This window comes from Deltaproteobacteria bacterium (genome assembly GCA_019912665.1).
Classification (GTDB): Bacteria; Desulfobacterota; GWC2-55-46; order GWC2-55-46; family GWC2-55-46; genus UBA5799.
On sequence record JAIOIE010000020.1, the window covers coordinates 53,906 to 101,392 of the forward strand.

Sequence of the window (47,487 nt, forward strand, 5' to 3'; positions counted from 1 at the left end):
AGACGATAAAGACCAATATAATGGGTGCGCTCAATATGCTGGGACTAGCCAAGAGGGTGAGGGCAAGGATACTCCAGGCCTCGACCTCCGAGGTCTACGGCGACCCCAAGGTGCACCCCCAGCCCGAGAGCTACTGGGGGAACGCGAACCCCATAGGTTTCCGGGCCTGCTACGACGAGGGCAAGAGGTGCGCCGAATCGCTCATGTTCGCCTACCACAGGCAGAACGGCGTGGACATACGCGTCGTCAGGATATTCAACACGTACGGCCCCAGGATGCTGGAGAACGACGGCAGGGTGGTAAGCAACTTCATCGTACAGGCCCTCCGGGGCATGGACATGACAGTCTACGGCGACGGCTCGCAGACGCGCTCATTCTGCTATGTTGACGACCTGGTGGACGGGCTCATAAAGATGATGGAGAATGACGGCGTTATAGGGCCTGTGAACCTCGGAAACCCCGGTGAGTTCACCGTGCTTGAGCTCGCCAACATGGTAAAGAAGCTTACTTCGAGCAGCTCGACTATAGTCTACAAGGAGCTTCCGCCCGATGATCCGGTCCAGAGGAGGCCCGACATTACGCTCGCAAAGGAGTCTCTCGGCTGGCGGCCGCTCGTGGGCCTCGAAGACGGCCTCCTGAAATCAATCGAATATTTCAGGTCAAGGATAAGCCCCGCATCAGGACTCTCCGCGTTATAGACAAGCCGTAAAAAAACGACAGAAGAAGCCATACGACCCGTATCAGTCCGCACCGGGATCGGTCTTTCCTCAGTAAATCCGTACATCTGCAAGTTTTATAGCACGCCTCGAAAAGGCTCTCGCCGCCCGTAAAAGGGGGTTCTCTTGCCACGTGAAAACGCGAAAAAAGAGGATGGCAGCCTTTTTCTTGACCTGGCCGGAGCATGCCAGGAGAGGTTCGCGGTAAAGCCCGTTACGTGCGATGTCGCTGGCCCGGCCGCTGGGCGCGCCATTTTCATAAACAGCGTAAGGTACAGCCGCGTAAACGTGAACGGGGCTCCGCATATTACTGGTGTCTTGAACGGCAAGATCGAGGAGATGTTGTTAGTATCCAGAACTGGCTGAGGGTACGGCGGCTTTCTTGACAGGGTAGCGTTTGGTGATAGACTTTTATCATTCGGCATAGCGCCGGAGGGCCGCGCAATCATTACAACCCCCCAACACGAGCGGTGCATCCTATGGCGGGAAAGAGAAACATTGCCTTCGGTTTCCTGTATCTCCTACTCACAATCGTTCTGTATCTCGCCTCAAGGCCTGCCGAGACCGGAGAGGCGTTCGAGTCCGCGCTGGTGCAGGCGAATATCGACGCGCTGTTGAACATAGGGGCGGGCTGGCTCATCACAAGGCTGCCTTTTGTCGAATGGGTCGCAAACACGGTCTCGTACCTGATGATAGCGGGGGCTCTTCTCCGTTCCGGAACCCTCTGCCTTGCGGCAATGGGGCTGCTGCCTCCGGCAGCGGCGATAATGCCGGTCGGCGCTCTAATCCTTATAGCGATGATGCTCTTTATGGGTATAGGATACTTGAGCCTTAAGGTAGTAAGGCAATGAGGTTTCGCCAGGTCGCCGTCTGGCCCAGGGGACTGAGGGTCATTCACTGGATAAACGCCTTTTCGGTGCTTATCCTCATACCGCTCGGCGCGTTCCTCTTTTTTGCCGAATACCTGGGCCTTTCTGACCGGGCCTTCGGCTCGGTGCTGAGCGTCCATGCGACAATAGGGGCGTTTTTTACATTCGGAGTCGTGGCAAGGGCAGTTTTCCTCTTCAGCGGCCCCCCTGCCGCGAGATGGAAGGATGTCCTCCCGCATACGAGAGAGCAGTTCGCGCTCTTTTCGGCCACCCTCAAATACTATCTCTCCGGTTTCAAGGGCAAGGCACCGCTTTATCTTACGCACAACCCGGTAGCCGGGGCATGGGATACTTTGCTCTTCATAGTCTTTCTTTCTCAGGCCACGACAGGCCTTTCCATGTTCTTTTTCCATTCCGCGGAGCACGAGCACAACCACAATCATGCCGCCCTCGAAGGCGCTGCCGCATGGCCCCCTGAATGGTTCGAGGGGCTTCACGTTGCCGGTGCCGTATTCATAGTGATCTTCGTCCTGGCCCACTTCACCGCGCTCGCCTGGCACGATATCTTCGAGAGAAGGGGCCTCGTATCGAGCATGATAAGCGGGAGGAAGTTCTATTCCGAGGACGAGATACAGGAGCTTAAGGCGCGCCTCGACCGGAAGGGGCTGAAGCCGGAAGGAAATGAGGGCCAGGAAAAGAGATAAAAGGAAGGTAGTCTTCCAAAATCAAGGAGGTATGCCCATGTGCCGTAATGTCCTGGCCTTTCTCAGCATGTTTTTCCTTGTCTTCGCAGTTAGCCAATACGCGAATACCGCCGAAGAGCCGAAGATGATAAGGGAGGACCCGATCCACAACATGGATGCCCTCATGGAAACGGCGGACAGGCTCTGGAAAGACACCAGCCTCGGTACCGCCGGGGTATCCTGCTCGACATGCCATCCTGACGGAAAGGACTTGAGGGCCGAGCCTTACCCCAGGCGCATCGAGATGGCGAACGATATATTGACGCTCGACCAGATGATAAACTTCTGCATGACTTTTCCGATGAAAGGCGAGCCGCTCCGGTGGAACTCGCGGGAAATGACGGCCCTTGCGGCCTATGTGAAGGCGTACGCGAAGGGAAACGGCGGGAAATAAACACCACACTGCCCTGCAGGCGGCAAGTGCAGCGCTTAAGCGGCAGGGCGCCCCTTTCGTTTCGTAGACAGAAAATTTATTCGGACCGGAAATCCTTCCCTCTCCCCAGTCCCCCAAGGTTGACTTTTCCTTCCACACAGTGAGAAAATCGGACCGGATGGCGCGGTCCTGCCAGGAGGTCCTGCTCTTGAGGAAGAAGATTTCAGTGAAGACCAAAAGCGTATACGATAAGGAGGACGAAACAGACGGCCTCAGGGTGCTGGTCACGAGATACTGGCCGAGGGGCGTTAAAAGAGAAAGGGCCGACCTCTGGATAAGAGGGCTCGGGCCTTCAACGGAACTCATAAAGGACTGGAAAAAGGGCGCGCTCGAATGGGACGAGTTCAGGAAAAGATTCGAAAAGGAGTTCAGGGACGAGGGTAAACAGAAGCTCCTGGATGAGCTTGAGAAAGCCGTCATTGAGAGCGGAGAGAAAAAGGCCACCCTTCTTTGCACGTGCAGGGAGGAGGCGGTCTGCCACAGGATCATACTGAAGGAGATGATCGAGGAGGGCGGAGCCTGAATTCACATAGGACGTCCTGGTTCTACAGACGCGAATGGCAAGGGCCTTGAAGGGCCCTTTTTTTATATCAACTGAACGCCGGCTGCGCCGGGGGATTAGATTTTTCGATGTACAGGGTCTGGGTCGGGTACGCGAACTCAATGCCCATCTCCTGAAACTTTTCGTATATTGACAGGTTAATGGCCTGATGTATATCCATATATTTGTTGAAGTCGCTCGATTGAACGAAGTATACGGTCTCGAAGTTCAGGCTGAAGTCCCCGTAGCTCGAAAAATGCGACCTGTCGAAGACGGCGCAATCGGTGCCGTTGACGATATCCCTTATGACCCCGGGTATGGCCTTGAGCTTCTCCGGCGGGGTCTGGTACGTGACCCCGATCTTGAAAAGGATCCTCCTCCTTTCCATCCTCTTGAAGTTCCTTATGCGCGAGTTGGTGAGGTCCGAGTTCGAGAGTATTATCTGCTCGCCGCTCAGGCTTCTTATCCGCGTCGTCTTTATCCCTATGTGCTCGACGGTGCCGAGGTGGTCCGGTCCGAGCACGATGAAGTCGCCGGTCTCGAAGGGGCGGTCCATGAGTATGGAGAAATAGCTGAAGAGGTCTCCGAGGACCGACTGCGCGGCCAGGGCCACGGCTATGCCTCCGATGCCGAGTCCGGCTATGACGGCCGAGATTTCGAAACCGAGGTTGTCGAGGAGAAAGACGATGCCGATGCCCCATACGACGACCTTAAGCGCCGGTATTATCCCTTTGAAGCTTCGCTGTTTTTCAGGGTCGAGGTCTTTAAGCCAGAAGGCCTCAAACGCGTGGACGATGACCGAGCCTATAAGGCGGATACTCAGGAAGGTGAGGAGTATAATGCCTAGTACTTCAAGCGATCTGGAAACTGCGGCAGGGAGCGCAAGGCTCCGGGTGGCGATATAGAATACGCCGTAATAGAGGAGCGGAGTGATATTCCTGTGGAGCACATTTATCAGAAAGTCGTCGAGCCTGGAATCCGTCCTCGAAACGATGTTGTGAAGGGCCTTCCTTGTAACGGCGGTTCCTATCTTTACGATAACGAGGCCGAGGAGGATTGCGCCCGCCACGACGATGTAAGTGAGGACGGTGTTTCCGAAAAATGTCTCATGAAGAAGGCTGTCGAGCACAAAAGCACCCCCGTTTATTCTTGAAAGGCTCAAGAGAGCAGCCTGTTGGTTCCTGCCCTGAATGATTCAGCCTGACCAGGCGCGGCGCACTCCCGAACATTCCGGGTTCGTCATATAAAATATCACAAGAGGGATTGCCCTGGCAAATAATAAGGCTTCGGACGGACTGCGTTTTCAGGGCCGCCTCTTAAAATAGCTCTTTTTCCTGACCTATGTGTCAGGGCGGAAATAAAAATGCTCACATTCACATATTTGCATATATGCACCGCTTTTTATTTCCGCCCTTGCTTGACTTCAGAAAAAAGATACTGATTTTTAGAGGCAGCCTCAAGTATAATGTGGGTTCAAAAAAACTAATTTTGAGGTGTGTGGATGAAGAGCATAAAGGGTACGAAGACCGAAAAGAACCTGCTCGCGGCCTTCTCGGGGGAATCGCAGGCCCGTAACAGGTACACTTACTTCGCATCGCAGGCGAAGAAGGAAGGGTATGAGCAGATATCATGGCTCTTTACCGAGACCGCCGACAACGAAAAGGAGCACGCGAAGAGGCTTTTCAAGTTCCTTGAAGGCGGGGACGTGGAGGTCATTGCCGTCTTCCCGGCTGGCGTGATAGGCGAAACAGCGGCCAACCTCAAGGCGGCCGCAGAGGGCGAGAACCACGAGCATGAGGTAATGTACCCGGAGTTCGCCAAGACTGCCCTGGAAGAGGGCTTCCCTCTAGTAGCGTCGGTTTTCAGGGCCATAGCAGTCGCCGAGAAGCAGCACGAGAAGCGCTACCTGGGCCTTCTTGAAAATATCGAGAAAGGCCGCATCTTCAAGCGCGATTCATCCGTAAAGTGGAGGTGCCGGAACTGCGGCTACATACACGAATCCCCCGGCGCGCCGTCCAAGTGCCCCGCATGCGACCACCCGCAGGCGCACTTTGAGCTGCTGGAGGAGAACTGGTAAGCTGGTTTTGAGAAGGTAAAAATACGAGACCCGGACCGCTGGCCCGGGTCTTTTTTTATGAGATAGGGCGGCTTTTGGTGAACTTGTTTTTTAAGCGGCTTTCTTGCCTTCCTCGACCTCTATCTTGACCTTTCTCGGAAGGGCCTCTGCCTTCGCGGGCATCGTTATCTCGATGACGCCGTTCCTGTAGCCAGCGTGGATCTTCGCGGTCTCTACGCCTTCGGGAAGCGTGATCGACCTCTCGAAGGAGCCGAACGTGGTCTCATGGAAGAGGTAGCCCTCTTTCTTCTCCTCAACTTCGGCCTTCCTCTCGCCCTTGATCGTAAGGACGTTGCCGGTGACCGAGATGTCGACATCCTTGGGGTCCACTCCGGGGATATCGGCGCGGACTACAAACGTGTTGTCCTTCATGTAGCTGTCAACGAGGGGATACCATTCGCCCCTGAATTCCCTCCTGAAAAGGCCCCTGGGCGTAAACCCGCCGAAGAACCTAGTGAAGAGGTCGTCCATGTCCTTCTGGATGTTCGCAAGCTCCCTTAAGGGCTCCCATTTCCTCAGATCTGCCATAATATCACCTCCCGCCTTAAACCGCCTTATCTCACCTGTCACAACTAGGCCTAATTTAAATATAGTCCTTTCCCGAAAGACTGTCAAGTCCGAGTAGGGCTGTAAAACGTAGGCAAATCAATGGCTTGGGTGTGAGAAATGGGGGGGCGGATACGGTGCCGGCCAGCTTTGGGCCGGCACCGAAGTGCGGCTTGCTTTTAGTCCAGGAAACTTACGTCCATTATATGGGCAGAGCAGGATATGCACGGGTCGTAAGCCCTGACCAGGGTCTCTACGCCTTTGGTTATCTCTGCCTTGGGCCTGTCAAGCACTGTAGGCACAAAGGCACGGAGGTCGTCCTCAATGGAGCGCAGGTTCTGCGCGGTGGGGATTATGCAGACCGAGCTCTCGATCAGGCCGTCCCTGTTTATCTCGTACTCGTGGTAGAGCGTGCCCCTGGGCGCCTCGACGATGCCGACGCCCCTGCCGTATCCCTCAGGCTTTGCGAGCGGCTCCGGTTTCGGCCCGAGCTCCAGAAGCTCGTCTATGAAGCCTATGGCCTCTTCGGTTGCATGGAAGCACTCGATAAGCTGCGCCATGTTGTTCATGAAGGGGTTGTGGCAGGGGAGCTTCATGCCCGAGGCCTTGAGCGCGTCTTTGGCCCTTGGGCCTAGCTGGCGACGATTGTTATTGATTCTCGCAAGGGCCCCGACCATGTAAGTGCCTTTGGACGAGCGCGCGTGCTTTGCGCTCGAGTGCTCGACAACGTACTCTTTTACCTCGTCGGTGAAACATTTGGGGTCTATCTCGTTGCCGAGGCTTGAAACAGGCTCACCGGAGTAGAAGGCGTACTCGCCTTTTGATTTAAGAGAAATGAATTCCCGCTCGAGTGAAAAATCCGGGAGTTTCGCGTTCGCCAGGAATTCGAGCGCAGCCTCGAGGCCGGAGAAAGAGGCCTCAAGCTCCCTCTTGAGCTTCTTAAGGTCCGCCGGCTTCGGCGTGAAGACGACCCCGCCCGGGAAGAGGGAAATGGGGTGTATGTGGCGGCCCCCGACCGTCTCGCATATCTCGTTGGCGAGCCTCTTAAGCTCAAGCCCGGTCTTCGCCATCTCCGGATGAGAAGCGAGGAGAGGCACTATCGAGCCGACCCCCGCGAGGTCCGGAAGCACGAGGAAGAATATGTGGAGTATGTGGCTCTGGAGCATCTCGCCGTCGAAGGCGAGCTTTCTTAAAAGGGATGCCTGACTGGATATCCTTATGTCCATGGCGTCCTCTATGGCGCGAAGCGAGGCCGAGGTGTGGCTTACGGCGCAGATGCCGCATATGCGGGCCATTATGTGCTGGGCCTCGTCATAGCGCCTTCCGCGGAGCATCATCTCGAAGAACCTTGGCGACTCGATTATCTCGAGCTTAAGCTCCTTTATGACGCCCTTCTTCACGTCGATGACGATGTTGCCGTGCCCCTCGACCCTGGTTATCTCGTGTACCTTTATATTGAGATCTCTTTTCATCTATTGCTTTCCTTGAATTGATTGGGTTTCGCTGTCAGCACTTTCGACCTGACCCGCACTCGCCGTAGAGCGCGAACTTCTTCGCGACCGCTTCGGCCGTAAGCCCGTACCTTTCGAGCGTCTCCCTGTGCGAATCCGTATTGGGGTTGTCGACCGGCCCCCTGCATCCCCAGCACCATGTGCCGTAGGTTACGCATATGGAGTCGCAGCCGCCCCTTGAGACCGGGCCCAGGCAGTGGCCGCCCTTCTCGAAGACGCAGATATTCCCGGCCATCTTGCAGTCCACGCATACTGGGTGGTTTACGATGTCGGGCTTCTTGCCCATGAGGAGGGCCGTAAGAAAGGAGAGAAACTCTTTCTTCGAAATGGGGCAGCCGTGGAGGTAGTAGTCTACCGGCACGACTTCGTCTATGGGCCTTGCGGGGATGGTGTCGATTAGCTTATAGCTCTCAGCCGCCTTCTTGCCGTAGACAGCTTCCTTCACCTCCTCCATTGGATAGCGGTTCTTGAGGCAGTTGAGCCCGCCTGTGGACGAGCAGGCTCCGAGCGCCACGACCACCTTGGCCTGCTTCCTTATCTTTTTTATTTTCCTTATCTCGTCGCGCCTGCTTATGGAGCCCTCGACAAAGGCGATGTCGTAATCGTCGGACTTCTCGGTCATGGCCTCCCTGAAGTTGACTATCTTTATGTGCTTAAGGATATCCGGCAGCTCCTTTTCGCAGCTCAGGACCATGAGCTGGCAGCCCTCACAGCAAGTGAACGAGAAGAATGCGACACTGGGTTTTTCCTGTGATTCCATGAGTTCCTTCCTCTTTTGTAAGTGCTTGAGTTTTCTTAGGAAATAATATCACAGGGGCGTTTTTTTGTAAACCCCGGCGGACCGTTTGATTTAAAAAAAAGAGAAAAGGTTCAGTGTTCCTGAACGGATTTACTGTGCGGCCAGAAATGGCGGTAAGGGCTTAAAATGCTGGACAATGGCGCTGTTACAGGCTATTTTTTAGAGACGCCCTGATGTCCTGAGGCCCTATCCTTAGCTCCGGTGTTTGATGTGAAAAGGGTAAAAAAGTCAGCCAAGATACTGTTTCTCCTTTCTGCCGCCTTCCTCCTTGCGACCATGTTCACACCCATCCCTAACATGCTTGCAAGGCCGCTCATCGTAAACGGGCCCGTACTCAATGAGGCCGGCCTTATAGCCGTCCTTGGCGGAGGCGCTTACCCGAACGGCGCCCTTGGATCGGCATCCAATGAAAGGCTCATAAAAGGGGTCCTCCTCTATAAGCGTGGCCATGCCAAAAAGATAGTCTTTACAGGCGGCATGGTGCATGGCGCTTTTGGGAAGCTAGGGAATACCGTCCTCGGCGCGCGCCCGGCAGAGCCCCTGCCCGAGGCCTCCATCATGGGCGCGATAGCCCGCGAATTCGGCATACCGACTGAAGACATGGCAGTCGATCAGGGCTCGTTAAACACCTACGAGAACCTGAGGTTCGTAAAGGCCTACATGGAGGATAACGGGCTCAAGACGGTCATGATAGTCACCTCGCCGACGCACATGAGGAGGGCTTCACTCGTCGCTCAAAAGCTCGGGCTTATCTATATCTCCGCTCCGGTCGAGGACAATACACCTTATCGCACCTCTGCGATAGACAGGCTGGCCCTCACGCGCGAGGTCATGTGGGAGTATCTGGGGATAGCGCTATACAGGATGTATGGATACGTTTGATTAACGATTGGAAATTCAAACCACATCGGCTTCTCAAGATGCAAGGAGTCGAAAAATGAGAATGAGACCGTACTTTTATTGTACGCCGCAGTGACGAATTTTGAAGACGACGCAGCAGATTGGGCTTTTTGAGCAGCCGCTACATTATCCAGAGGAGCAGAACCGGCGTCGTAAAGACACTAACGAGGGTCGAAAGGGCGACTGTGGACGCCACTAGGTCGCTATTCACCTGGTACCTGTGGCTTACTACGAAGTTTATGACAGCGGCCGGCATCCCGGATGACAGGAGTATGATCTGCTGATTAAGCCCCTCTATGCCGAATAGGCTTACGACACCCCACGCCACGGCAACCCCGCCTCCTATCCTTATCGCCGTCCCGGCAAGCGATATCCCGGGATAGGCGAGCCTGGCCGAGTAGAGCCGGTATCCGAGGGCCACCTGCATTATGGGTATGGTCGCCGCGCCGAGCATGTCGAAGGTAGTTAAGAGCGGCTCGGGCATTCTCACTTCCGCGACATTAAGGGCTATGGCCAGGACCGCCGAGTAGATTAGCGGGAGCCTGAACATTTCCGAGAGCCCGCCCTTGCCCTTTGCAATATATATTCCCAGAGAATAGACGAGTATGCTGATGGCTATGTAGTAGAGTATGGCCACCGAAAGCCCCTCGGGCCCGAAGGCCAGGAGCGCGAGCGGGAAGGACATGTTCCCCGAGTTCATGAACATGGCAGGGAGGTAAAAGCCCCGGAGGTCCTCTCTCTTTATGGCCTTCAGGTACAGGAACGCGAGCACGCCAGTGCCCAAAACCACGACGAGCGCAGAGAGCGAGACGACCGCAAGGTCGGCAATGACGAGTTTCTTATGCGAAAGAGAGGATACGACCAGGGCCGGGATGGTCAGGTACAAAAGGACGTCTATTATGGGCTCGAGGCTTATCTTCCTGAAGCTCGCGAAAAGGTATCCCAGGCCTATGATGCTGAAGACCGGGAATACTATTGAGAGGACCTTCACTATTTCCATCGGTATATGCCTGCCTCGATTTTAACAAAAAAAGAGGCGGGCGGAAAACCCGCCCCGCCTCTTTCGACTGTCCAGTCTTCGTAGCGGCCGAAATGAAATCCCGGCCCCTATTCCTTCTCGACCTCCATGAGGGTCTCATCCGGGTTGACCGAATCGCCTATCTTTACGAGTACCTTTTTCACGATTCCGCTTATGGGGGTGTGCACCTCGTTCTCCATCTTCATGGCCTCGACCGTGAGAACGGTGTCTCCCTCCGAGACCTTGCTCCCGACGCTTACTTTTATTGACGTGACCTTGCCGGGGATGGGAGTAGTGACATCCCCTTCCTTCCTGGCCTTTGGCCTGATGGACTGTGTTATGGAAGAGCGCTCTATCTCGCCTGCGGTCGTGGGTATGACCTCGGTGAGGGACTCTATCATGACCTCTTCGAGCTTGCCGTCTATCGAGATGAAAAACGGCCGCTTGCCCTCGACCCTGTGCCCGGCCCCGGCGACCTTTATCTTGTAGTTCTCGCCGTGGACCGTGACGTTGAACTCGCTCGGCGCGAGGTGAGGGGCCGTATGCCCCGCGTCCGCCGCGGGCTGAAACTCCTCTTCGAGCGGCTCGGGCTCGAGCTTCCCGTTGTCCCTCTGCTCGAAGAACTCGAGCGCTACCATGGGGAAGAGGGCGTAGGAGAGCACGTCCTCTATGGACTTGGCCTTCCCGTCTATGTCCCTTATGACCTTGTCGAGCTCCGGCTCGAGGAGGTCCGCCGGCCTGCAGGTAATGGGCTTCTCGTCGCTTATGGCGAGCTTCCTCGCGGTCTCGTCTATGGGGCCGGGAGGGTTCCCGTAGAGGCCCTTGAAGTAGTTCCTGGTCTCGCTTGTTATAACCTTATAGCGCTCGCCCATGAGGACGTTGAGGGTCGCCTGCGTGCCAACTACCTGGCTCGTCGGCGTGACGAGAGGCGGATACCCCATGTCCTTCCTTACCTTTGGTATCTCCTCGAAGACAGCGTCCATCTTATCGAGTGCGTTCTGCTCTCTAAGCTGGTTCGCGAGGTTCGATATCATGCCGCCCGGTATCTGCACCACGAGCGTCTTGGGATTTATGGCCGTGTACTCGCTCTCGAACTTCTTGTACTTCCTCCGGACGTCCCTGAACCTGTCGGCTATCTCGGCCAAAAGCCCCAGGTCGAGGCCGGTGGAATAGGGCGAGCTGTTAAGCGCAGCTACCATGCTCTCGGTCGGGGGCTGCGAGGTCCCTGAGGCCAGCGACGATATCGCGGTATCGACTATATCGGCCCCGGCCTCTATGGCCTTCAGATAGCTCATGGATGCGAGGCCCGAGGAATCGTGCGAGTGTATGTGTATGGGGATGTTTACCCTGGCCCTCATCTTTGTAACGAGGTCAAAGGCGGCAACTGGCGTAAGGAGCCCGGCCATGTCCTTTATGCAGATGGTGTCCGCGCCCATCTTTACGAGCTTCAATGCCAGCTCCACGAACCCCTCGTGAGTGTGCACCGGGCTCGTGGTGTAGCAGATGGTCGCTTCCACTATGGCCTTCGCTTCCTTGGCGGCGCGGACCGCGACCTCGATGTTCCTCATGTCGTTCAGGGCGTCGAAGATCCTGAATACGTCTATCCCGTTCCTCGCGGCACGCTCGACGAACTTCTTTACGACGTCGTCGGAATAGTGCCTGTAGCCCACAAGGTTCTGGCCGCGCAGCAGCATCTGGAGTCTGGTGTTCGGGATGGCCTTCCGGAGGAGCTTGAGCCTCTCCCAGGGGTCTTCCTTGAGGAAGCGGAGGCACGCGTCGAATGTCGCGCCGCCCCAGGCCTCGAGCGACCAGTAACCGACCCTGTCCAGCATGGAGGCGACCTCCATCATGTCCGCGGTCCTCATCCTGGTGGCGAGGAGGGACTGGTGGGAGTCCCTGAGGATCGTGTCAGTTATCCACGTCTTTTTGTCGGTCCTCGGCTTGATCTTGAAATCCGCCCTGGAAGCGGCGGTTGCGGTCTTGTCAGCCATCTTGAGGCGCCTCCGTCTTTTATAGCCCGTGGTGGGCCGCTATTGCCGCGGCTATCGCCGCGACCAGGTCCGTGGGCTCGCCGTACTCGTCATATTCCATGAGCTCCGGCTTTCTGTCTATGAAGCCAGTGTCGAACTTGCCAAGCCTGAAATCCTCGTCCTCCATTATCTTCTGGAGGAACGGGATGGTGGTCTTTACGCCCCTTATGACGAACTCTTCGAGGCAGCGGTGCATGCGCCTTACGGTCTCGTCCCAGGTGGTGCCGCGCACCACGAGCTTTGTTACCAGCGAGTCGTAGCAGTTGGGTATGATAAAATCCTTGTAGATAGCCCCGTCTATGCGGACGCCTATGCCGCCCGGAGAGTAGTAGGAAGTCACTTTTCCGAAGGACGGGAGGAAGTTGTTCTTCGGGTCCTCGGCGCAGATGCGGCATTCCATCGCGAAGCCGTTTATCCTTACGTCCTCCTGGGTAAAGCCGAGAGGCATGCCTGCGGCTATCTCTATCTGCTTCTTTACGAGGTCTATGCCCGTTACCTCCTCGGTAATGGGGTGCTCGACCTGGATCCTTGTATTCATCTCCAGGAAATAGAAGTTCCTATCATTATCGACAAGGAACTCGACCGTACCGGCGTTGGTGTAATCCGCGGCCCTGGCTGCCTTTACCGCGGCCTCGCCCATGCGCCTCCTCAAGTCCTCGTCCAGGATGAGGGAGGGGGTTATCTCCACGAGCTTCTGGTGCCGCCTCTGTATGGAGCAGTCCCTTTCGCCCATGTGGACGATATTGCCGTGGTTGTCCGCCATTATCTGGAACTCTATGTGGTGCGGCTTCTCAAGGAACTTCTCAAGGAATACCTCGGAAACACCGAACGCGGCTGCGGATTCCTTCTTCGCGGTGGTGATGGAGTCAACGAGCTCCTTTTCGGTCCGGGCGACCCTCAAGCCCCTGCCGCCGCCTCCGCCCGAGGCCTTGACCATTATCGGGTAGCCTATCTTATTTGCGAACGCTATCGCCTCGTCGACGTCCTTTATCGAGTCCTCGGTTCCGGGGAGTATGGGCACCCCGGCCTTCAGCATCATCTTCCTGGCCATGACCTTGTCGCCCATCTCGGCGATGGTCTTGCTGGAGGGGCCGATGAAGGTGATGCCCTTTTTCGTGCAGAGCTGGGGGAACCTCGGGTTCTCCGAAAGAAAGCCGTAGCCCGGATGGATGGCGTCCACGCCGACCTTTGTCGCAAGGTCCACCAGCCTGTGTATGTTCAGATAGCCCTGGATCGGGCCGGGGCCCACCATGTACGACTCGTCCGCCTTTTTGACATAGAGGGAGGTCGAGTCCTCCTCGGAGTAGATGGCCACAGTGGCTATCCCGAGCTCCTTGCAGGCCCTTATGACCCTGGTGGCTATTTCGCCCCTGTTGGCGACCAAGACTTTTTTGAAGAGTCCCAATTTACTCTCCGTTTCCGGTGTCGTGAGTGCTCTCTTGCGGGAGTTGCAAAAGGTACAAACCGCAATAAAACATTTAGCCAAGAACGGCTGAATAAGTCAAGAAAATAAAAGTCTTATAAGGGAAAACGGTTAGTTGCCCTGAGCATCATGAGGGCTCCTTGCGACTGCTGCCGCGTCCTTTAGCCGCTTTATCGCAAGGTCCCTGCCCATGGCGCTCAAGGTCTCGAAGATTCCCGGGCTCACGGTCCCGCCGGTGAGGGCCACCCTTACGGGCTGGGCAAGTTTTCCCAGCTTAAGGCCCCGAGTTTCGAGTAGCGAATTGAAGGCCGCCTCAAGCTCCTTTTCCGTGAACGAGGGGAGGGCTGAGAGGCGCTTAAGAAGATCATCGAAAAGCTCCGCGCTCTCAGGGGTAAGGAACTTCTCCCTTGCCTTGGGGTCGTAATCGACCACCCCCCTGAAGTAGAATAGCGAGCCTTCCGCCATCTCCTTCAAGGTCCTTGCCCGCTCCTGCAGGGTCTTTATTATGGCGGGGAGCCTCGTGTCGCCCGAGGCGTCTACCCCGAGTTCCTTCCAGAAGGGGAGCATAAGAGGCGCAAGCTCCTCGGGGGGTGAGGATTTTATGTAATGCTGGTTGAGCCAGAGTAGCTTTTCCGGGTTGAAGACCCCCGAGGACTTCCCGACGCTCTCAAGAGAGAATTTATCGACAAGCTCTTCGAGCGAGAATATCTCCTGGTCGCCGTGCGACCAGCCGAGCCTCGCGAGGTAGTTGACCAGGGCATGAGGCAGGTATCCCATCTCTTTATAAGCCATCACGGAAGTAGCGCCGTGGCGCTTGGAAAGCCTGGTCTTATCCGACCCTAAAATCATGGGAAGATGCGCGAATACCGGGACCTCGTACCCGAGGGCGCGGTAAAGGAGTATCTGCTTGGGGGTGTTGTTTATGTGGTCGTCCCCGCGTATGACATGGGTCATGGCCATTTCCGCGTCGTCCACGACCACGCAGAAGTTGTATGTGGGGGTAGAGTCGCTACGGAGAACGACAAGGTCCTCGATGGTCGAGTTCTCGAAAGAGATGACGCCTTTTATCTCATCCTTGAACGAGGTCACTCCAGGAGGAACCCTGAATCTCAGGGCAAAGGGCAGGTCGGGCTGGTCGGTCCTTTCCCTGCATCTGCCGTCGTACATGGGCGGGCGGCCGGCCTTCATGGCGGCCTCCCTTCTTGATTCGAGCTCCTCGGGCGTGCAGTAGCAGCGGTAAAGATGCCCCTTGGCCAGTAGATCCTCTGCCCGTTTCCTGTACTCGTCGAACCTCTTGCTCTGGAAAAAGGGGCCTTCGTCCCAGTTAAGACCGAGCCATTCCATGCCGTCGAGAATGGCCTGGATGGACTCCTTGGTGGAGCGGGCGACGTCGGTATCCTCTATCCGAAGGACGAACTTCCCCTTATGTCGCCTCGCGTAGAGCAGATTGAAGAGAGCTGTCCTTGCCCCGCCGATGTGAAGGTATCCGGTGGGGCTTGGGGCGAATCTTGTCCTTACGCTCAAAGCGGTTCCTCCTGATAAGGGTGCCCTCTAAAAATAGCTCTTTCCCCCGATCTCTTCGTTAGGGCGGAAGTAAAAATGCTCACATATTGACATATATGCTGCGATTTTTACTTCCACCCTGCCTCGACCTCGTGAAAAATAGCTGATTTTTAGAGGCACCCTGAAGCTGTTAGAACAAACCTGTAATAAAAACGAACGCTCATCAGCAGATGATTATCCCGGCATACCCGACTACCTGGCCCAGGTCGCCGTTCACCTCTCCCGAGGTCGCGTACTTGGCGAGAGCCGTCTTGGTCGCTCCGAGTTCCCTTGCCGCCACTATGGCGATGGCCGCAGGGACGGCCCCGCACATGCTGATATCCTCTTTGGATGTAACCTCAAGGAGGCCTGCCGCGTCAAGGGCCAGTATACTGTCGATCGCGAGGCGGTCCTTCTGCCTTGCGATGCCGTCCTGCTCGTAGTGGCTCATGTCCGTGCTCGCTATTATGAGAGAGTCGCCCTCGAGCCCGGATATGGTCCTTGCCAAAGCTCTGCCTAACTCAAGGCAATCTTTCTCGTCCGCCCTCAATATGGTTACCGGAACGATTCGGGCAACTGGATTACGAGCCAGTATGAAAGGGAGCTGGACCTCGAGCGAGTGCTCGAAAAGGTGCGCCTCCGTATCGGCTGAAAAGAGTTTTGAGCCGCCTATCAGCATGGAAGCGGCTACTTCGTCTATCTTAAGGCTTCCGAGCGGCGTATCCCACTCGCCCTCGCGCCAGACCGACACCCTTTTCCCGAGCCCTGTGTGATTGGGCCCTATGAGAAAGACCCTTTCAGGGACCCGCACTCTCGCGTAGACGCTACCGGCCACCTCACCTGAGTACATGTACCCCGCGTGGGGCGCTATTATCGCCTTTGCGTCTTCTACCGGGCTGTGGCTTAAGTGCTTTTCGAGGGCAGCCCGGAGGGCGTCCTCTTCGCCGGGATAGAACCTTCCTGCAACAACTGGCTTTCTTATCATATATATTTGCCCTGAGGCGGCTAACGATATTACCAGACGCCGCCCGGAATGTAAAGGCGTAAGCCGGGGTGGAAAGGGGAACTTGCGCGTATTCACAGCGGCTCCTCGTTATGCTATACTGCACCCCGAAATCATCGATAAGAAGGGGAATATGGAAACGGACCTCATTATTTTTGACCTTGACGGCACACTCATAGATTCGAGCGAGGACATCGCCTGGTCGGCGAACAGGACGCTTGCGGCCATGGGGCACAGGGAGATGGAGCCGGAGAAGATAATCGGCCACATCGGATGGGGCGTAAAACCGCTCCTTCAGAAGCTAATGCCCGGCGAGAGCGAGGAGAGGATAGCCGAGGCGCGTCTTAAATTCCTCGATTTCTACGGCGGACACCTCGTATTCAAGACAAGCCTCTATCCCGGGGTGGAGGATACCATCAATCATTTCCGCGACGCCAAAAAGAAGATGGCCGTGGTGACCAACAAGCCCGCAGGCCTTGCCGACAGGATAATCGAGACCTTCGGCCTCAAAAGGTTCTTCCCGGTCATACTCGGCGGCGACTCGCTCCCCAACAAGAAACCCCACCCCGAGCCCATTGAAAAGGCCATCCGGGAGTTATCCTGCAGGCCCGAAAGGACCGCCGTGGTCGGCGACAGCCCAGTGGACTGCGAGGCGGGGAAGGCAGCTGGCGCCTATACCGTCGGCGTCTCCTACGGCTTCAGAGGGAGGGGAGAGCTTACAAGCGCCGGCTGCGACATCATCGTGGATGATTTTCCGTCCCTTAAGAAGGCCCTTGAATAGGATTCTTGCCGCTCGCGCCGGTTCCCGCCTGCTATACTAAAGGAAGGTCTGATTAATTGCGTTTTCTGTCCTCTGAGGGAGCATAAGCGACCGAAGGATCTGGTGATTATGTTTTTTCTTTAATACGATATTTTTCGCTCCGCTCAGAATGACAAGGTTTGCGAATTAATCAGGCTTTAACAAGGTTATTACGCTTGTACTAAGGAATCGCATGGACTCTCAATCCCATACAAGGCGAACGGCCCTCAAGGCCATGGCAGCTTCGGGTGCGCTCCTCCTCTGGGGGGAGATGCCCGTCATGGCCGAGGTCTTCTCAAGGCCGAAGACGCGAAGGGAACCGAGACTCCGGGAGAACGCCTTTGCCGAGGGCGGCGTGTCCCTCGTATCGGCCGCAACCGGAAAGACCGTCGACGAAATGGTCGAGAATGCCGTCGATCTCATCGGCGGTTTCGATAGGCTCGGCCTTTCCGGAAAAACCGTCCTCTTGAAGCCCAATGTCGTTTCAGGCGAGGCGAACCCGGCAACGACCAATCCCGAGGTGGTCGGAGCGGTCGCAAGGGCGGTTTCGAGGCGCGGGGCCAAAAAGGTCTATGTTGGCGACATGTCCGCCTTGAGGACAATATCCACCAGGCGGAACATGAACCGGAACGGGATATTGGAGGCTGCGTCCGACAATGGCGCCGAGGCAATAATATTCGAGGACTTCGAGTGGTACACGGTTCCTCTCGAAGGCACAAGGCATTTGACCGAGGCCTACGTGACCGAGTGGATCTACAGGCCGGACATCATAATAAACCTGCCGGTAATAAAGACGCACAGGTCCGCTAGCTACTCCATAGCACTCAAGAACTTCATCGGCTGCACGCATTTGAGGCAGCGCCCGTATCTCATCGGACCCTCTCATTGGGAGGAGCTTATTTCAGAGTTCAACGCGGCATACGTCCCGGAGCTCAACATAGTCGACGGGACCGTCTCCATGATAGAGGGCGGCCCCTGGCAGGGCACCCCGGCAGATACTCGCCTCATAATCGCGAGCGGAGACCGGGTCGCGGCGGACATAGCCGGGCTAGGGCTCATAAGGTCTTTCGGCAGGTGGGAGCCGGTCACTTCAAAACCCGTCTGGGAGCAGAGGCAGATAATGAGGGCCGTTGAGCTCGGCGTGGGCAGGGGAAAGGACGGCATCAGGCTCGTAGCCGGAAGCGGCAGCGCGGAATTCGAACGGCTTATCTCAGGGATTAGAGAGAATACCGGGCTTTGACGCACTGCCTTTGACACCCTCCGTGCTTTACGATATATTCCCCTGAAAATAGACAGAGGGAGTACCCATGAAAAGAACTATACTGACCGCCTTTGCCCTCTTTTTCGCGCTCTCGGCAAAGGGGTATGCAACAGAGCTATTGCCGGCGGTCCCGCCCATACCGGCGGACAACACGATGACCCCCGAGAAGGTCGAGCTCGGGAAGATGCTCTTTTTCGACCCGAGGCTTTCGTCCACCGGCGCGGTAAGCTGCGCCTCATGCCACAACCCGGCCTTCGCTTTTACCGACAGGCTGCCGCTCGCCCTCGGCCACAAGCACCAGGCCGGGCCGAGGAACACCCCTACGGTCCTTAACTCGGCCTTCCTTGCTTCCCAGTTCTGGGACGGCAGGGCCGCAACTCTTGAGGAGCAGGCGCTCGGGCCTGTGCAGGCCGCGGTAGAGATGAACGAGACCCTCGAGAACATGGTAGGGAAGCTCAAGGCGATCCCTGCCTACGCGGAAAGGTTCAAGCAGGTCTTCGGCGGCAAGGACCCGGTAACGCCGGAGAACACGGCCAAGGCAATGGCCGCGTTCGAAAGGACGCTCATAACCACCAACTCGCCCTTTGACAGGTTCCTCATGGGTGACGAGGGCGCGATAAGCGCGGACGCAAAAAAGGGGTGGGAGCTTTTCAGGAACAAGGGTTGCACCGCATGCCACAACGGGCCCAACTTCACGAACGGCGGCTTCTTCAGGATACAGGTGCCTGGCTCAACGGACCTGGGCAGGTTCGAGGTGACCGGCAACGAGGATGACAAGTACAAGTTCAGGGTGCAGACGCTCCGTAACGTCGCCCTCACATACCCCTACTTCAATAACGGCTCGGTCGCCTCTCTTTCGGACGCCGTGAAGATAATGAGCAGGGAGATGCTCGGAGTCCAGGCTACCGACAAGGAGGCGGCCTTGATAACCGAGTTCCTCAAGTCACTTACGGGAGAGATGCCCAGGGTCGACGTCCCGGTGCTCCCTTAAGAGGTAATGCGTTATAAAAGAAAGGCTTCCTCTTTGAGGGAGCCTTTCTTTTATTTCTCCCTTGACGCGGCCTCCTGTCCTATGGCGCGCTTAAGCCCCCGCTCTTTCCGTATGCGGTTAAGGAGCCCGCCTTCGAGGATGCTTTCACGCTCCCGCCGGCTCAAGTTCAAGAGGAACCTGAAACCCCTGCCGCTTTCCTTTGCTACGCCCACTATCTCGTCGGAGGCCTCGACAGCCTTGCGGAGGTCCGTAAAGGCGAGCGTCTGTCCCTCTTCGAAGGCCCGGTAATCGGACGGGTCCGCGAAGACGAGCGGCAGCACGCCGAAGTTTATGAGGTTCGCCCTGTGTATGCGCGCGAAGCTCTTGGCGGCCTTTATCCTTATTCCGAGATACCGCGGGGCTATGGCCGCGTGCTCCCTCGATGAGCCCTGCCCATAGTTCTCCCCGGCCGCTATGATGCCGCCTCCGCTCTCCCTGCACCTCCCGCTGAACTGCCTGTCTATCCTTTCGAGGGTGAATTCGCTTATCTTAGGTATGTTGGACCTGAAGGGAAGCACCCTGTTCCCTGCCGGAAGGATATCGTCGGTAGAGACGTTGTCGCCGAGCTTTATTAGCACCCTGGCCTCATATGATTCGGGGAGAGGATCGAAAAGAGGGAAAGGGACGATATTAGGCCCCCTCACTACCTCCACCCTGGCCCGTTCCTCGGGCGGGAGGGGCTTGAGTATTATGGAATCGTTGTAGCGGTACCTCTTCGGCTCGATGACCCTCGGGTATGGGCCGAGCTTCCTGGGGTCGGTTATCCTGCCCGAGATGGCGGCGGCCACGGCCGTCTCCGGGCTTGAAAGGTAGATATAGTCGTCTTCGGTGCCGCTACGGCCCTTGAAGTTTCTCGGAAAGGTCCGGACAGATGCGGCCTTTGTGGGAGGGGCCTGGCCCATGCCTATGCAGCCGAGGCACCCTGACTGGTGTACCCTTGCGCCAGCGTGGGCGAGTAGCTCCGAGCCGCCAGCCCGCTCGATATTCTCCAGTACCGTCCTGCTCCCAGGGTTTATCTCGAAGCTCAGTCCAGGGTAGGCTGTCCTCCCCCTCACGGCCTTGCTTACGACCATCATGTCCTTGAAGGAGAAGTTTACCGATGAGCCGACTATGACCTGGGCAACGGGAGTGCCCTCGACCTCCGAGACCTTTCTTACATTGTCCGGCGAGCTCGGGCAGGCGATAAGGGGCTCAAGCAGCGAGAGGTCTATTTCGTCGGTCTCGTCGTACTCGGCATTGGGGTCGGCTTCGAGAGGAATCCACTGGCCCACCCTCCCGTGGCGCTCAAGGAAGTCCCTGGTCATGGCGTCGGAAGGGAATACGGTAGCCGTCGCGCCGAGCTCGGCCCCCATGTTGGCGATGGTCGCCCTGTCTGTAGCTGTAAGGGTCTTTACCCCCGGCCCCCAGTACTCGATAATCTTTCCGACCCCGCCCTTCACGGTGTGGCGGCGGAGCATCTCGAGTATTATGTCCTTGGCCGAGACCCAGGGCTTGAGCTTTCTCGTAAGCTTTACCCCCATGACCCTCGGGACCTTCATATGGAAAGGCTCCCCTGCCATGGCTAGCGCGACATCAAGGCCGCCCGCGCCTATGGCAAGCATGCCGAGCGCCCCTGCCGTGCAGGTGTGGCTGTCGGCCCCGAGGAGGGTCTTACCGGGCGCTCCGAAGCGCTCCATGTGCACGGGATGCGAAACGCCGTTCCCCGGCGGCGAGAAGTAGACGCCATACCTCATTGCAGCCGTCATTAGAAACCTGTGGTCGTCGGCGTTCCTGAAGTCGGTCTGGAGGATGTTATGGTCCACGTAGCTCGCGGAGAGCTCGGTCTGCACCGAGTCGAGGCCGAGGGACTCGAATTCCAGATAGACGAGCGTGCCGGTCGCGTCCTGCGTAAGCGTCTGGTCTATTCTTATGGCTATCTCCGAGCCAGGCGACCATTTGCCTGACACCATGCGGGACTCGATAAGCTTTCTTGCGAGGCTTTTGTTCATGACAACCTCTGAAAATTGATCTTTTCCCCGGACTCTGCGTAGGTTACGTGAATAAAAATGCTCACATATTCACATATATGCTCCGCTTTTATTCCCGCCCTTCCGGGAAAAGCGGGAAAAATCCCTAATTTTAAAAAGTTGCCTTATGTCAGCTCCAGCGGTTCGGGTCAAACTAGTGAATCCCTATCTCGTAATCCCGGCCTTCCCATTCGCCTGTGTCCGCATACCTGAAGGTGAATACGAGTTTTGCTCCGGGTTTTAGCTTCCCGGCATCGAAGTCCCTGTGCCAGATGCCGAGGCCCGTCCCTTTCATGGGCTCCTCGTTCCTCGTCGCCCAGTCGTTGTCCGTCCAGACGATATGTGCTTCCCTGGACGAGGCTATGCGGACGGTCTCAGAGCTTTTTGCCGAGCCTATTTCCATGCCCTTCTTCCACTCGGCTATGGGGAGCGACGTCAGGCATTCGACAAACCTTTCCCGCACTTCCTTTATCGTGTCAAAGCATTCCCGGTCGCGCATGCTCCGGAGAAGCTTTATATACTCGGCGTGTGCCGGTATGAAAGGCGCCGCCGAGCCTGTGCCGCGCCCTTTTAGGAGTTTGAGCTCCGGTATGTCAGTGGAGTCCCATATCTGCTCGGGAAAGAGTAGTCCCTCATTGGCGGAGGCCTCGAGAGATTCGAGGTATTTCTCGGGGAAGCCGTCGGCGGCTATCTCGTACATTGCGCGCTCGCCCGAAAGGAGCGGCCAGGGCCTGCCTGTGCCGGAGCCGTCGAATGGTGAGCCGTCTCCTTTTTCCCCGTAGCCATCACCCTCGTACCTGTAGAAGGAAATCCTCCCGTGGTGCTCGAACCGAAGGAGACTGTCGACCGCGCGGAGCGAGTTTACTATGTTTGGATCCCTCGGGCCGCGCACCCCGAGCCTCACGAGGTCCAGGAAGCCCGTATCGAAAATTCCCCGCCGGTGCTCAGTGAAGCGGTCGGGCTTGTCTTTGTCAAATACGAGGGCATGGAAATCCTGCTCTTCGGGAGAAAGTGCGACGGGCCTCTCTCCATCCATCCTCATGTAATGGCCGGGCGCGCCTTCGCCCATGCAGCCGCATTTTATGAACGTCCATTCCTCGATTTTCGTGTGCCATCCGTCAGCGACAGAAAAGAGGTAGTCTGATTCCTTTATCTCGCGCATCTCCCTTGCCCAGTGCGCGGCCGCCACAAGGGCGGATATACCGTATGCGAGCGTTGAAGGGGAAGCGCCGCCTTTCAGCCCGAACGGGCCGTTCCTCGCTGTATATGACGCGGCGCTCTTTACCATAGGATAAAAGCCCGTTCCGGCAAGCCCCATGCCCCTGAGCCTCCATGCGAGGAGTATCGGGAGCGCGGCGTTCTCAATGCTCACCTCCGGGCGCCTGATCGCGCCGTTTACGTGCATCTCGAAGGGCCATGCGCCCGCCTCGGTCTGCGTGGACTGCAGGTAGTCGAGCACGGATAGGGCGGTCCTGCCGTCGCCCATTGCCATGAAAGCGAATGCGGTCTTGCAGAGGTCGCCGGGCCGGACAAGCCTGTAGCCTCTGCCCGCCTCGTCGCCTTTGATCTCACCCCAGGGGATGGCGAGGGAGGATGCGACCGCTCCGGGGAAGATCTTGTCTTCGTGGGCCTTGAGCGCGAGCGCGCTTGCCCTGAACCTTCTGCCCCCGTCCCCAGCGCGTTTTCCAAGCGGCGCGAGGGAATTGATATATCTCCTCCAGCCACGGATGAAGTCCCGTTCTATCGAGGCGTATTCCCTCGAAAGGGATATCTCGGCCTCGAGCGCCGCCTCCACCTCGTCCTTGCCGAAGCCCAGCGAGAGTACCATTTCGCTACCCGGCTTAAGCTCGGCCGTAAGGGCGATATTTCCGTCCTCCGCTCGCTCGAACATCCAGTCCATCTCGAGGTTCTCCTTCAGGTCGTGCCAGCCGTCCGAGATCCCGGAGTATCCGGCCGACATGCCGAGGAACGGCTTGTCCGATGCAAGCGCCGCTGCCGTATCATCTCTTTTTGCCAGAAGGTAATTCCTCTTGCCGTACGCCGCGCACCTGCCCGTATTGCCGTTGCCCCTGTTCTTCATATGGGGAGCAACGAGAGCGAAGAGGCGGAAGTCGGCGGTCGTGCCGTGCAGGGCCTTGAAGCCGATGTTCATCACGAGGGAGTTCGCCTGCGGGTCGGTTATGACGCGTTTAGTGATGCTCCAGAGTCCTGACCTGGCGGTGTTCGTTATTATATAACCGGGCGCCTTTTCGTGTATGGGCTCGAAGCGAGTCGTAATGGTGTCCTTTCCCTCCTCGTCGAAGAAGGTCCTCGAATCGGTCACGAGGAAGCGCAGGTCTTTTATGCAGGCGGTCTCGATATCCGGAAAATAGACCTCGGTTATTATGCCGCCCTCTATCGTGAACCAGACGCGTGAGAAGGGGCTTTTCGCCGTGCCCGCTCCATGCTTCGATGCCCTGGCCCACCTGGGTTCAACGCCGGGTTTGCCGAAGGCCTCTGCCGAGGGAAAGGGGAATGCCGGTTTATAGGCAACGCTCATAGTGCCCTCCATTTTTAGAACTGCGGCTGAGGGTTAAACTTCCGGGCTTTCCTCTGAGGGGTCTTGCCGGAAAAGCTTTTTTCTGTGCCTTTCCAGGAGGTTCGCGCTGGATGCGGGGAGGGTGTAAGAGCGAGAGGACGGCCCTATTCCGAGTTAACCCCCCTTTCCGGCCATTGTCAAGATAGCACCGGTGGAGAGCCCCACTGGGCGGCTGACAAGCCCGCGGATATAGGATATAATTACATGGCTTTGACGGCCCTGAGAGTGCCATCCGCTGAAATCTACAGCAGCATCAGGTTTGCCAGCATAATTACACTACGGAGGTGAATGATGTCGCTTAAGCTGAGTGACGAAGCCAGGAAAAAGATAATAGACATGCTGAACGAGGATAGGGCCCAGGAGCTTACCGCCATAATCCAGTACATGGGCCACCATTACGAGGGGGAAGGGCTTGAGAGCCCGGCTATACTCGACCTTTTCAGGAAGACCGCGATGGACGAGATGAGGCACGCGGAGGACCTGGCGGAGAGGATAGTCTATCTCGGGGGCGTGCCCGTCTACAAGCCGGGGCAGGTGCAGAGGGGAGGGGACCTGAGGACCATGCTCAAGGCCGACCTCGGCCTCGAGGACGGCGCAATAGAGCGCTACCGGGGGCATATTAAGGCTTGCGCCGAGCTTGGCGACACCACCACCAGGCTCATGCTCGAAAAAATACTTTCGGAGGAGGAAGGCCACGCCGACGCGTTCGAGACGGCGCTTGGCAGAGGTTAAGCTGATGGCTGTAAAAAAATGGAAGTGCATCGAGTGCGGTTACATTCACGAGGGGGAGCACCCTCCGGACGTATGTCCCATGTGCTATGCGCCGAGCGAGGCGTTTCTGGAGGTAGTTGATGCGTGAGGCCGGGCCGCTGCCTGAAACCGGCCTTGCCCGTGAGATAGCCGCCGAGATAAGAGAGAAGGGGCCGATCACCTTCGCGAGGTTCATGGAGATGGCCCTCTATCTCCCGGGAAAGGGCTATTATGCCTCAGACAGGGGGACCTGGGGGCCTGAAGGCGACTACATTACAAGCATAGACGTAAGCCCGGTCTTCGCGAGGACGCTGGCGAAGGGACTTGAAGAGATGTGGGAGGCCCTCGGTTCGCCCGCGCCCTTCGTCTTCGTCGAGGCCGGGGCGGGTAGGGGATGGCTCACGAGGGGCGTGCTGGAATCATTGAAGGAAATTTCTCCCGGCCTCTCGGGGGTGATAACACCCAGGCTCGTTGAGAGGTCAGGCGCAAGGAGGGAGTCTCCTCAAGGGGCAACATGGCATTCTGAGCTTTCCGGGGTCCCGCCATTTTCATCCGGCTGCATACTATCGAACGAGCTGATAGACAGCTTCCCCGTTCACAGGGTCGAGTTCTCAGGCGGGGAGTTGAGGGAAATCCATGTCGGATGCGACGGAAGCGGATTTACGGAGGTTCCCGGGCCGCTGTCGACCGGCGAGCTTGAGCGATATTTCATCGAAAACGGCGTTATTCCTTTCGAGGGCATGAGGACCGAGGTCAATCTTGAGGCTATGAGGTGGATAGGCGAGGCCGGGAAATTGATGGAGCGGGGCTTCATCGTTACCATAGACTACGGCCATCCGGCGACCGAGCTCTATTCGCCGGACAGGAGAGGCAGCCTCATGTGCCATTACAGGCACACCCTGAACGACAACCCGTTTATTAACGTGGGGGAGCAGGACATTACGACCCACGCCGATTTCACAGCACTTGCCAGAGCGGGCCTGAGGCACGGCCTCGAAGTGACCGGCTTCACTACCCAGAAGAATTACCTCATCGGGCTCGGCATACTGGACGAATTGAAACCACCGCCGGACGGCTCGCCGGGAATCGAGGAGATGAACTTCAACAGGGCGCTTGCCAGGCTCATCTCGCCCGGAGGCATGGGGGACACTTTCAAGGTGCTCGTGCAGCACAAGGGTGTTGCGAAGCCTGAGCTACGCGCCTTCTCTTTCAGGGACATGGCCCGGAGCCTTTTGGCAGGCTGCTGAAAAAGCCCGCTTCAAGGCGTCGTCTTCAAAATTGGACACTCCGGCGTACAAGGAAAGTACGCCGCATCCTCATTTTTCGACTCCTTGCATCTTGGATTTTTTGAGCAGCCTGTATGTGATTTTGAGTTTTTCAGCATCCTGTTAGAAACCCTCTTGATATTGTAATGCCGGGCGTAATATGATAAAAATTGTTGCCGTATAAACGCATACTTTCGGGGGGTGCATAGATATGCCTGAGAAGGAAGAAAAAGAAAAAAAGCACGTCTGCTCGATCTGCGGGCGTCCGTCCGACCTTGTCATCTGCCATGCGTGCGAGGACAAGATACGGGGCGAGGCGCTCGAGAAGAAGCACGATATTGACAAGGCCGGCCGGACCGATTCCGGCAGGAGATAAAAACGGCCGCTTAAGGCACTTAAATGAACAATACGGAGGGGACATGGCCAGGGACAGGATTATCGAGGAGCTTGGGACAGCATACAATACCGAGATAGCCGGATACCACTTCTACACCACGGCCGCCGCCCTCGTAGACGATTCGAAGGGGAGGAGCGTCTTCGCGAACCTGGCGAAAGACGAGCTCGCCCACATGGTCGTAGTCGGCAAGATCGCCGAGTCCGTAAAGAACGGCCTCGGCTGGATAAGCTACGAGCAGGCCCTTGCCGAGGGGTTCGCCCTCACCCAGAGCATACCCTACCCCAAGGAAAACGACCTCATAAAAAGGCTCACCACCAACCAGTCGGACACCAACGCGGTCCAGATAGCCATGGAGAACGAGGAGGCCGCGGTGGAGTTCTACTCCAGGCTCCTCAAGGACGCAGAGACCCCGGTAGAGAAGGTCGTGCTCACCAAGCTCCTCGAGATGGAGAAGGGACACCTGAAGATACTCCGGTGGGAGTACGAGTCTCTTACAAAGACCGGGTTCTGGTGCGGCGAGATGGAATACAGCGTCGAGAAGGAGACCGAGTAGGGACATGTACGACGCGATCGTTGCCGGCCTGGGGCCGGCAGGTTCGACCGCCGCATACTTCCTCTCCAGGGCGGGCCTCAAGGTGCTCGGAGTGGACAAAGAGACCTTCCCGAGGTACAAGTCCTGCGGAGGGTGCATCTCTACCAAAATAGACGGGCTCTACGATTTTGACATCTCCCAGGCAATAGAGGAGACGGTCTACGGCGCCTCCTTCACCTACAAATCAGGAAGGCCCCTCGATATCATCTCCGATAAGCCGGTCGGCTACAACGTCATGCGTGACACCTTCGACCACCTGCTCCTCGATAAGGCCAGGGAAGCCGGGGCGGACATAATAGAGGGCGCGCGGATCAGGTCTGCTGAGGATACCGGGACGTCGGTAAAAATTGGATTTCATAATGGCACATGCCACGAGGCAAGGGTTCTCGTGGGCGCGGACGGGGCCTCAGGTTTCATAGGCAGGGAGCTATTCGGCCTCGGCCCGAGAGATGCCGCGGTCTCCATTACTGCCGAGGTGCCCTATAACCGGGAGCTCCGGGGCTACTCCGGCAGGCTCTTCATAGATTTTGGCTGCGTGCCGCACGGGTACGCCTGGATATTCCCGAAAAAAAATTTCCTTTCGGTCGGCATCGCCGCAAGCGCTCAAAAGGCCGTAAGGATAAAGGAATACTTCAACTCATTCGTCTCCTCCCACGGCGAGCTCAAGGGCCTTGATATAGGGCCCACATCAGGCTGGACCGTGCCGGTCTACTACGATGGCGCCCCGCCGCCCATAAAGGGCAGGGTCGTGCTCGTGGGCGACACCGGCCACCTTGTCGAGCCTTTTCTCGGGGAGGGCATCTATTACGCGGCTTTTACAGCCAAGGCCGCTTCCTCTGTTATACTTGACTATATCGGGGGTAGGGCCGGGCTTGAGGCTTATCCGGAACGGCTTGAGACGGAGATCATGCCGGGGTTCAGGTCGGCCTTGAAGCTCGCGGACCTCGTGTACAACCACCCGAGGCTCTGGTACGGCATAATCGAGCGCGACCCCCAGATAATGCTCAGGTACTATGACGTCATAAGGGGCGCGGAGGAGTGCTCTTCTTTTTACTCGTGGGCGCTCAATAAGGTGAAATCCAAGCCCTGGAAGGTCCTCCGGAGCTGGATAGAGACGAGGTTCATCCAGCCGTGATGGACAGCCGGACCTAAGCGAGCCGAAAAATCCAGCCGCAAAACCTTTCCAAGGAGGCCAGCCATGCGAAACACGAAGTCGCTGTTAGCCGTCCTCTTCCTGACGCTTTCATTTCTTATAACACAGCAGGCATATGCCCAAGACGGGCAGGAGATGGCCCGGACGATGCCGGAGGCCCAGGCTGAAAGGCCCTGGCTCGGCGTTACCATACAGAGCCTCGACCCCGAAAGGGCAGCGCAGATGGGCATGCCGGGGACGACCGGCGTGATTGTCTCGGACGTGGCCTCAGGCTCCCCGGCCCAGGTTGCGGGGCTCATGCCAGGGGACGTAATAACCGAGGCCGGCGGCCAGGACGTGAGGAACGCCAGCGACCTCATCACCGCTATACGCTCCGCGGGGGTTGGAAAGAACATCGAGCTCGATGTAATGAGGGAAGGGGCGGAGGAGAGCTTCAGCGTGCAGCTCTCGGCGATGCCGAGAGGCGCAATGCAGGAGCGAGGCCGTCCGATGATGGGCGGCATGGGCGGAATGATGGCGGGAGACTGTCCGATGGGGATGGGGGGTATGGGTCCAGGGATGCGCGGCCACGGCATGGGCATGATGGGGCCAGGCATGATGATGGGCATGGACAGGATGGGCCACCGCGGCAAAAAAGGGACCATGATGGGCCATTTCTATGGTAGAATGATGATGGCCGTGAAGGCCCTCGACCTTACCCCCGAGCAGAAGGCCAGGGCCACCGAGATATACACGAATTTCAGGAAGCAGGCCATAAGGACCGGCGCCGATATCAAGATCGCCAAGCTTGAGCTCCATCAGCTCCTCATGGCCGACCCCGTAAACATGGAAAGCGTCACGGCGAAGGTGAACGAGATAGCTCGGAAGCAGGCGGACCTGATGATGGCAGGCATAAGGGGAGTCGAGGAGTTCAAAAAGACCCTTACCCCCGAGCAGCGGGGACAGTTAAGGGGCATTCTCGCTATGGACTCCGGTGCCGGAGACGACATGGAGGAGCTGGCAATGGATTCCGGTGAAATGGACATGACGGACATGACGGAATAGGAACAGTTCTCCGGGCCTTTCTTGAGAAGCTGCCGGGCGCTGCTTGAAATCGTTACCAGAGAAAAAGGAAAGGAGGGGTGCGCATGAAGAGATACTCCATACCCAGGGTCGCCCATTGCAGTGAAGGGTGTCCAAGACGGTCCCGGGCATGACCTTAAACTGCCCATCTCCAATCCCTTCCTTGAAGAAGCATAATAAACCGAATCCCCGCGGCTTCCCCGCGGGGATTTTTTTTGCGCCATGATCTTAGGTGATGGAGGGGCTGGCAAGGCCGGCATCTGGAGCGAGGCCGAACTGCTGGTGGCTGACAGCGAGCCTTGTGCCCGAAAGCGCGCAGCGCGTTAAAGGGCTTTCCGCAAAATGACTTTTTCGTGAAATTTTCCTCTAGGCCCGCCCCCGGGATTCGGCCATTTTCCCCTTTTCTCCAGGGCCGGAATGAGATAGCATAATAATATCCTACCCAGGGGTTTCGGAATGGGCATAGAGTGGAGCGCCAGCCTGGCAACCGGGCTGGACTGGCAGGACAGCCATCACAGGGAGCTTTTCAAACGCATCAATCGCCTATTGGACGCCATGGCTACGGGCTACGGGAAGGAAGAGGTGCGGACCCTGTTCAAGTTCCTCGACGAGTATTTCGTAATCCACTTCGAGGCCGAGGAGCTGGCGATGGAAAAGCACGGCTACCCTGATGCCGCCCTCCATAAGGCCGAGCACGCGCGTTTCATAGAGAACATCTCCCGATTGAGGGATGAGTTCGAGAAGGGGCCTTCGTCAAGGCACGTCATCTGGGTGCAGCGCGAGGTCGTGGACTGGCTCATAAACCACATCGGCGACATGGACAAGAAGCTCGGGAGCTTTCTTAAATCCGCAGATGCGGTTTGAGGGCCGCACCGCATCATTATTTATCTACATTATCCTCGCGGAGCCATTCCGGACATATTCCCACTGAAATAACGCATCGCTCTAGCGGGATGCTGAAAAAATATTGAGAAAACTTTCTACAGAAAGTTTCCCCCAAAAGTCTTTTTCAGCACTCTGCTAGTTCGACCAGGCGGACTTGCATTGAAGGGGTTCTCGGATGGGCATCGAGTGGAGCAGCTATTTAGCGACCGGGGTCGATTGGCAGGACAGCCATCACCGGGAGCTCTTTAAGCGCATAAACCGCCTCCTGGACGCCATGGCCTCGGGCTACGGCAAGGAGGAGGTTGCGAACCTTTTCAATTTCCTTGACCAGTATTTCGTGGTCCATTTCGAGGCCGAAAACGAGGCCATGGAGCGGCACGGCTACCCCGGCGCGGCCACGCACGCAGCCGAGCACGCGCGCTTCATAGAGAGCATATCCCGGCTGAGGAAGGAGTTCGATAAAGGGCCGTCCTCGAAGCTGGTCATCTGCGTAGAGCGCGAGGTCGTGGACTGGCTCTTGAACCATGTGGCGGGCATGGACAAGAAGCTCGGGAATTTCGTTAAATCGGCAGTGGACAGGTAAGAACGCGCGCCCTGTCGCATCCTTGAAGTCCCATCCCTGGCGTCCATCGTACTTGTCGCCTTCAAGCCCCGGCTTGCTTCTTTTCGAGCGATACCGCGAGCACGCCGGCGATCACTACCGCCATTCCGGCTATCTGAACGAGATCAAGCTCCTCCCCCAGTATGAAATAAGCGAGCACCGCGGTAGATACCGGTCCTATGAAGCTTACCAGGGCCGCCCTGCTCGCGCCTATCCTCCTTATCCCGAGGGCGAGCGTAAGGACCGGCACGAACGTCGAGACCACCGCGAGCGCGGCGAGCAATGCCCAGACCTCCGGCTCTTCCGGGAAGCGCTGTCCCCGCCAGGTCGCCAGGAACCCCATCGTAGCGGCTGTAGTCCCGTATGCGGCGATCTTCACTCCCGATACCCGCGTTGAGAGGAACTGCGTGAGTATGTAGCTGAAGGAATAGATGAGCGCCGAAAAGAGGACAAGCCCCGCTCCGAGGGCGTATCCCGGCTCAATGCCGCCATATACCTTGAGGACGAGCGCAAGCCCCGCGTACGTGAGGACGAGCGATACGGCCTTTCCCGTTGTGAGCTTCTCCTTGAAGAAGATTGCCGCAAGGACCGCTACCATCGCCGGGTAGGTATAGAGTATGACCCTTTCGAGGGACGCGTCTATATAGAGGAGGCCGTAGAAGTCCGCGAGAGCGGCCGCATAGAGACCGAGTAAGCCGCTCAGCACAAGATAGAGGAAGTCCCTCCACGAGACCCTCGGCGAAGGGAAGAAGAGGACCGCGGCCCAGAAAAACGGCATGGCTATGGCGAACCGGAGCGCCAGGAGCGTTATCGGGTCGAGCCCGTATCCGTATATGAGCTTGGCTAATATCCCCTTTATCGAAAAGGTCACGGCAGAGGCCGCAGCCAGGAGATATCCCGCGAGCAGGTCTTTTCTTTCCATTCCCTCTCGAACGCTTCCGGGCCTGAAAAAAAATCCCCGCCTCTTGCGGCGGGGCGGTCCGGCTAAAAGGCCGTCAATCGATAAGAGCCGGACTTAAGTCACAGCCCTATCCACCCGGTCCATCGTATAAAACTTCCGACGGAGCACGTAATGATAATACCGCGCGGCTATCCGGTCAAGTGTAAAGCCCCGGGGCGTTCCAGCCGATAATCTCTCAGATGGGACGCGAGACCCCATAGGCGAAATCAAACCCAGGAAGGTCCTGAAGTGCAGTCAGCCGTGAACGAGCCCAAGTATCTTAGCCTTGAAGTGCCGAGAAAAGTAGCCCTCGCCATACTGTTCATACTCCTATTCCTTCTCCCGGCCCTGTCCTACGCGGCCGGGACACCCAGGATGATCAATAACCCGGGGCACTGGATCTCGAAAATAGGGAGCCCCGGAGAAACAGTCCTTTCGCCTGAAGAGGTCCGGGCTTTCAACACTGCTACCATCGGAGCGGTGGACCAGATGGCGGAGCTCCGGTCTGTTCCCGACACCATTCCGGGAGAAAAGGTATTCGAGTGGATATGGACGGACTTTCTTGTGAACCCAGGGAAAAGGTACGACTCCAAGGGGCGGAAGCTCCCCGAGAGCTTTTTTGCCGACCTGGTCCGGAACATGGACCTGGACGGCATCGCTAATGAAGTAGCGGTCAGGTTCGGCGTGGTGACCGAGAGGGCGGATATGAGGGGCCTTCCGACCCATGAAGCCATCCTGTCTAAGCCTAACCGCGAGGGATTCGACTCCATACAGTATTCGAGCCTGTACCCTCCGGCGCGCGTTCTTCTCCTTCATACGAGCGAGGACGGGGAGTGGGGTTTTTTTCAGGCCGAGACCTTAAGGGGCTGGCTCAGAATGGACAAGGTCGCGTTCGGGGAGCGGAATTTTGTTCTGCCGGCAGACAATGAAGAGTTCCTCGTCGTGACAGGTAACAGAGTGAGCGTATATGGCGACAGCGCCCTTGAAAAGATACGGGCAGAGGTGGTCATGGGCGGAGTCCTCGCCATCTCAGCTCAGGCAGAAGGGAACTCCCCCTGGGCCGTAAGGTTCCCTGAGCGGCGCCAGGACGGCTCGCTCTACTGGACAAACGGATACATACATCCCGATGCCGAGGTCCACCCCGGCTATCTCCCTTATACGAGATCGAACATAATAAGACAGGCATTCAAGATGCTCGGCGAGGAGTACGGCTGGGGCGGCAGGAGGGGGCTCAGGGACTGCTCGCTTTTCATACAGGACATATTCGCGACGGTCGGTGTGAAACTACCGAGGAACTCAAGGCAGCAGGGCGTCACAGGGGAGGTCCTGGCGCACCTGGATATAGGGGGCGCCAGGGAGGACGTGGCCCTTGCGCTAAGGGGCTCGGACCCCGGCATAACCCTCCTGACCCTTGAAGGCCATGTAATGCTCTATCTCGGCGAATCCGGCGGAAAGCCCTATGTCATACACCAGATATTCGGGTACGCTGACAGGGGCGGGATGAGGCGCGTGGGCAAGGTCGCTGTCACGGGGCTTGACCTTGGCAGCCGGTCGTCCATAGGCTCGATGAAACTCAGGCTGCGGGGGGTCACCAGAATGACCATCCCTGAAGAATACAGGATAAAAACGGCTATTGACAAGCAGGCCTGAGCTGCTATAATAGTATCACAATTGTAACCCATCTTCCGGGCGGCAGGCTCTAATACCCCGTTAATACATTCGCAATACTGGGGGCAAAGGCAAGCCAATCAATCAAGGAGGTGGGTTATGAGCACGGCAAAGATCTACATCGGCAATGTGGTCATGTTCCTGGCCGTCACGGTCACGCTGGTTGTGGCGGTCATCGCATCATGACCGGGGTTCAAAAAAAACCTGAGCACGGGGAGGCGACCTTAAGAGTCCTCCCCGTTTTTTTTTCGCGAAGCCACTTCCTTGACTTTCCTTCACCTTTGTAATATCCTGCTTCTATAACCGCCCGATATTGATTGAGATTTTTCATTAGCCGCCCTCGTTCCCAGGTGCGCCCCTCAAGATGAACATTGGCAGTAAATTAATATTATCCTTCCTTATAGCAACTCTCCTCCCGACGGTATTCCTGGCCTTTTTCACCACCAACCTCATAAGCGACAGCAGGCGCGAGGACGCCGAGGAGACTATCAGCAACAACCTCAAGGCCGCCTGGATGCAATATTATTCCAGGGCCTACCAGATGCAGTACGGGATGCTCCAGGCCTCTACCGAAGGTTACATGAAAACGGCCATGAAGGACAGGGACAAGGCCTTGCTGAGGTCGCAGCTGATAGCCTGGAAGGAGTACAGGCCCCACGTGGACCTCTGGGCCGTGGTGGATCCGGGAACGAGGACCATAGCCTCCCTCAATACGAGAGATTCCGGCCGCCCGATATCGCTCAACGGCCTTGTTGAGAAGGCGTTCGGCAGCAGGGAATCCATAATATCAACGGAGATCGTCCCGCATCAGTTATTAAAGGCCGAGGGGCTTGACGGCGCGGCTTCGATTACCGCGGAGGACGGCAAGATACTTGGAGACGGCCTCATGCTGGTAGTGGTCACCCCGGTGGTGGACGGCAAGGGCAGCGTCCTCGGGGCGATAATATCGGGCGACCTCGTCAGTAACGACCCCTTCGTGCCGGACACCCTTGCGGAGTCCATTCCCGGCTCGCTCGCAGCCATATCGATGGGCGGCACGCAGGTATCCACGAACGGGATTGACGATGACGGCATAAGGGCGGTTGGCCGCCTCATCCCGGAGCCTGTTCTCGCCGAGCTCGAGAGAAACCTCGGCTACAGGGGGGAGATAGAGGTAGCCGGGAAGGCCTATATGGCCGCGTTCGACCCGATTAGAGACAATGCCGGCCGGGTGATAGGCTCTCTTTTCGTCGGCATCCCTAAGGAGAAGTTCGTAGAGCTCCAGTATACGAACATCAAGGCCATCGCCACCATCGCGCTCATAGGCATCTTCATGGCCACGGGTGTCGCCTCCTTTCTCACATACGTTATAACGAGGCCCATACTGTCGCTTAAGAAGAAGGCCCAGCTCGTGGCCGCAGGCGACCTCAACATCAGGATGGGGCCGGTAAAGGCGGGGAATGACGAGATAGCGGACCTGGCGCGCACCTTCGAAAAAATGGTCGAGAGCCTCAGGGACAAGGAAGAGAGCATAAGGGTCAGCCAGGAAAAGCTCGCCACGCAGAAAAAACTGGTCGAGTCGATAATAAACAGCCTCCCTTACGCCCTCTATGTCCTCGAGAGGAACAAGTCCGTGGTCGTCCGGAACAGGCACGCAACCGAGGCCTGCCCGGCCGGGGAATGCGAGGGGCCCGACGGGTGCATCGAGGATGACTTCATCTCCCATTTTCCTCAAGAGCTGAGGGAAGAGCTCACCGGCATAGTAGAGGGCGTCTTCGAGACCGGGGAGCCCAGGAGCGCCGAGTACAGGCTCGGCACGCCTGACGGGGAAAGGATCATGCTAACCAGCGTTTTCCCGGTCGTGGCAGGGGATGCGAGGCCTGCGGAGTTCGTTGTGTGGATGTCCGAGGACATAACGAGGAAGAAGGAGCTCGAATTGAACATAATCTCGAGCGAGAAGCTCGCGGCCGTGGGACAGCTGGCGGCAGGCATAGCGCACGAGGTTAACAACCCGCTCGGCGGCATATTGAACTGCCTCTACAATCTCAGGAACCGCAAGCTCACGGACGAGCGCAAGGCCGAGTACGTTGATTTCATGGAGGACGGCATAAAGCGGGTCCAGAACATAGTGAGGCAGCTCCTTGATTTCTCGCAGCAGCACGCGCCGGAGCTTTCCCTCACAGACATAAACTCCATCATAGAGGGCATAATCCCGCTCTTCAGGCATTCGGTCAGGGGCAAGGAGGTGAGGCTCCTTGTGAACCTGAGCCAGGGACTTCCCCGCATACTCGTGGACAGGCATCAGATAGAGCAGATACTCGTGAACCTGATACTTAACGCCGTGCAGGCGGTCTCATCCGAAGGCCTCATCGAGGTTACGACCCGGCGGGATGGGAACTGGTTCTGCATACAGATAGCGGATAACGGCTGCGGCATCCCCCAGGAGAACCTCGGGAGGGTCTTCGACCCGTTCTTCACGACCAAGGGGGTCGGAAGGGGCACGGGCTTGGGCCTTTCAGTAAGCCGTGGTATAATAGAGCGCCACAAGGGCAGGATAGAGGTCGAAAGCCAGCCGGGGAAGGGGAGCACCTTCAGGGTGCTCCTGCCCATCGGCGGAGCGGAGGAAGGGGTTTGAGCAGGATACTCATCATAGACGACGAGCCGCTTATGCGCATCTCGATAGGCGACGCGCTGAAGGGAGAGGGCTACGAGGTCTCGGAAGCGGCCTCCGGCAGGGAAGGCCTCGGCCTTGCCAAGGACGGCGGTTTCGACGTTGTCATAACCGATCTTCGCCTCCCTGATATAGACGGTCTAGAGGTCTTGAGGTCGCTCCGGAAGTCCTCGCCAGAGACGATGGTCATCCTCATAACCGCCTTCGGCGCGGTCGAGACCGCGGTAGAGGCCATGAAATACGGGGCCTACGACTACGTGACAAAGCCCTTCGCCATGGACGAGCTTCTGATAATGATAAGGAGGATGCTGAAGCTTAAGGAGCTTGAGCGCGAGAACCAGGCCCTCAAGGAGCAGGTCGAGGGGAGGTACAACTTCAGCGGCATCGTCGGCAGAAGCGAGAAGATGAACGAGATATTCGAGATGATAAAGGTCATCTCGCAGACCGATTCCACGGTCCTCATCCTCGGGGAGAGCGGCACCGGCAAGGAGATAGTGGCGAGCGCAATACACCGGAATAGCCCCAGGAAGGACGGGCCGTATATAAAAGTGAGCTGCGCGGCCATACCCGAGACCCTTCTGGAAGCCGAGCTTTTCGGCTACGACAAGGGCGCGTTCACCGGCGCGGTAAAGCAGAAGAAGGGCAGGTTCGAGCTCGCGGACAAGGGCACCATTTTCCTCGACGAGATTGGCGAGCTCGCCCCGTCCATACAGGTAAAGCTCCTCAGGGTGCTCCAGGAAAAGGAGTTCGACAGGCTCGGGGGCACCGGGACGGTGAGCGCCGACGTCAGGGTGATTTGCGCAACGCAAAGGGACCTTAAAAAGGAGGTTCAGAACGGCTCCTTCCGCGAGGACCTCTACTACAGGCTTAACGTGGTGCCTATAGTGCTTCCGCCGCTACGCGAGAGGAAGGGCGATATAATACTCCTTGCCAACCACTTCCTCAATTACTATTCCGGGCTATGCAAGAAGCAGGTAAAGGGCTTTTCGGTCGACGCTGTCGAGGCGCTCATAAAGTACCCGTTCCCGGGTAACGTCCGGGAGCTCGAACATGCGGTAGAAAGGGCCGTGGTCATGGGCAAGGGCGAGGAGATACAGCCCTGGGACCTCCCCGAGGAGATAGGGAGCTCGAACTTGAACGACTGCCTCAAGGTCTTCAGGAGCGGCCCGGACGGGCATGAGAACCTCACGAAGGCCATGAAGGATTTCGAGAAGAAATACATAATAAAGGTCCTGGAAGAGACGAACGGGAATAAGACGCTTGCGGCCAGGCTGCTTGGAGTTTCCAGGAAGACCCTCTGGGAGAAGTGCAAGATACTTGAGATCATAAGCGGCGAGTAAAGGCAGCCTCTAAAAATTGATCTTTTCCCCGGACTCTGTGTCAGGCCTGGGATAAAAATGCTCACATATTATCCATATATGCTCCGCTTCCCGGTTTTCTTTGATTGCGGGAAAAAATTCTAATTTTTAGAGGCTGCCTAAAATTTCTCAGGGCTTATGCCTTGCCTTAAGTATCCGCTCTATATCGCCGTAATCCCTGATTATTTCTATTTGGTCATACCTGCCATCAGATTCAGTCATTCGCATCACGTCCTCTGATTGACCGTAACCCATTTCAATAAGCAGCCACCCTCCCGGAGCAAGGAAGAGAGGGGCCTCGCTCACTATGCGCCTTATGAAGTAAAGGCCGTCTTCTCCGCCTGAGAGCGCCCCCCTGGGCTCGAAATCCCTGACCTCAGGGTCGAGGCCTTCCAGATCCCCTTCGGGGACATAGGGCGGGTTGGAGACTATTATTCCGGCGCGGCCCCTGAGCCCGTCGGGAAGCGGGGAAAAGAGGTCTCCGGGGAGGAACCTGACCTTGTCCGCCACGCCGGCCCTTGCTGCGTTCTTACTTGCGATCTGAAGCGCCTTCTCCGAGATGTCTGTCGCGTAGACGATGGGGCCCGGGACCTCGCTAGCTATCGACACGGCTATGCAGCCGCTCCCGGTGCAGAGGTCTATGACGGCCAGGGCGGAATCCATTTGGCTTCCGAGCTTTACGGCCTCTCCGGCAAGGAGCTCCGTCTCAGGCCTGGGGATGAGGACGTCCCTAGTGACCTTCAGTGTAAGCCCCCTGAAGTCCGCCTCCCCGAAGATGTACTGGGGCGGCTCCCTCTTGAGCCGCCTTATTAGTATATTTTCAAGCTCCTTTGTTTTCTCGATGGAGAGCTCCATGCCTGCATCGAGGAAAAGGGAGTGCCTTTTTAAGCCGAGGAGGCGCATGAGGATGAACTCGGCCTCGGTCATGGGCTCGGGGATGCCGGCCTTTGAAAGGGCCTCACCGATCCTGGTAAGCGCCTCGCCTATCGTTTCAGCCCCCGGCATCTGCTGCTTAAGCCTCCCTGCAAAATGATGGAATGCCCCTTTAGCTCTTGGCAAGAGGGCTCCAATATAAATAGATTATCGCGGAAGGCTTGTCAAAGTATTCCGGCGTGTGCGGCAAAATGGCGTCGGGCTCCGTAGAGAGGCTTAGTGCCGTAAGGTAACGCGCCACGATCGGAGCCGGTCAAGGGGAATTAGCGCTTTCTCACGTTATCCGCTATTGAAATCTTTCGGTGAACTCGGCCACTTTGGGTTTTACAAGCTCCTCGAAGTCCCTGTATTTCATCTCGACGGCTTCATAATGCGTTCCCGCGTTGAAGTAGATGTACTCGTCACCGGTAAGGGACCTGTCCACTACCGTTTCCACCTGATACAGGTTCCCGAAAGGAGGCTCGGCCCCGGTCTCGCAATCAGGGAAAAGGTTGGAGAACTCTTCCTCTTTGGCGAGCCCCAGGTCTTTTTTCCTGAGTACGTCCCTGAGCTTCCCGAAATCCACCTTGGCGCTTGCGGGGAGCACCGTCATGACTATCTCTCCGTCCGCCTTGACCATTACTGATTTCGCAAGCTCCCGGCCCTTTACATGCATGGATGCGGCCACCTCCTGGGCTGTATAGGCCTCGGTATGGACGAGGGACTTGTACCATACGTGCCTTTCCTGGAGAAGATTTTCAAGCCTTTTGGGGATCATGAGTGCATATCTCCTTTCATTCTTAAGGAAGGTCTGATTAATTCCATTTTCTGTCGTTCTGAGTGAGCGTAAGCGACCTAAGACTCTCGCAACTTGCTGACCTTCCTGAGTGCGAGATTCAGTCGCTTCGCCCGGAATGACAGAGCTTGCGAACTAATGGGGACCTCTCTTAATTATATACCCTCCGCCGCGAACCGGCAAAAAAGCCCTGTGCGTGTATAATCTGGTTGAGGGCCGTTGACAGGGGGGCTTGCATGCTGCTCATACTGCCGGTGGGAGAGGTAGACCTGGATACGCTTGAAAGGCTCCGTCAAGACCTCGAAAGGGAGTTCGGGTTCGAGGCCGCCGTCGCCGGGGAAAAGGACGCCTTTCTCACTCCCGATTTCGCGCTGGACGAGGAGAGGGGGCAGTACAATTCGACCAGCATACTATTCTACATAATGGAAAGGCCTGAGTTAAAACGTTACGGGAGGGTGCTGGGGGTTGCTTCCGTCGACTTCTTCGCGCCGGGACTTAACTTCGTCTTCGGGGAGGCCGGGCCGAGGGCCGCGGTCATATCCACCTATAGGCTGCGCGAAACCTTCTATGGCAGGGAAGAAGACAGGGGACTTCTGAGGAAAAGGATATTGACCGAGGCCGCCCACGAGCTCGGCCACACCTTCGGGCTCGGGCACTGCGCCTTCCCGGACTGCGTCATGTTCTTTTCAAATACCATAGAGGACACCGACAGGAAGGGGCCGCGCTTCAAAGGGAGGTGCCTTGAGAAGATGGTCGAGGCAGGGGCCATCGGGAAAGGAAAAGGCCCGGGATAGCAGCACCCGGGCCCTGGATTCCTGTGTCGTCGAGCAAAGCCCGACCCTGAAGAAATCAGGCAGCCTGGGCCTTTTTTATTACCATTGCCCTCTCGCCGCCGGTTATGAACGCGTCCGATTCCGGATACAGGATGTGCTCCTCTTTCATGTTGTGGTCCAGCAGTATGCCGAGAAGAGAGCTTGAGCCGGAATCTGCGCCCGGGGCGTCATGCCTGTCGGTTGCGCCGAGTATCTGGTCGAGGAGCGCCTGTATCTCCTTGTGCTCCATCCTCATTACGAAGGTCGGCCCCGCGTCCCGCATCCCGGTCTTTTCTTCGAAAACGGGGAAGAGGATGTCCTCTTCTATGCGGATGTGTTTTTTAAGCCCGAGGCTGAATTCCCTGAAGCTCCTGGAGGCGTCCTCCCATCTCGAGTCCTTGAGGGCCGCCTTGAAGCCTTCAAATATCGAATCAAGCCTCCGGTGGTCGGTCTGGAGGTAGTCCGTTATAGTGATGTCCGGGTTCGGCCTCTCCCTTTTTACGATGCTCACTCTCCAGGCCTCCGGGCCCGCTTCGAGAGTCCACCAGTCGAACTCGCCGTCGTGCTCGGCCTGGAACTGGTAAAGGAGCGGCTTGGGCTCATGGTCGTTCACGAGAGTGAACGACTCCCCCGGCTTAAGGCTCCTGTAAAGCTCGAATATCCTGGCGTGCCTGTCCTTCGGGACCATCTCCCTTACGTCTAGGACCTTTTCCATCTATGTTATTCCTCCTTGTCTGTTTTCCCTGCTTTTATGCCCCGGGGATATTTTCCTACGCAACAGCCGCGATAAAAATGACAAAAATCAATACCCTGGTTTTCGGCGGACCGATGATAGGTCGTTATTCGTTTCGCGCTTCCTTAAAAGCGGCTTAATTTAGAGGCCTCGGCGGCCTCTCAAGGGAGGGGTCCTTTCGGATGGCCTCCCTGTAGTGCTCCATCGCCTCAGGGAGAAAAGACCTAAGCTCATCGACTCTTTTCCGGTCGGTAGGGTGCGTCGAAAGGAATTCCGGGGGAGCAGCGCCTTCCCTTGCGGTCATCCTTTCCCAGAACTCTACGGCTGACTCCGGATTGTATCCGGCCTTTGCCATAAGGATTAGCCCGATCCTGTCGGCCTCGAGCTCGTGCTTTCTGCTGTACGGGAGGAGCACCCCCACTTTCGCGCCGAGCCCGTATGCCTGGAGGAGCCCCTCGCGGGCGACCGGGCTTGTGCCTAAAAGCGCGGCAGAAAGCGCGGCTCCGCCTATCTGGAGCGCCTGCTCCTGGGACATCCTCTCGGCGCCGTGCCGCGCTATGACATGGGCCACCTCGTGCCCCATGACGGCCGCAACCCCGGCCTCGTCCCGGCAGACCGGTAGAATCCCGGTATTAAGGGCCACCTTGCCGCCGGGCAGGGCGAACGCGTTCACAGCCGGGTTTTCTATGACGACGAACTCCCATTCGTAATCGGGTTTTTCGGCCGCCGAGGCTATCCTTCCGCCGACCTCCCCGATAAGGGAGTTGTACCGGGCGTTTTCGCTCAAGTCGGCTTCGGCCTTTATCTGGCTGAAGAGCGTCTCGCCTATCCTCTCCTCCTGTCTTTCCGAGACGATCATTATCTGAGTGCGCTCCGTGTAAGGCACCCTTGCGCACCCTGAAAAGGCGAGGAGGACTGCGGCTATGAAGAGAACGGTCCTGGTCATGTGTCGAGACCCCCGGTATCTGCCATTCACCGATTCTAAACCTTTTTGGGAGAAATCACAACCAGAGCCGCAGGGCCGGTCGCAGCCTCTTGATAACGCAAGCTGAGAGGCTAGGGATTATCAAGGACGGTGAGTTGACATGGTTTGGAAAGGCTCCTAAAATCAATCAGGCTCTAAAACGGGTCTGTTTAATCCGCAGAGAGGAGGAATTTATGGCACGCAAAATATGTCACATAAACAGCTCAAACGCGGACGATATAAGAAAGTCCGTAGGAATCGGCGATAACGAGGCCCGCAGGCTCGTTGATTACAGGTCTGAGCACGGAAATTTCAGGACCCTTGACGACCTCATGAACGTCCCCGGGTTCTCACCGGACACCGTGGAAAAGCTCAAAAGAGAGTGCGACCTCGACTAACCGGGCTATGGAAACCGGACATCTTTCCTCAGTTGTCCGGTTTTTTTTGCGTCCTGCGCAGGGCCTCCTGGCATGCCGGAGGCCTGTGCAGTCCCTCCTTTATCTCTTTATAATACCTTGATTTAATTCATATTTTACCTGGGCCCTCATCCTCCGCTCAACCCTTTTTCCATGTAGCGCTCAATCCTTTTCACTATCCTCAAATCAACCCAAAAGCCGTCCAATAATGAATCTCTTTGACTATACAGGGGTTTCCGTACACTCCGATAAACGATGTAGAAGTCTGACAGGGGGGCAACGGTTTGGAAAAGCAGCAAAATTCAGCATCTATACTCGAAGGCCTTATGATCGCCAAGCCGGCCGGCAGGTGGAGGGTAGCTCTTGCCGCGCTCGTTGTATCTTCCGCGGCGTTCGCCTACATACTTTTTACCGGCGCCCCCATTGAGAGCGCTTTATACCTGGCGCTCTGGTCCGTCTTCGCGGTCATCGTTGCCGCGTTCGCCTCGAGGAGCCGCGGGGTGATGCTGTCCGACCTTAAGGATGAGGAACTCGTAAGGGAGCTTGCCGAAAGGACGCTCCATTATAGCTCAAGGAAGAAGAGGCTTAAGAAATTCTTTATCTCGCAGCACGACTTGAGCAGTCTCACCCGGAGCCATCTTACGGAAGTCATAGACGAGACCGGCACCGCGGCAGAGAGGATAATGGGGCAATCCCAGCGCATAGATTCGGCGATGTGCCAGATGCAGAATACTATTGAAGGTCTCCAGGCCGAGAGCAAGGCAATGGCCAGGGCCACGGGCGAGACCATCGCGAGAAACGAGTCAAACATATCGGGCCTCAAGGAATACATAGGAAAGCGCAGGACCGACGTGGAGGAAGACTACAGGACCGTGCTGGCGCTGGCCGAGGAGGCGAGGTCGATGACGAGCCTCGTGGACCTCCTGAAGGGCATAAGCGACCAGACTAATCTTCTGGCCCTCAATGCCGCCATAGAGGCCGCAAGGGCCGGCGAGCACGGCAGGGGCTTCGCAATAGTCGCGGACGAGGTAAGAAAGCTCTCGAAGAACTCCGAGGAGGCCGCCGGGAAGATAGGCAAGGCCATGATAAAGATGGCGGAGGAGATCGAGACGAAGTTCGCCTTCAAGTTGAACCAGGACAGGCACGCCGGGGAGTCCTCGCTCCTCCTTGACCTCCAGACCCAGCTCTCGTCGCTCGGAGAGGGCTACCGGAAGCTCGACAATTTGAACAGGCAGATACTTGAGCAGGTGGGCGAAAGCGGGGCCCAGGTCTCTGCGGAAGTGCTCGAGCTCATAGCCGGGGTGCAGTTCCAGGACATAGTCCGCCAGCAGATAGAGCTCGTAATAAAGACGCTGGCTGATTCCGACCAGTACATGAAGAGCCTCGAAGGGTGCCTCGAGGAAGGTCACCTCTGCGAGGAGGAGTGCAGGATAGGCGAGTTCGGCATAGAAAAGGTGCGCGAGCACTACGTGATGGAGAGGCAGCGGTCAACCCACAATTCGTTTATCGATTCAATGAGCGGCTCTCAAACCCATGCGCCGGCCAAGGCCGCGCCGGATGAGGGCAACGTAGTCTTTTTTTAGCACAAGCACGGAGGGAAAATGGCCAAGACAATAATGGTGGTCGACGATTCGGCTTCAATAAGGCAGGTCATGAACCTGACGCTAAAGAAGGCCGGATACGACGTGATCGAGGCGAATGACGGCTCGGACGCGCTCGGGAAGCTCGGCGCCCAGAGGATAAACCTCATCGTCTGCGACGTGAACATGCCCAACATGGACGGCATCACGTTCCTCAAGAGCCTGAAGGAGAAGCCGACCCACAAGTTCACGCCGGTCATCATGCTCACGACGGAGTCGCAGGAATCGAAAAAGCAGGAAGGCAAGGCAGCCGGGGCCAGGGCATGGATAGTAAAGCCCTTCAAGCCCGAACAGATGCTCGAGGCCGTCTCGAAGCTCATACTGCCTTGACGGGGAGATAAGCCATGCCGGTGCGCATCGAAAAAGACGGGGAGAACGGGTCCATAAGCGTGGAAGGAGAGATGAACATCTATCATGCCCAGGAGCTTAAGGACGGCCTTATGAGGGCAATGGACGGAGAGGACAGTGTCAGCCTCGACCTCTCGCGCGTCTCCGAGATGGACTCTTCCGGGCTCCAGCTTGTGCTCCTTGCATGGAGGGAGGCCGACAGGAAAGGAGCGCCGTTCAGGCTTATCGGCGCAAGCACCCCGGTCGATGACGTCCTTAGCCTCTTCGATCTTAAAAAGCTCTTCTGCGAAGACAGGGAGACGGTGTGATGGAAATAGACCTCGGACAGGCAAGGACGACCTTTCTGGCGGAAAGCCAGGATCTCCTCGAGGAGATGGAGAGCTCGCTTCTTATCCTGGAGCGCGACCCGGCCGACCAGAACGCCATCAACTCCCTTTTCAGGGCGGCCCATACCATAAAGGGCTCTTCCGGCGTGCTCGGCATCGAAACGGTCGAGAAGTTTACGCATCTCGTCGAGAACCTCCTCGAGAAGATGAGGACGGGCCAGATAAAGGCGGATTCCGGCAATATAGAGCTCCTCCTCCAGTGCAGGGACCATATCTCACGGCTCATATCGCTTGCGGCTGACGAGGCGGGGCTCGGCGGCGACCTCCTCAGGGCGGATAACGAACTCTCCGCTAAGCTCGCCGAGTGCCTGGACGCAAAGGATGAGGCGCCGAAAGCTCAAGCTGAAGCTCCAGGGGCCGCTGAGGGACCGAGCTCCCGGACCGATGCATGGCACATATCCATCAGGTTCGGCAGGAACACGCTTAAGACCGGGATGGACCCCATATCCTTTATCGCCTACCTCGCGAAGATGGGCGAGGTCGTAAGCATAACGACGCTCTTTTTCACCATGCCGGGGCCGGAGGAAATGGACCCCGAGGATTGCTATCTCGGGTTCGAGATAGACTTGAAGAGCGATTTCGAAAAGAAGGCCATAGAGGACGTCTTCGATTTCGTCCGCGACGAATCGACGATCCGAATCCTCCCCCCTTACAGCAGGGTGGCGTCTTACGTGGAGCTCATAAAAGGCATGCCCGAGGACTCGCTCCTCCTCGGCGAGATACTCGTCAAGGGCGGCGCGCTCACGGCCGGCGAGCTCGATGAGGCGCTCAAGGCACAGGATGGAAGCCAGGCCGCAAAAAGGCCGCGTATCGGGGAGATACTCGTCGAAGAGGGAGCGACTTACCCCGAGATAATAGACGCGGCGCTGGAGAAGCAGAGAAAAAACCAGATGGCAGGCGCGAAAGAGGCCGCGACCGTAAGGATAGACGCCTCCAAGCTCGACTGCCTCATGAACCTCGTCGGAGAGCTCGTGATAGCCGGGGCGGGCATCGACCAGCACGCCGCAAGGATAGGCGACGCGCCCCTGCAGGAGTCGGCCTCCATAATGCTCCGCCTTGTCGAGGAGATAAGGGAGAGCGCCATGAAGGTCAGGATGGTCCCCATAGGTGAGACCTTCAACCGGTTCAGGAGGGTAGTGAGGGACATAAGCAAGGAGCTCGGCAAGGAAATAGAGATATATATAAGCGGCGCTGAGACGGAGCTCGACAAGAACGTCATCGAAAGGATAAGCGACCCTCTCATGCACCTCGTGAGGAACGCCGCGGACCACGGTATCGAGACGACCGAGGGCAGAAAGGCCGCCGGGAAGAGCGCAACCGGGACCATATGCCTCAGGGCCGGGCACGACGCCGGGTGCATAGTCATCGAGGTGGAGGACGACGGCAAGGGGCTCGACCGCGAGAAGATAGTCGAGAAGGCGATTGCCAGGGGGCTCATAGCCGCCGGACAGCAGCTCACGGACGCGGAGGCCTTCAAGCTCGTATTCGAGCCAGGCTTCTCGACCGCCGACGAGGTCACTAAGTTCTCCGGAAGGGGCGTCGGGATGGACGTCGTAAGGAAGAACATAGAGGCCCTCAGGGGCACTATAGAAATGGAGAGCGCCAAGGGCAAGGGCACGACCGTAAGGGTGAGGCTCCCTCTCACCATGGCGATAATAGACGGCTTCATGGTGGGAATAGGGCAGTCGCCATACATCATCCCGCTCGATATGGTCGTCGAGTGCGTGGAGTTGACAGAGGAGGACAGGAAGGCCGCAGGAAAAAGGAATTACGTGAACCTTCGCGGCGAGGTGCTGCCCTTCATAAGGCTCAAGGACTTCTTTAACGAAACCGGCGCGGACTCGAAATACGAGAACATCGTCATCGTCCAGTACGCGGGCCACAAGATCGGGCTCGTGGTCGACGAGCTCTTCGGCGAGGTGCAGACGGTAATAAAGTCGCTCGGCAGGGTCTATCGAGAGGTAAAGGGCATCTCCGGCGCGACTATACTCGGGAACGGCAGGGTGGCCCTGATACTCGACGTGCCGAGGCTCATGCAGACCATAGAAAAGGACTATTTCGCGAGGGCGGGGTGAAATGAGCGGTTAAGAGGCGGAGGGGGCGGAATTGAAGACCACAAACTTTAAAAAAACATGAATGAAAAAGGGAGGTTTTGAAGATGGATTTTCTCAAGAACATGAAAACGCGATCGAAGCTTTTTCTGAGTTTCGCGGTGCTGATACTCTTTGTCCTGGGGCTCGGCATCCTGAGCATCGACAGGATAACCGGCATGAGGGACGACATACAGTCTTTTTATGACGACAGGTTCGTGCCGACTGTAGACCTCGGAAAGATGAACAACGAGCTTGCTTCCCTCCGTATAGGCGCTCTCCAGATAATGAACGAAAGGGACGCGTCCAAAAGGCAGCAGCACTTTAATAGCGCCGCCGAGTCAGAGACCGAGGTGAATAACCTCATCGAGAAATACGGGTCCACCTACCTCACCGAGGAGGAGAAGAAGGTATTCGACGAGATGAAGTCCGCCTGGGTCGCATACAACGAGTCCCGCCGGAACACTTTCAAACTGGCCCTTGACGGCGATTTCGAGAGGTCCAGGCACAACGCCCAGACCGACGCGGGCCCGAAATTCAATGTCCTCGACTCGAAGCTCGTAAGGCTCATACAGATACAGGACGAGGTAGGCCGGGAGATAATAGCCGAGGCCAATAGCAGCTTCGCCATGACCAGGAACGTGGTTATCATAGCGACCATCCTGGCCATAGGCATCGCCGTAACGCTCGCGCTCATACTGACGAGCCTCATAGCCAAGCCCCTTGCCGAGGCGACCGCCGCGGCAAACAAGCTCGCTGAGGGCGACCTCGACGCCAACATACAGACCGGCGGCAAGGACGAGATAGGCACCCTCCTTGAGGCCATGAAGAACATGGTAGGGAAGCTCCGCGAGGTGGTCTCCGACGTGAGGGCCGTCTCGGACAACGTCGCAAGCGGCGCGCAGGAACTCTCGAGCGGCGCCCAGCAGATATCCCAGGGCTCGACCGAGCAGGCGGCGTCCATCGAGGAGACCTCCTCCTCAATGGAGCAGATGAGCGCCAACATAAGGCAGAACTCGGATAACGCGCAGCAGACCGAGAAGATAGCCCAGAAGTCGGCAGCTGACGCGAAGGAGAGCGGGCAGGCGGTCTCCGAGACCGTGGGCGCGATGAAAGAGATAGCCTCGAAGATATCGATAATCGAGGAGATAGCGAGGCAGACGAACCTCCTTGCCCTGAACGCCGCCATAGAGGCCGCGAGGGCC

At 57.2% G+C, this 47,487-nt stretch carries 45 protein-coding genes (1 of these 45 running past the window's edge); 29 read left to right on the forward strand and 16 right to left on the reverse strand.

Annotated elements, in window-relative coordinates:
- The 6 genes from K8I01_09160 to K8I01_09185 all read left to right on the forward strand — a co-directional run.
- On the forward strand, window positions 1-698 hold the 3' portion of the coding sequence (locus K8I01_09160) for an SDR family oxidoreductase (protein ID MBZ0220583.1). It extends 259 nt beyond the left edge of the window; 698 of the gene's 957 nt are visible here — the last part of the coding sequence; its start codon lies off the left edge, out of view; the stop codon is at window positions 696-698.
- A 144-nt stretch (window positions 699-842) separates the two neighbouring features.
- Entirely contained in the window at window positions 843-1,082 is a 240-nt protein-coding gene (locus tag K8I01_09165) for a hypothetical protein (protein MBZ0220584.1), read from the forward strand.
- A 113-nt stretch (window positions 1,083-1,195) separates the two neighbouring features.
- A complete protein-coding gene (locus K8I01_09170) occupies window positions 1,196-1,567 on the forward strand; it encodes a hypothetical protein (GenBank protein MBZ0220585.1) in 372 nt (123 codons plus the stop codon).
- Window positions 1,564-2,289, forward strand: coding sequence for a cytochrome b/b6 domain-containing protein (locus tag K8I01_09175; protein ID MBZ0220586.1), 726 nt, complete (start codon window positions 1,564-1,566; stop codon window positions 2,287-2,289). The genes K8I01_09170 and K8I01_09175 overlap by 4 nt, the downstream gene beginning before the upstream one ends.
- A 37-nt stretch (window positions 2,290-2,326) precedes the next feature.
- Complete coding sequence (locus tag K8I01_09180; GenBank protein MBZ0220587.1) at window positions 2,327-2,722, forward strand: hypothetical protein; 396 nt, start codon at window positions 2,327-2,329, stop codon at window positions 2,720-2,722.
- A gap of 187 nt (window positions 2,723-2,909) precedes the next feature.
- Entirely contained in the window at window positions 2,910-3,284 is a 375-nt protein-coding gene (locus K8I01_09185; GenBank protein MBZ0220588.1) for a DUF488 family protein, read from the forward strand.
- A gap of 67 nt (window positions 3,285-3,351) precedes the next feature.
- On the opposite strand, the gene K8I01_09190 is transcribed toward K8I01_09185, so the two are convergent.
- Window positions 3,352-4,464: a mechanosensitive ion channel family protein gene (locus K8I01_09190; GenBank protein ID MBZ0220589.1), complete on the reverse strand. Its 1,113-nt coding sequence runs from the start codon at window positions 4,462-4,464 to the stop codon at window positions 3,352-3,354.
- A 339-nt stretch (window positions 4,465-4,803) separates the two neighbouring features.
- Here K8I01_09190 and K8I01_09195 point away from each other — a divergent pair, with 339 nt between their 5' ends.
- Complete coding sequence (locus tag K8I01_09195; GenBank protein MBZ0220590.1) at window positions 4,804-5,379, forward strand: rubrerythrin family protein; 576 nt, start codon at window positions 4,804-4,806, stop codon at window positions 5,377-5,379.
- Between the two features lie 90 nt (window positions 5,380-5,469).
- Here K8I01_09195 and K8I01_09200 read toward each other — a convergent pair whose 3' ends face one another.
- The 3 genes from K8I01_09200 to K8I01_09210 all read right to left on the reverse strand — a co-directional run bounded on the left by K8I01_09200 (window position 5,470) and on the right by K8I01_09210 (window position 8,235).
- Entirely contained in the window at window positions 5,470-5,946 is a 477-nt protein-coding gene (locus K8I01_09200; GenBank protein ID MBZ0220591.1) for an Hsp20/alpha crystallin family protein, read from the reverse strand.
- A 197-nt stretch (window positions 5,947-6,143) separates the two neighbouring features.
- Window positions 6,144-7,436, reverse strand: a complete 1,293-nt coding sequence (locus K8I01_09205) for a Ni/Fe hydrogenase subunit alpha (protein MBZ0220592.1) — start codon at window positions 7,434-7,436, stop codon at window positions 6,144-6,146.
- 34 nt (window positions 7,437-7,470) lie between these two features.
- Complete coding sequence (locus K8I01_09210; protein MBZ0220593.1) at window positions 7,471-8,235, reverse strand: NADH:ubiquinone oxidoreductase; 765 nt, start codon at window positions 8,233-8,235, stop codon at window positions 7,471-7,473.
- Between the two features lie 249 nt (window positions 8,236-8,484).
- Here K8I01_09210 and K8I01_09215 point away from each other — a divergent pair, with 249 nt between their 5' ends.
- Entirely contained in the window at window positions 8,485-9,156 is a 672-nt protein-coding gene (locus K8I01_09215) for a YdcF family protein (protein MBZ0220594.1), read from the forward strand.
- Window positions 9,157-9,295: 139 nt separating this feature from the next.
- Here the strand turns inward: K8I01_09215 and K8I01_09220 are convergent, their stop codons facing one another.
- From K8I01_09220 to amrB, 5 genes are all read right to left on the reverse strand, one after another.
- A complete protein-coding gene (locus K8I01_09220; GenBank protein ID MBZ0220595.1) occupies window positions 9,296-10,174 on the reverse strand; it encodes an AEC family transporter in 879 nt (292 codons plus the stop codon).
- A gap of 107 nt (window positions 10,175-10,281) precedes the next feature.
- Complete coding sequence (gene oadA / locus K8I01_09225) at window positions 10,282-12,183, reverse strand: sodium-extruding oxaloacetate decarboxylase subunit alpha (protein ID MBZ0220596.1); 1,902 nt, start codon at window positions 12,181-12,183, stop codon at window positions 10,282-10,284.
- Window positions 12,184-12,202: 19 nt separating this feature from the next.
- A complete protein-coding gene (gene accC, locus K8I01_09230) occupies window positions 12,203-13,627 on the reverse strand; it encodes an acetyl-CoA carboxylase biotin carboxylase subunit (GenBank protein ID MBZ0220597.1) in 1,425 nt (474 codons plus the stop codon).
- Between the two features lie 129 nt (window positions 13,628-13,756).
- Window positions 13,757-15,169: a glutamate--tRNA ligase gene (gene gltX, locus K8I01_09235; GenBank protein MBZ0220598.1), complete on the reverse strand. Its 1,413-nt coding sequence runs from the start codon at window positions 15,167-15,169 to the stop codon at window positions 13,757-13,759.
- A 202-nt stretch (window positions 15,170-15,371) separates the two neighbouring features.
- Complete coding sequence (amrB, locus tag K8I01_09240) at window positions 15,372-16,172, reverse strand: AmmeMemoRadiSam system protein B (GenBank protein ID MBZ0220599.1); 801 nt, start codon at window positions 16,170-16,172, stop codon at window positions 15,372-15,374.
- Between the two features lie 151 nt (window positions 16,173-16,323).
- Between amrB and K8I01_09245 the strand changes: the two genes are divergently transcribed.
- The 3 genes from K8I01_09245 (at window position 16,324) to K8I01_09255 (ending at window position 19,241) form a co-directional block, all read left to right on the forward strand.
- On the forward strand, window positions 16,324-16,971 hold the full coding sequence (locus K8I01_09245) for an HAD-IA family hydrolase (GenBank protein ID MBZ0220600.1): 648 nt from the start codon (window positions 16,324-16,326) through the stop codon (window positions 16,969-16,971).
- 253 nt (window positions 16,972-17,224) lie between these two features.
- Entirely contained in the window at window positions 17,225-18,229 is a 1,005-nt protein-coding gene (locus tag K8I01_09250) for a DUF362 domain-containing protein (protein ID MBZ0220601.1), read from the forward strand.
- A 67-nt stretch (window positions 18,230-18,296) separates the two neighbouring features.
- The gene (locus tag K8I01_09255) at window positions 18,297-19,241 is read left to right on the forward strand and encodes a c-type cytochrome (protein ID MBZ0220602.1); all 945 of its coding nucleotides are present in this window, start codon (window positions 18,297-18,299) and stop codon (window positions 19,239-19,241) included.
- A gap of 50 nt (window positions 19,242-19,291) precedes the next feature.
- On the opposite strand, the gene K8I01_09260 is transcribed toward K8I01_09255, so the two are convergent.
- Together K8I01_09260 and K8I01_09265 are read right to left on the reverse strand one after the other, a co-directional pair.
- Window positions 19,292-21,268, reverse strand: coding sequence for an aconitate hydratase (locus tag K8I01_09260; GenBank protein MBZ0220603.1), 1,977 nt, complete (start codon window positions 21,266-21,268; stop codon window positions 19,292-19,294).
- A 172-nt stretch (window positions 21,269-21,440) separates the two neighbouring features.
- Window positions 21,441-23,825, reverse strand: a complete 2,385-nt coding sequence (locus K8I01_09265) for a hypothetical protein (GenBank protein MBZ0220604.1) — start codon at window positions 23,823-23,825, stop codon at window positions 21,441-21,443.
- A 327-nt stretch (window positions 23,826-24,152) separates the two neighbouring features.
- On the opposite strand from K8I01_09265, the gene K8I01_09270 reads away from it, so the two are divergent.
- The 8 genes from K8I01_09270 (at window position 24,153) to K8I01_09305 (ending at window position 30,551) form a co-directional block, all read left to right on the forward strand.
- Window positions 24,153-24,596, forward strand: coding sequence for a ferritin (locus K8I01_09270; GenBank protein MBZ0220605.1), 444 nt, complete (start codon window positions 24,153-24,155; stop codon window positions 24,594-24,596).
- A gap of 119 nt (window positions 24,597-24,715) precedes the next feature.
- Entirely contained in the window at window positions 24,716-25,861 is a 1,146-nt protein-coding gene (locus K8I01_09275; protein MBZ0220606.1) for an SAM-dependent methyltransferase, read from the forward strand.
- Between the two features lie 229 nt (window positions 25,862-26,090).
- Window positions 26,091-26,255: a hypothetical protein gene (locus K8I01_09280; GenBank protein ID MBZ0220607.1), complete on the forward strand. Its 165-nt coding sequence runs from the start codon at window positions 26,091-26,093 to the stop codon at window positions 26,253-26,255.
- A gap of 43 nt (window positions 26,256-26,298) precedes the next feature.
- A complete protein-coding gene (locus tag K8I01_09285; protein ID MBZ0220608.1) occupies window positions 26,299-26,829 on the forward strand; it encodes a ferritin family protein in 531 nt (176 codons plus the stop codon).
- 4 nt (window positions 26,830-26,833) lie between these two features.
- Window positions 26,834-28,003, forward strand: coding sequence for a geranylgeranyl reductase family protein (locus K8I01_09290; protein ID MBZ0220609.1), 1,170 nt, complete (start codon window positions 26,834-26,836; stop codon window positions 28,001-28,003).
- 63 nt (window positions 28,004-28,066) lie between these two features.
- Window positions 28,067-29,065 carry a PDZ domain-containing protein gene (locus K8I01_09295; protein MBZ0220610.1) on the forward strand — a complete coding sequence of 333 codons (999 nt, stop codon included), beginning with the start codon at window positions 28,067-28,069 and terminating at the stop codon, window positions 29,063-29,065.
- Between the two features lie 474 nt (window positions 29,066-29,539).
- A complete protein-coding gene (locus K8I01_09300; GenBank protein MBZ0220611.1) occupies window positions 29,540-29,947 on the forward strand; it encodes a bacteriohemerythrin in 408 nt (135 codons plus the stop codon).
- A gap of 196 nt (window positions 29,948-30,143) precedes the next feature.
- Complete coding sequence (locus K8I01_09305; GenBank protein ID MBZ0220612.1) at window positions 30,144-30,551, forward strand: bacteriohemerythrin; 408 nt, start codon at window positions 30,144-30,146, stop codon at window positions 30,549-30,551.
- A gap of 61 nt (window positions 30,552-30,612) precedes the next feature.
- Here K8I01_09305 and K8I01_09310 read toward each other — a convergent pair whose 3' ends face one another.
- A complete protein-coding gene (locus tag K8I01_09310; GenBank protein ID MBZ0220613.1) occupies window positions 30,613-31,491 on the reverse strand; it encodes a DMT family transporter in 879 nt (292 codons plus the stop codon).
- 267 nt (window positions 31,492-31,758) lie between these two features.
- Between K8I01_09310 and K8I01_09315 the strand changes: the two genes are divergently transcribed.
- The 3 genes from K8I01_09315 (at window position 31,759) to K8I01_09325 (ending at window position 37,167) form a co-directional block, all read left to right on the forward strand.
- Window positions 31,759-33,159: an SH3 domain-containing protein gene (locus K8I01_09315; GenBank protein MBZ0220614.1), complete on the forward strand. Its 1,401-nt coding sequence runs from the start codon at window positions 31,759-31,761 to the stop codon at window positions 33,157-33,159.
- 382 nt (window positions 33,160-33,541) lie between these two features.
- Window positions 33,542-35,791, forward strand: a complete 2,250-nt coding sequence (locus K8I01_09320) for a cache domain-containing protein (GenBank protein MBZ0220615.1) — start codon at window positions 33,542-33,544, stop codon at window positions 35,789-35,791.
- Window positions 35,788-37,167: a sigma-54 dependent transcriptional regulator gene (locus K8I01_09325; protein ID MBZ0220616.1), complete on the forward strand. Its 1,380-nt coding sequence runs from the start codon at window positions 35,788-35,790 to the stop codon at window positions 37,165-37,167. The genes K8I01_09320 and K8I01_09325 overlap by 4 nt, the downstream gene beginning before the upstream one ends.
- A 147-nt stretch (window positions 37,168-37,314) precedes the next feature.
- Here K8I01_09325 and prmC read toward each other — a convergent pair whose 3' ends face one another.
- On the reverse strand, window positions 37,315-38,190 hold the full coding sequence (prmC, locus tag K8I01_09330) for a peptide chain release factor N(5)-glutamine methyltransferase (protein MBZ0220617.1): 876 nt from the start codon (window positions 38,188-38,190) through the stop codon (window positions 37,315-37,317).
- A gap of 214 nt (window positions 38,191-38,404) precedes the next feature.
- A complete protein-coding gene (locus K8I01_09335) occupies window positions 38,405-38,875 on the reverse strand; it encodes a YbaK/EbsC family protein (protein ID MBZ0220618.1) in 471 nt (156 codons plus the stop codon).
- A 254-nt stretch (window positions 38,876-39,129) separates the two neighbouring features.
- Here K8I01_09335 and K8I01_09340 point away from each other — a divergent pair, with 254 nt between their 5' ends.
- Window positions 39,130-39,687 (forward strand): archaemetzincin family Zn-dependent metalloprotease, encoded by a 558-nt coding sequence (locus K8I01_09340; GenBank protein ID MBZ0220619.1) that lies wholly within the window; start codon window positions 39,130-39,132, stop codon window positions 39,685-39,687.
- Between the two features lie 55 nt (window positions 39,688-39,742).
- Here K8I01_09340 and K8I01_09345 read toward each other — a convergent pair whose 3' ends face one another.
- Entirely contained in the window at window positions 39,743-40,420 is a 678-nt protein-coding gene (locus tag K8I01_09345) for a DUF2249 domain-containing protein (GenBank protein MBZ0220620.1), read from the reverse strand.
- A gap of 154 nt (window positions 40,421-40,574) precedes the next feature.
- Window positions 40,575-41,384: a M48 family metallopeptidase gene (locus K8I01_09350; GenBank protein ID MBZ0220621.1), complete on the reverse strand. Its 810-nt coding sequence runs from the start codon at window positions 41,382-41,384 to the stop codon at window positions 40,575-40,577.
- A 212-nt stretch (window positions 41,385-41,596) separates the two neighbouring features.
- Here K8I01_09350 and K8I01_09355 point away from each other — a divergent pair, with 212 nt between their 5' ends.
- From K8I01_09355 to K8I01_09380, 6 genes are all read left to right on the forward strand, one after another.
- A complete protein-coding gene (locus tag K8I01_09355) occupies window positions 41,597-41,800 on the forward strand; it encodes a helix-hairpin-helix domain-containing protein (protein MBZ0220622.1) in 204 nt (67 codons plus the stop codon).
- 344 nt (window positions 41,801-42,144) lie between these two features.
- On the forward strand, window positions 42,145-43,401 hold the full coding sequence (locus tag K8I01_09360; protein MBZ0220623.1) for a hypothetical protein: 1,257 nt from the start codon (window positions 42,145-42,147) through the stop codon (window positions 43,399-43,401).
- Between the two features lie 18 nt (window positions 43,402-43,419).
- Entirely contained in the window at window positions 43,420-43,788 is a 369-nt protein-coding gene (locus K8I01_09365; GenBank protein ID MBZ0220624.1) for a response regulator, read from the forward strand.
- A gap of 14 nt (window positions 43,789-43,802) precedes the next feature.
- A complete protein-coding gene (locus tag K8I01_09370; GenBank protein ID MBZ0220625.1) occupies window positions 43,803-44,114 on the forward strand; it encodes an STAS domain-containing protein in 312 nt (103 codons plus the stop codon).
- Entirely contained in the window at window positions 44,114-46,267 is a 2,154-nt protein-coding gene (locus K8I01_09375) for a chemotaxis protein CheA (GenBank protein ID MBZ0220626.1), read from the forward strand. Before K8I01_09370 ends, K8I01_09375 begins: the two co-directional genes overlap by 1 nt.
- Before the next feature lie 83 nt (window positions 46,268-46,350).
- Window positions 46,351-47,487 (forward strand): MCP four helix bundle domain-containing protein (locus tag K8I01_09380; GenBank protein ID MBZ0220627.1); only part of this gene is annotated, 1,137 nt, incomplete at its 3' end.

Coding starts and splice junctions, on each gene's coding strand:
- K8I01_09170 (MBZ0220585.1), top strand. CDS start 1,196: ATGGCGGGAAAGAGAAACATTGCCTTCGGTTTCCTGTATCTCCTACTC.
- K8I01_09175 (MBZ0220586.1), top strand. CDS start 1,564: ATGAGGTTTCGCCAGGTCGCCGTCTGGCCCAGGGGACTGAGGGTCATT.
- K8I01_09180 (MBZ0220587.1), top strand. CDS start 2,327: ATGTGCCGTAATGTCCTGGCCTTTCTCAGCATGTTTTTCCTTGTCTTC.
- K8I01_09195 (MBZ0220590.1), top strand. CDS start 4,804: ATGAAGAGCATAAAGGGTACGAAGACCGAAAAGAACCTGCTCGCGGCC.
- K8I01_09200 (MBZ0220591.1), bottom strand. CDS start 5,946: ATGGCAGATCTGAGGAAATGGGAGCCCTTAAGGGAGCTTGCGAACATC.
- K8I01_09205 (MBZ0220592.1), bottom strand. CDS start 7,436: ATGAAAAGAGATCTCAATATAAAGGTACACGAGATAACCAGGGTCGAG.
- K8I01_09210 (MBZ0220593.1), bottom strand. CDS start 8,235: ATGGAATCACAGGAAAAACCCAGTGTCGCATTCTTCTCGTTCACTTGC.
- K8I01_09220 (MBZ0220595.1), bottom strand. CDS start 10,174: ATGGAAATAGTGAAGGTCCTCTCAATAGTATTCCCGGTCTTCAGCATC.
- oadA (MBZ0220596.1), bottom strand. CDS start 12,183: ATGGCTGACAAGACCGCAACCGCCGCTTCCAGGGCGGATTTCAAGATC.
- amrB (MBZ0220599.1), bottom strand. CDS start 16,172: ATGATAAGAAAGCCAGTTGTTGCAGGAAGGTTCTATCCCGGCGAAGAG.
- K8I01_09245 (MBZ0220600.1), top strand. CDS start 16,324: ATGGAAACGGACCTCATTATTTTTGACCTTGACGGCACACTCATAGAT.
- K8I01_09250 (MBZ0220601.1), top strand. CDS start 17,225: ATGGCAGCTTCGGGTGCGCTCCTCCTCTGGGGGGAGATGCCCGTCATG.
- K8I01_09255 (MBZ0220602.1), top strand. CDS start 18,297: ATGAAAAGAACTATACTGACCGCCTTTGCCCTCTTTTTCGCGCTCTCG.
- K8I01_09260 (MBZ0220603.1), bottom strand. CDS start 21,268: ATGAACAAAAGCCTCGCAAGAAAGCTTATCGAGTCCCGCATGGTGTCA.
- K8I01_09265 (MBZ0220604.1), bottom strand. CDS start 23,825: ATGAGCGTTGCCTATAAACCGGCATTCCCCTTTCCCTCGGCAGAGGCC.
- K8I01_09270 (MBZ0220605.1), top strand. CDS start 24,153: ATGATGTCGCTTAAGCTGAGTGACGAAGCCAGGAAAAAGATAATAGAC.
- K8I01_09275 (MBZ0220606.1), top strand. CDS start 24,716: ATGCGTGAGGCCGGGCCGCTGCCTGAAACCGGCCTTGCCCGTGAGATA.
- K8I01_09280 (MBZ0220607.1), top strand. CDS start 26,091: ATGCCTGAGAAGGAAGAAAAAGAAAAAAAGCACGTCTGCTCGATCTGC.
- K8I01_09285 (MBZ0220608.1), top strand. CDS start 26,299: ATGGCCAGGGACAGGATTATCGAGGAGCTTGGGACAGCATACAATACC.
- K8I01_09290 (MBZ0220609.1), top strand. CDS start 26,834: ATGTACGACGCGATCGTTGCCGGCCTGGGGCCGGCAGGTTCGACCGCC.
- K8I01_09295 (MBZ0220610.1), top strand. CDS start 28,067: ATGCGAAACACGAAGTCGCTGTTAGCCGTCCTCTTCCTGACGCTTTCA.
- K8I01_09300 (MBZ0220611.1), top strand. CDS start 29,540: ATGGGCATAGAGTGGAGCGCCAGCCTGGCAACCGGGCTGGACTGGCAG.
- K8I01_09305 (MBZ0220612.1), top strand. CDS start 30,144: ATGGGCATCGAGTGGAGCAGCTATTTAGCGACCGGGGTCGATTGGCAG.
- K8I01_09310 (MBZ0220613.1), bottom strand. CDS start 31,491: ATGGAAAGAAAAGACCTGCTCGCGGGATATCTCCTGGCTGCGGCCTCT.
- K8I01_09320 (MBZ0220615.1), top strand. CDS start 33,542: ATGAACATTGGCAGTAAATTAATATTATCCTTCCTTATAGCAACTCTC.
- prmC (MBZ0220617.1), bottom strand. CDS start 38,190: ATGCCGGGGGCTGAAACGATAGGCGAGGCGCTTACCAGGATCGGTGAG.
- K8I01_09335 (MBZ0220618.1), bottom strand. CDS start 38,875: ATGATCCCCAAAAGGCTTGAAAATCTTCTCCAGGAAAGGCACGTATGG.
- K8I01_09340 (MBZ0220619.1), top strand. CDS start 39,130: ATGCTGCTCATACTGCCGGTGGGAGAGGTAGACCTGGATACGCTTGAA.
- K8I01_09345 (MBZ0220620.1), bottom strand. CDS start 40,420: ATGGAAAAGGTCCTAGACGTAAGGGAGATGGTCCCGAAGGACAGGCAC.
- K8I01_09350 (MBZ0220621.1), bottom strand. CDS start 41,384: ATGACCAGGACCGTTCTCTTCATAGCCGCAGTCCTCCTCGCCTTTTCA.
- K8I01_09355 (MBZ0220622.1), top strand. CDS start 41,597: ATGGCACGCAAAATATGTCACATAAACAGCTCAAACGCGGACGATATA.
- K8I01_09360 (MBZ0220623.1), top strand. CDS start 42,145: ATGATCGCCAAGCCGGCCGGCAGGTGGAGGGTAGCTCTTGCCGCGCTC.
- K8I01_09365 (MBZ0220624.1), top strand. CDS start 43,420: ATGGCCAAGACAATAATGGTGGTCGACGATTCGGCTTCAATAAGGCAG.
- K8I01_09370 (MBZ0220625.1), top strand. CDS start 43,803: ATGCCGGTGCGCATCGAAAAAGACGGGGAGAACGGGTCCATAAGCGTG.
- K8I01_09375 (MBZ0220626.1), top strand. CDS start 44,114: ATGGAAATAGACCTCGGACAGGCAAGGACGACCTTTCTGGCGGAAAGC.